At 62.9% G+C, this 55,659-nt stretch carries 56 protein-coding genes and 1 tRNA gene (2 of these 57 running past the window's edge); 18 read left to right on the top strand and 39 right to left on the bottom strand.

Going from position 1 to position 55,659, the window contains the following annotated elements; translation table 11 throughout:
- The 3 genes from GC121_RS11045 to GC121_RS11035 all read right to left on the bottom strand — a co-directional run.
- A protein-coding gene (locus GC121_RS11045) for a thiamine pyrophosphate-dependent enzyme (RefSeq protein WP_151974330.1) crosses the window boundary here: on the bottom strand, nt 1–158 show its start. It extends 1,135 nt beyond the left edge of the window; only the first 158 of its 1,293 coding nucleotides appear in the window; the start codon lies at nt 156–158; the stop codon falls past the left edge of the window.
- Nucleotides 159–262: 104 nt separating this feature from the next.
- Nucleotides 263–1,207 (bottom strand): thymidylate synthase, encoded by a 945-nt coding sequence (thyA, locus tag GC121_RS11040; RefSeq protein WP_151974329.1) that lies wholly within the window; start codon nt 1,205–1,207, stop codon nt 263–265.
- 38 nt (nt 1,208–1,245) lie between these two features.
- On the bottom strand, nt 1,246–2,241 hold the full coding sequence (locus GC121_RS11035) for an NAD-dependent epimerase/dehydratase family protein (RefSeq protein ID WP_151974328.1): 996 nt from the start codon (nt 2,239–2,241) through the stop codon (nt 1,246–1,248).
- Between the two features lie 180 nt (nt 2,242–2,421).
- Here GC121_RS11035 and GC121_RS11030 point away from each other — a divergent pair.
- Nucleotides 2,422–2,498, top strand: a tRNA-Pro gene (locus GC121_RS11030).
- 214 nt (nt 2,499–2,712) lie between these two features.
- Here GC121_RS11030 and GC121_RS11025 read toward each other — a convergent pair.
- The 14 genes from GC121_RS11025 to GC121_RS10960 all read right to left on the bottom strand — a co-directional run bounded on the left by GC121_RS11025 (nt 2,713) and on the right by GC121_RS10960 (nt 19,043).
- Nucleotides 2,713–3,354 (bottom strand): bifunctional 2-polyprenyl-6-hydroxyphenol methylase/3-demethylubiquinol 3-O-methyltransferase UbiG, encoded by a 642-nt coding sequence (locus tag GC121_RS11025; RefSeq protein WP_199857841.1) that lies wholly within the window; start codon nt 3,352–3,354, stop codon nt 2,713–2,715.
- Between the two features lie 78 nt (nt 3,355–3,432).
- Entirely contained in the window at nt 3,433–4,245 is an 813-nt protein-coding gene (locus tag GC121_RS11020) for a hypothetical protein (protein ID WP_151974327.1), read from the bottom strand.
- Nucleotides 4,242–5,381 carry a glycosyltransferase gene (locus GC121_RS11015; RefSeq protein WP_151974326.1) on the bottom strand — a complete coding sequence of 380 codons (1,140 nt, stop codon included), beginning with the start codon at nt 5,379–5,381 and terminating at the stop codon, nt 4,242–4,244. Before GC121_RS11015 ends, GC121_RS11020 begins: the two co-directional genes overlap by 4 nt.
- On the bottom strand, nt 5,381–6,388 hold the full coding sequence (locus GC121_RS11010) for a glycosyltransferase family 1 protein (protein WP_151974325.1): 1,008 nt from the start codon (nt 6,386–6,388) through the stop codon (nt 5,381–5,383). Before GC121_RS11010 ends, GC121_RS11015 begins: the two co-directional genes overlap by 1 nt.
- 49 nt (nt 6,389–6,437) lie before the next feature.
- A complete protein-coding gene (locus GC121_RS11005) occupies nt 6,438–7,292 on the bottom strand; it encodes a sulfotransferase (RefSeq protein ID WP_199857840.1) in 855 nt (284 codons plus the stop codon).
- The gene (locus GC121_RS11000) at nt 7,285–8,133 is read right to left on the bottom strand and encodes an FkbM family methyltransferase (RefSeq protein ID WP_151974323.1); all 849 of its coding nucleotides are present in this window, start codon (nt 8,131–8,133) and stop codon (nt 7,285–7,287) included. The genes GC121_RS11005 and GC121_RS11000 overlap by 8 nt, the downstream gene beginning before the upstream one ends.
- Nucleotides 8,133–9,185 (bottom strand): glycosyltransferase, encoded by a 1,053-nt coding sequence (locus tag GC121_RS10995; RefSeq protein WP_151974322.1) that lies wholly within the window; start codon nt 9,183–9,185, stop codon nt 8,133–8,135. Before GC121_RS10995 ends, GC121_RS11000 begins: the two co-directional genes overlap by 1 nt.
- Nucleotides 9,182–10,126 (bottom strand): hypothetical protein, encoded by a 945-nt coding sequence (locus GC121_RS10990; RefSeq protein ID WP_151974321.1) that lies wholly within the window; start codon nt 10,124–10,126, stop codon nt 9,182–9,184. Before GC121_RS10990 ends, GC121_RS10995 begins: the two co-directional genes overlap by 4 nt.
- Nucleotides 10,123–11,634 carry a hypothetical protein gene (locus GC121_RS10985; RefSeq protein WP_151974320.1) on the bottom strand — a complete coding sequence of 504 codons (1,512 nt, stop codon included), beginning with the start codon at nt 11,632–11,634 and terminating at the stop codon, nt 10,123–10,125. The genes GC121_RS10990 and GC121_RS10985 overlap by 4 nt, the downstream gene beginning before the upstream one ends.
- Nucleotides 11,635–11,811: 177 nt before the next feature.
- Nucleotides 11,812–12,669 carry a sulfotransferase domain-containing protein gene (locus GC121_RS10980; RefSeq protein WP_199857839.1) on the bottom strand — a complete coding sequence of 286 codons (858 nt, stop codon included), beginning with the start codon at nt 12,667–12,669 and terminating at the stop codon, nt 11,812–11,814.
- 121 nt (nt 12,670–12,790) lie between these two features.
- Complete coding sequence (locus GC121_RS10975; protein ID WP_199857838.1) at nt 12,791–14,092, bottom strand: oligosaccharide flippase family protein; 1,302 nt, start codon at nt 14,090–14,092, stop codon at nt 12,791–12,793.
- A gap of 71 nt (nt 14,093–14,163) precedes the next feature.
- Nucleotides 14,164–15,306 carry a hypothetical protein gene (locus GC121_RS10970; protein ID WP_151974317.1) on the bottom strand — a complete coding sequence of 381 codons (1,143 nt, stop codon included), beginning with the start codon at nt 15,304–15,306 and terminating at the stop codon, nt 14,164–14,166.
- On the bottom strand, nt 15,306–17,522 hold the full coding sequence (locus tag GC121_RS10965; protein ID WP_151974316.1) for a polysaccharide biosynthesis tyrosine autokinase: 2,217 nt from the start codon (nt 17,520–17,522) through the stop codon (nt 15,306–15,308). Before GC121_RS10965 ends, GC121_RS10970 begins: the two co-directional genes overlap by 1 nt.
- Nucleotides 17,523–17,690: 168 nt before the next feature.
- Nucleotides 17,691–19,043 (bottom strand): O-antigen ligase, encoded by a 1,353-nt coding sequence (locus tag GC121_RS10960; RefSeq protein ID WP_151974315.1) that lies wholly within the window; start codon nt 19,041–19,043, stop codon nt 17,691–17,693.
- A 271-nt stretch (nt 19,044–19,314) separates the two neighbouring features.
- Here GC121_RS10960 and purF point away from each other — a divergent pair, with 271 nt between their 5' ends.
- The 5 genes from purF (at nt 19,315) to GC121_RS10935 (ending at nt 23,411) form a co-directional block, all read left to right on the top strand.
- Nucleotides 19,315–20,790: an amidophosphoribosyltransferase gene (gene purF, locus GC121_RS10955; protein ID WP_151974314.1), complete on the top strand. Its 1,476-nt coding sequence runs from the start codon at nt 19,315–19,317 to the stop codon at nt 20,788–20,790.
- Nucleotides 20,791–21,522 (top strand): SDR family NAD(P)-dependent oxidoreductase, encoded by a 732-nt coding sequence (locus GC121_RS10950; protein WP_151974313.1) that lies wholly within the window; start codon nt 20,791–20,793, stop codon nt 21,520–21,522.
- Between the two features lie 101 nt (nt 21,523–21,623).
- On the top strand, nt 21,624–21,980 hold the full coding sequence (locus GC121_RS10945) for a PilZ domain-containing protein (RefSeq protein WP_151975707.1): 357 nt from the start codon (nt 21,624–21,626) through the stop codon (nt 21,978–21,980).
- Between the two features lie 148 nt (nt 21,981–22,128).
- A complete protein-coding gene (locus tag GC121_RS10940) occupies nt 22,129–22,578 on the top strand; it encodes a hypothetical protein (protein WP_151974312.1) in 450 nt (149 codons plus the stop codon).
- Between the two features lie 248 nt (nt 22,579–22,826).
- Nucleotides 22,827–23,411: a hypothetical protein gene (locus tag GC121_RS10935; protein ID WP_151974311.1), complete on the top strand. Its 585-nt coding sequence runs from the start codon at nt 22,827–22,829 to the stop codon at nt 23,409–23,411.
- On the opposite strand, the gene wecC is transcribed toward GC121_RS10935, so the two are convergent.
- The 5 genes from wecC to GC121_RS10910 all read right to left on the bottom strand — a co-directional run bounded on the left by wecC (nt 23,408) and on the right by GC121_RS10910 (nt 29,669).
- Nucleotides 23,408–24,676, bottom strand: coding sequence for a UDP-N-acetyl-D-mannosamine dehydrogenase (gene wecC, locus GC121_RS10930; RefSeq protein ID WP_151974310.1), 1,269 nt, complete (start codon nt 24,674–24,676; stop codon nt 23,408–23,410). The two genes, GC121_RS10935 and wecC, sit on opposite strands and share 4 nt — an antisense overlap.
- Complete coding sequence (gene wecB / locus GC121_RS10925; protein WP_199857837.1) at nt 24,673–25,806, bottom strand: non-hydrolyzing UDP-N-acetylglucosamine 2-epimerase; 1,134 nt, start codon at nt 25,804–25,806, stop codon at nt 24,673–24,675. Before wecB ends, wecC begins: the two co-directional genes overlap by 4 nt.
- 102 nt (nt 25,807–25,908) lie before the next feature.
- On the bottom strand, nt 25,909–27,153 hold the full coding sequence (locus GC121_RS10920) for a serine hydrolase (protein WP_151974309.1): 1,245 nt from the start codon (nt 27,151–27,153) through the stop codon (nt 25,909–25,911).
- A 75-nt stretch (nt 27,154–27,228) separates the two neighbouring features.
- Nucleotides 27,229–28,626 carry a deoxyribodipyrimidine photo-lyase gene (locus GC121_RS10915; protein WP_151974308.1) on the bottom strand — a complete coding sequence of 466 codons (1,398 nt, stop codon included), beginning with the start codon at nt 28,624–28,626 and terminating at the stop codon, nt 27,229–27,231.
- 122 nt (nt 28,627–28,748) lie between these two features.
- Nucleotides 28,749–29,669 (bottom strand): metal-dependent hydrolase, encoded by a 921-nt coding sequence (locus tag GC121_RS10910; protein ID WP_151974307.1) that lies wholly within the window; start codon nt 29,667–29,669, stop codon nt 28,749–28,751.
- Nucleotides 29,670–29,800: 131 nt separating this feature from the next.
- Between GC121_RS10910 and GC121_RS15820 the strand changes: the two genes are divergently transcribed.
- From GC121_RS15820 to GC121_RS10895, 3 genes are read left to right on the top strand one after another with little or no spacing between them, the layout of a single operon-like run.
- Nucleotides 29,801–30,367: a putative colanic acid biosynthesis acetyltransferase gene (locus GC121_RS15820; protein ID WP_151974306.1), complete on the top strand. Its 567-nt coding sequence runs from the start codon at nt 29,801–29,803 to the stop codon at nt 30,365–30,367.
- Nucleotides 30,364–31,299: a glycosyltransferase family 2 protein gene (locus tag GC121_RS10900; RefSeq protein WP_151974305.1), complete on the top strand. Its 936-nt coding sequence runs from the start codon at nt 30,364–30,366 to the stop codon at nt 31,297–31,299. Before GC121_RS15820 ends, GC121_RS10900 begins: the two co-directional genes overlap by 4 nt.
- Entirely contained in the window at nt 31,289–32,533 is a 1,245-nt protein-coding gene (locus tag GC121_RS10895) for a glycosyltransferase family 4 protein (RefSeq protein WP_199857836.1), read from the top strand. Before GC121_RS10900 ends, GC121_RS10895 begins: the two co-directional genes overlap by 11 nt.
- Before the next feature lie 12 nt (nt 32,534–32,545).
- Here the strand turns inward: GC121_RS10895 and GC121_RS10890 are convergent, their stop codons facing one another.
- The 3 genes from GC121_RS10890 to GC121_RS10880 form a co-directional block, all read right to left on the bottom strand.
- A complete protein-coding gene (locus tag GC121_RS10890; protein WP_199857835.1) occupies nt 32,546–33,829 on the bottom strand; it encodes an exopolysaccharide biosynthesis polyprenyl glycosylphosphotransferase in 1,284 nt (427 codons plus the stop codon).
- Between the two features lie 186 nt (nt 33,830–34,015).
- The gene (locus GC121_RS10885) at nt 34,016–35,032 is read right to left on the bottom strand and encodes a 2-oxoacid:ferredoxin oxidoreductase subunit beta (RefSeq protein ID WP_151974303.1); all 1,017 of its coding nucleotides are present in this window, start codon (nt 35,030–35,032) and stop codon (nt 34,016–34,018) included.
- A 213-nt stretch (nt 35,033–35,245) separates the two neighbouring features.
- Nucleotides 35,246–37,177, bottom strand: coding sequence for a 2-oxoacid:acceptor oxidoreductase subunit alpha (locus GC121_RS10880; protein ID WP_151974302.1), 1,932 nt, complete (start codon nt 37,175–37,177; stop codon nt 35,246–35,248).
- 152 nt (nt 37,178–37,329) lie between these two features.
- Between GC121_RS10880 and GC121_RS10875 the strand changes: the two genes are divergently transcribed.
- The gene (locus tag GC121_RS10875) at nt 37,330–37,812 is read left to right on the top strand and encodes an RNA pyrophosphohydrolase (RefSeq protein WP_151974301.1); all 483 of its coding nucleotides are present in this window, start codon (nt 37,330–37,332) and stop codon (nt 37,810–37,812) included.
- Nucleotides 37,813–37,848: 36 nt separating this feature from the next.
- On the opposite strand, the gene GC121_RS10870 is transcribed toward GC121_RS10875, so the two are convergent.
- The 3 genes from GC121_RS10870 to guaB all read right to left on the bottom strand — a co-directional run bounded on the left by GC121_RS10870 (nt 37,849) and on the right by guaB (nt 41,144).
- A complete protein-coding gene (locus GC121_RS10870; protein WP_151974300.1) occupies nt 37,849–38,346 on the bottom strand; it encodes a lipopolysaccharide assembly protein LapB in 498 nt (165 codons plus the stop codon).
- A gap of 61 nt (nt 38,347–38,407) precedes the next feature.
- Nucleotides 38,408–39,589, bottom strand: a complete 1,182-nt coding sequence (locus GC121_RS10865) for an RsmB/NOP family class I SAM-dependent RNA methyltransferase (protein WP_151974299.1) — start codon at nt 39,587–39,589, stop codon at nt 38,408–38,410.
- Between the two features lie 103 nt (nt 39,590–39,692).
- Nucleotides 39,693–41,144 (bottom strand): IMP dehydrogenase, encoded by a 1,452-nt coding sequence (guaB, locus tag GC121_RS10860; protein WP_151974298.1) that lies wholly within the window; start codon nt 41,142–41,144, stop codon nt 39,693–39,695.
- Between the two features lie 383 nt (nt 41,145–41,527).
- Here guaB and GC121_RS10855 point away from each other — a divergent pair, with 383 nt between their 5' ends.
- The 3 genes from GC121_RS10855 (at nt 41,528) to GC121_RS10845 (ending at nt 43,011) form a co-directional block, all read left to right on the top strand.
- On the top strand, nt 41,528–42,421 hold the full coding sequence (locus GC121_RS10855) for an OmpA family protein (protein WP_151974297.1): 894 nt from the start codon (nt 41,528–41,530) through the stop codon (nt 42,419–42,421).
- A gap of 126 nt (nt 42,422–42,547) precedes the next feature.
- Nucleotides 42,548–42,742, top strand: a complete 195-nt coding sequence (locus tag GC121_RS10850; protein WP_151974296.1) for a stability determinant — start codon at nt 42,548–42,550, stop codon at nt 42,740–42,742.
- Nucleotides 42,739–43,011: a type II toxin-antitoxin system RelE/ParE family toxin gene (locus tag GC121_RS10845; RefSeq protein WP_151974295.1), complete on the top strand. Its 273-nt coding sequence runs from the start codon at nt 42,739–42,741 to the stop codon at nt 43,009–43,011. The genes GC121_RS10850 and GC121_RS10845 overlap by 4 nt, the downstream gene beginning before the upstream one ends.
- Before the next feature lie 99 nt (nt 43,012–43,110).
- Here the strand turns inward: GC121_RS10845 and GC121_RS10840 are convergent, their stop codons facing one another.
- Together GC121_RS10840 and GC121_RS10835 are read right to left on the bottom strand one after the other, a co-directional pair.
- Nucleotides 43,111–43,476: a hypothetical protein gene (locus GC121_RS10840; protein WP_151974294.1), complete on the bottom strand. Its 366-nt coding sequence runs from the start codon at nt 43,474–43,476 to the stop codon at nt 43,111–43,113.
- 107 nt (nt 43,477–43,583) lie between these two features.
- Complete coding sequence (locus tag GC121_RS10835) at nt 43,584–44,345, bottom strand: 3-hydroxybutyrate dehydrogenase (protein WP_151975704.1); 762 nt, start codon at nt 44,343–44,345, stop codon at nt 43,584–43,586.
- Nucleotides 44,346–44,433: 88 nt separating this feature from the next.
- Between GC121_RS10835 and GC121_RS10830 the strand changes: the two genes are divergently transcribed.
- Nucleotides 44,434–45,294 carry a neutral zinc metallopeptidase gene (locus tag GC121_RS10830; RefSeq protein ID WP_151974293.1) on the top strand — a complete coding sequence of 287 codons (861 nt, stop codon included), beginning with the start codon at nt 44,434–44,436 and terminating at the stop codon, nt 45,292–45,294.
- A 67-nt stretch (nt 45,295–45,361) separates the two neighbouring features.
- On the opposite strand, the gene GC121_RS10825 is transcribed toward GC121_RS10830, so the two are convergent.
- On the bottom strand, nt 45,362–47,203 hold the full coding sequence (locus tag GC121_RS10825; protein WP_151974292.1) for a M56 family metallopeptidase: 1,842 nt from the start codon (nt 47,201–47,203) through the stop codon (nt 45,362–45,364).
- Nucleotides 47,200–47,604, bottom strand: coding sequence for a BlaI/MecI/CopY family transcriptional regulator (locus GC121_RS10820; RefSeq protein ID WP_151974291.1), 405 nt, complete (start codon nt 47,602–47,604; stop codon nt 47,200–47,202). Before GC121_RS10820 ends, GC121_RS10825 begins: the two co-directional genes overlap by 4 nt.
- Nucleotides 47,605–47,761: 157 nt before the next feature.
- Here GC121_RS10820 and GC121_RS10815 point away from each other — a divergent pair, with 157 nt between their 5' ends.
- Both GC121_RS10815 and GC121_RS10810 read left to right on the top strand, forming a co-directional pair.
- Entirely contained in the window at nt 47,762–48,313 is a 552-nt protein-coding gene (locus GC121_RS10815) for a sigma-70 family RNA polymerase sigma factor (protein ID WP_151974290.1), read from the top strand.
- Nucleotides 48,306–48,932: an NrsF family protein gene (locus tag GC121_RS10810; RefSeq protein ID WP_151974289.1), complete on the top strand. Its 627-nt coding sequence runs from the start codon at nt 48,306–48,308 to the stop codon at nt 48,930–48,932. Before GC121_RS10815 ends, GC121_RS10810 begins: the two co-directional genes overlap by 8 nt.
- A 67-nt stretch (nt 48,933–48,999) precedes the next feature.
- On the opposite strand, the gene creD is transcribed toward GC121_RS10810, so the two are convergent.
- From creD to GC121_RS10790, 4 genes are all read right to left on the bottom strand, one after another.
- A complete protein-coding gene (gene creD / locus GC121_RS10805) occupies nt 49,000–50,403 on the bottom strand; it encodes a cell envelope integrity protein CreD (RefSeq protein WP_151974288.1) in 1,404 nt (467 codons plus the stop codon).
- Nucleotides 50,404–50,585: 182 nt separating this feature from the next.
- Entirely contained in the window at nt 50,586–51,311 is a 726-nt protein-coding gene (locus GC121_RS10800; RefSeq protein ID WP_151974287.1) for a polysaccharide biosynthesis/export family protein, read from the bottom strand.
- Between the two features lie 98 nt (nt 51,312–51,409).
- Nucleotides 51,410–51,793: a VanZ family protein gene (locus tag GC121_RS10795; protein ID WP_151974286.1), complete on the bottom strand. Its 384-nt coding sequence runs from the start codon at nt 51,791–51,793 to the stop codon at nt 51,410–51,412.
- 52 nt (nt 51,794–51,845) lie between these two features.
- Nucleotides 51,846–52,472, bottom strand: coding sequence for a LysE family translocator (locus tag GC121_RS10790; protein WP_151974285.1), 627 nt, complete (start codon nt 52,470–52,472; stop codon nt 51,846–51,848).
- Between the two features lie 101 nt (nt 52,473–52,573).
- Between GC121_RS10790 and GC121_RS10785 the strand changes: the two genes are divergently transcribed.
- Together GC121_RS10785 and GC121_RS10780 are read left to right on the top strand one after the other, a co-directional pair.
- Nucleotides 52,574–52,813 carry a type II toxin-antitoxin system ParD family antitoxin gene (locus GC121_RS10785; protein ID WP_151974284.1) on the top strand — a complete coding sequence of 80 codons (240 nt, stop codon included), beginning with the start codon at nt 52,574–52,576 and terminating at the stop codon, nt 52,811–52,813.
- Nucleotides 52,806–53,102, top strand: coding sequence for a type II toxin-antitoxin system RelE/ParE family toxin (locus tag GC121_RS10780; RefSeq protein WP_151974283.1), 297 nt, complete (start codon nt 52,806–52,808; stop codon nt 53,100–53,102). The genes GC121_RS10785 and GC121_RS10780 overlap by 8 nt, the downstream gene beginning before the upstream one ends.
- Nucleotides 53,103–53,126: 24 nt before the next feature.
- On the opposite strand, the gene GC121_RS10775 is transcribed toward GC121_RS10780, so the two are convergent.
- The 3 genes in view from GC121_RS10775 to sdhD are tightly spaced (each overlapping or abutting the next) and all read right to left on the bottom strand, a layout consistent with a single transcriptional unit that may run on beyond the window.
- On the bottom strand, nt 53,127–53,621 hold the full coding sequence (locus GC121_RS10775; protein ID WP_151974282.1) for a hypothetical protein: 495 nt from the start codon (nt 53,619–53,621) through the stop codon (nt 53,127–53,129).
- Nucleotides 53,621–55,465: a succinate dehydrogenase flavoprotein subunit gene (gene sdhA / locus GC121_RS10770; RefSeq protein WP_151974281.1), complete on the bottom strand. Its 1,845-nt coding sequence runs from the start codon at nt 55,463–55,465 to the stop codon at nt 53,621–53,623. The genes GC121_RS10775 and sdhA overlap by 1 nt, the downstream gene beginning before the upstream one ends.
- A protein-coding gene (sdhD, locus tag GC121_RS10765) for a succinate dehydrogenase, hydrophobic membrane anchor protein (protein WP_151974280.1) crosses the window boundary here: on the bottom strand, nt 55,465–55,659 show its final stretch. Its footprint extends 195 nt past the window's final position; 195 of the gene's 390 nt are visible here — the last part of the coding sequence; its start codon lies off the right edge, out of view — the gene reads right to left on this strand; its stop codon occupies nt 55,465–55,467. The genes sdhA and sdhD overlap by 1 nt, the downstream gene beginning before the upstream one ends.

Raw genomic sequence — 55,659 nt, 5'->3', positions numbered from 1 at the left:
CGCGCTTCGCACACCTCGTCCGGACGCGGCTGCTCGCCGGGTTCGGTGATGTTCAGATCGCTGAAATCGACCGTGTCGCCGGGCCGGTATTTCGGCTCGGGCACATGGAGCGCAAGCGCGGGGCGGTTGCTGCCCTGATCCTTGCCGGCCTTGGCCATGCTGCTCTCCCAATTGGCGCCGCGAAAGCCTCGGGCGCGCGTTAGATTGTTTTATGCTGGCGCATTTATATTAGTTACGCCTGAAACCGTCAATCCGGTGCGTGTTACACCGCCACCGGTGCACGCAAAACGCCCTGCGGCGCGTAATCGCTCACTTCGAAATCCTCGAAGCGGTAATCGAAAATCGTCTCGGGCACCCTTAGCAGCGAAAGCCGCGGTTCGCCTGCGGGTTCTCGCGTGATCTGCTCCTCCACCAGCTCCGTGTGGTTGAGATAGAGATGCGTATCGCCCCCGGCCCACACCAGCTCTCCGGGCTGCAAACCCGTCTGCGCCGCCATCATCCGCGTCAGCACTGCTGCGCCGACAAGGTTGAACGGCAGACCCAGCGCGACATCGCAGCTGCGCTGGTAAAGCAGGCAATTGAGCCGCGCCGCCGCCCCTTCCCCGGCAACGTGGAACTGGTAAGTCTTGTGGCACGGCGGCAGTGCCATCCGTTCAAGCTCGGCGACGTTCCAGCCTTCGATGATATGGCGGCGGCTGCCGGGATTGCTCTTCAGGCTGGCGACCACTTCGGCGACCTGGTTGATCCCCGGCCCCTTCGTATACTTGCCGTCCGGCCCGTATTGATAGGTCGGCCAATCGACCCATTGTTTGCCATAGACGGGGCCAAGATCACCCCAATTCGCCGCAAAAGCATCGTCGGCGACAATCCGCGCCTCGAAATCGTCCTGGCTGATATCCTCGCCGGTTTTCTGGCGGTATTTGGCGAGCGGCCAGTCGCTCCAGATTTTCACGCCCTGTTTGAGCAGCGGCTGGATATTGGTGTTGCCGGTAAGGAACCACAGCATCTCGCGCACCGCCGCCTTCCAGTACACCCGTTTGGTGGTGAGCAGCGGGATGCGGTTATCGCCCAGATCGAAGCGCAGCATGGTGCCGAAGACCGAGCGCGTGCCCACGCCCGTCCGGTCAATCCGCTCGTCCCCGTGCTCCCAGATGTGGCGCATCAGGTCGAGATATTGCCATTCGGGATGCCGGGGGGATTCGCTCATGGGGATGGGCTAGCACCACCCGCGCGCACGCGCCACTGTCAGACCCCGTGATAGCCCCGATACCACTCCACAAAGCGCGGTACGCCGACATCGATGCTGGTTGAAGGCTGGTAGCCGAGGTTGCGCTGGATCGCGTCGATATCGGCATAGGTGCGGGTCACATCGCCCTTCTGCATCGGCTGCCAGTCGATCGCCACCTCGCGCCCACAGGCTTCGCCGATCAGCTCGATCAGCCGGGTGAGCTTTTCGGACCGGTGGTTGCCGATATTGTAGATCGCATGCGGCTTGGCCGAACCGCCCGCCTTATGCGTGCCGTCATCGGCCGGCGGATTGTCCAAAGCGGCAACAACGCCCGCGATGATATCATCGATATAGGTAAAATCGCGCCACATCTCGCCCTTGTTGAAGACGGGAATCGGTTCTCCGGCGAGGATTTTCTGGGTGAAAATCCACATCGCCATGTCGGGCCGCCCCCACGGGCCGTAGACAGTGAAGAAGCGCAGGCCGGTTTGCGGGATGCGGAACAAGTGGGCGTAGCTTTCGCTCAGCATTTCGTCGGCGCGCTTGGTGGCGGCATAGAGGCTGACGGGGTGATCTGCGCGGTCGTCCACGCTGAAAGGCAGCTTGTCATTGCCGCCATAAACGCTCGACGAACTGGCATAGACCATATGCGCAACCTCGCGCGCCCGCGCCAGTTCGAGCATATTGGCATGGCCCACCAGGTTGCTCTGCACATAGGCCGCCGGATTTTCGAGCGAATAGCGCACGCCCGCCTGCGCGCCGAGATGCACGATGGCGTCAAACGCCTCGGCCTCCAGCGCATCGGTGAGCGCGCCCATGTCGGCGAAATCGAGGCGGTAGAACAGGAAGTCGCCGCCCGCGCGCTCGACGCGGTTGACCCGATCGAACTTCAACTGCGGGTCGTAATAATCATTGCAATTGTCGATGCCGATCACGCTGTCGCCGCGCGCAAGCAACCGCTCCGCCAGCGCCGCGCCGATAAATCCTGCCGCACCTGTTACCAAAACCCGCATTCTGTCTTCGTCTCCTGAGCAGCCGTGCACATGGGGCCGCGATCACCCGCCCGCAATGGCAGCTTAGGGTTAGGATGCCGTGAAAATGTGGCGGGCTTCGAGTTGGGCTTGCCAGCGCCCCGGACTGACCCTATAGGCCCGCCTCTGCCTCGCGGGAGCCTCGCTTCCGCAAGCACCGGTCGGGGAGTAGCTCAGCCTGGTAGAGCACTGTCTTCGGGAGGCAGGGGCCGGAGGTTCGAATCCTCTCTCCCCGACCAGTTTTGCCTACGGAAAACCGTCCGGGGGACGGTTTTGCGTGAAAACTCCCGAGCGATAGCGACGGGCTGCAACGCCCTTTCCAACCCATTAACGCCAAATTCCGATTGCCCTGAGCTTGTCGAAGGGCTGCACTTCTCCTTGGCGATTGGTGCTGGGCGAGAAGAAAAGCAGTCCTTCGACAGGCTCAGGACGAACGGTTGATGGCTTTCGCCCTCAACCCCTCGGCTTTTTCGCCACCGCAATCATCGACTTCGCCAGCGGCGGGATACGCCCCACGCGCAGGAAGCGTTCAACCTCGAAGCCCGTCTCTTCCAGCAGCTCGGTCAGGGTCTTGATCGAGAAAAACTTGATGTGGCCATAGTCCCACAGCGCGGTGAAATGCGCGTCCATCGTGCCGGTGACGGCCATCGCAAGGTTCTTCCAATACCCGTGATAAGGCGTTGAAATAATCGCCGTTCCGCCCGGCTCCAGCAGCGAAAACAGCGTTTTTGCATAGATGCGCGGGTGGAATACGTGCTCCACCACTTCAAGGCTCGTCACCACCGGGAAGGTGCCATATTGCGCCGCCAAATCATCATAGGCCGATCCGAAATGCAGCTTCAGCTGCGGATGCCGCTCCCGCGCCTGTTTGATCCCGTCTTCCGAGACATCGACCCCGGTCACGTCCCAGCCCGCAGCTGCCATCGCCGCGCCGATGCTGCCATTGCCGCAGCCCAGCTCAAACACGCGCTTTTCGCCGCTCAGCCGCGCCAACTCCGCCTGCAAGGCGGGCAACAGATAATCGTGCGAATGGTTCAGCTCTGCATCTTCATAGGCGTAACCCGAAAGGTTGCTGCCGTCGGTCATATCATTCATCTGGCTTTTCCCCGGATTGCGGTGCGCTGCACTGCACAATTGGCGTTCGTCTCTACAGGACAGGTTCCGTAAAACAAGTCAGGCGTCGGCATAGCCCCATTGCGGCAACACCGGTTCCAGCTCGCGCTCGATACGCGCCACCAAAGCGGCATCGTCCAGTTCCCGCCACCGCTGGCTGCGGCCCTTGTTGAAGGTGAGCGAGCCGCCATAGATTGAACCGATATCGACCGCGTCCAGCGGTGTTTCCGGTTCGATATGCGCGTGGATCGCTGCAACGGCGGCGCGCTGCGCCTCTGCGCTCTGCCCGCCTGCGGGGCCGAGCAGGTCTTCAAAGGTCACTTGCAGCACGCCCGGTTCGCGCGTCCAGCCGAGCCCGCGGTCGAGAATGTCGAGAAACGGGAAAATCGGCGCAATGCGTGTCGGCCCGCCATCAAGCAGCACGCGCACCCGGTCTTCGCGCGACAGCGGCTTGAAATCGGGATGCAGATAAAAATCGGCGCGCCCTCCGATCCAGTCGGCAAAGCTCACCAGAATATCGCGCGGGTCGCGGCGGATGCAGATCATCCGTGCGCCTGCTTCGCGCAATGTCTGCGCCAGTTCGGGCGAATGCGCCGCGTGGCCACCCATGATCTTGCCCGCCAGCCGTTGCGCCTGCTTGGCGATATAGCGGCGGCTGACCGCGGCATTGGTTTCCAGCCCCACCTGCACCGCGTCACCCGATCCTCGCGGCGAGCGGATCAGGCGTTTGGCCCAGCGGTGCCGGCCATTAACCAGATGCGCGGCGATGCCGTTGAACGGGCCTTCAATGCCCATCGCATTCAAGGCCGAATAGGCAAGGTGGTTGCCCGATTTCCAGATGCCGGTGACAAAGATGCAGGGCTGATCGCTCATGCGCCGCGCTCCCCGCGCATCACCCGTTCGTAAAACGCTTCCATGCGCGCCGCGATACCATCCCAGCCGAATTCGGAAAGCGCCCATTCGCGGCCTTTCGCGCCCATGCTTTCGAGCGTGCCCGCCGCATCTGCCGCGATGGCCTGGAGCAGCGCATCGGTAAGACGTGCCGGATCGGGATCAACCCACCAGCCGCATTCCTGCGCGACCAGCCCCTGCCACGGTGCGCCGGTGCTGGCGAGCACAGGGGTTGCGCAAACCAGCGCCTCGGGCACGGTGAGCGCGAAATTCTCGGTGAGCGAAGGCAGCGCGAACAGGCGGGAATGGGCGATCAGAGCATCGCGCGCCGCGCCGAATTGCGGGGGCGAAATGGTGACGGTTCCGCCGCCATATTGCCCGGCGAGCGTGCGCAGTTGCGCCGCATAGCCATCGGGATCTGGCCCGGCGATTTCCAGACGCCAGTCGGGATGGACGGCACCCACCTGCTCCCAAGCCTGGATCAGGCGGTCATAGCCTTTCACCGGATGCAGCCGCCCGATGGCAACAACCCGCTTCTGCCGGGCGCTCCACTCCGGGCGGGCAATGGCGGTGTCCGCCACACCGTTGGGCACGATCTCCACATCGACATCGCCGAGAAAAGCGCGCGTATCGCTCTCCTCCTGCGCCGCCGTCGCATGATAGGCCGCAGCGCGGGCGAAGGCCCGGTTCTGCCATGCGGCGCGGATGATGCGCTTGGCGGTCGGCGAATAGGCCAGCGCAGCAGGCGCGAGCATTCCGTGCGGCGAGATGACGAGCTTGCCGCCACTCCCATTGATGCCCCGCCCTGCCCACGATGCGGCGACGGCGGAAGAATACATCCATATGCCGTGGAGGTGCACAATGTCGGGCTTATACGCAGCCAATGCCGCGCCGAGCTTCGGCATAAAGCCGAGATTGGCGGGGCCATAGCGCTGGAAAACTTCCGCCGGAGCGCCCTGCCACGTCTCGGAGTCGCCGTTCCCCCACGCTTCGTCAGCGATCCCGAACACGCGGATATCCGCGCCTCGTGCTGCCAGCGCGCCCGAGAGCCCTTCGATCATTTGCCGCACGCCCGAGGCGCGGCGCGACAGGTGTCCGGCAAGGAAGGCAATGCGCATCAGCCGGCCTCCGCCGCTACGGCGCGCCACACATCGGCGTAGGCCTGTGCCGCGCGTTCAGGCGCGAAACGCCGCACATTCGCCGCGCCTGTCTTAACCAGCTGCGCCCGCAGTTCCGGCTCGGCGATCACCCGCTCAACAGCGGCACGGATGGCGCCAGCGTCCTCCGGATCGACCAGCAACGCGCCCTCGCCCGCGACATCCCGCATCGGCGCGCGGTTCGATGTAATCACGGGCCGCCCGACCGCCTGCGCTTCGAGGATCGGCAAACCAAACCCCTCGGCGAGCGACGGGAACATCAGGATGTCGGCCCTCGCGTAGGCTTCTGCCAATTCCTCATCGGACAGATTGTGCCGCGCTTCGACCGCCAAGCCTCCGGCGCGCAAGCGGGCAAGCCTCGCCTCATCGACCCGCGCGATAATCTCCAGCGACACCGGCAAACCGGCCAGCGCCTCTGCCACCCGCTCGACATTCTTGTGCGGCCCCGCCCCGATCATCAGCAGGCGCGGCCGGACGATGTTGAAGGCTCGCTCATCGCGTTCGAGCGGCTTCGAGAGCGGATTTTCCACCACGCTCACCCTCTCAGCATCAACCGCAAGCCAGCGCAGCAATTGCACCCGCGCGCCTTCGGAGACGCAGGTGATCCGCGCTGCCTTCCAAGCGGGCAAACGCAGCCAGAAGAACCACAACAGCCACCGCTTCAATCCGCTGCTGCGTTCCAGAAACTCGCAATCATGCACCGTCAGCACGGTTTTGCGCCCCGGCAGCAGATAGACAAGATAATGCGCGTCCCCCGTCATATGCACCACATCGGCAGCGCGGCAGGCCTGTCGCGCGTGCCAGACGCCGCGCAGCCGCGAGAGCAAACCCCTGCTGGGGTGCGGCGAGGTAACCGTTGTCAGCGCAATGTCAGCAGGCACATAACGCGCCACTGTATCGAACACCGCTTCGATACTGAAAGCACGCTCTGCAACCGGGCGCATCAGCAGAGTGACGTTGATCGGCATCAATCAAGGCGTCCCGCAGCGTGTTCAACCGGTCGGACGGTGCTGGCCATCACCGGCTCCAGCCTTCGTCCCAGTCCCAGTAATCCGCCCCGCGACCCACCCGCTCGAGAAAGGCGCGCGAGGGTGCTTCGAATTGCTCGCGGAACCAGGCGATATCCGCCGCGCTCCACTCCGGTCGTTCGATGGCATGGGTGGTGGAGAGGGCACCGCGCAGCTTCTCCTTCACACCCGATGGCAGCGCCATGCTGAGATCGGCGTAGAGCTTGGTGTTGCGCAGCTTGCCCAGCCCGCCAACAAATTTGCGCGCCTCTTTCGACTGGCCATGCCGCGTTTCGAAGTCGAAGGCGAAGTCAGGGTCGATGCCGAGAAACTCGCAAATCCCGCGCAGCAATCCCGCCGCATCGCTGCGCAGATCATCGTAGAACAGCACTTTGACGCAGCCTGCACCAAACCGCGCTTCATACGCCTCCAGCGTGCGCAGATAGCGGTTCTTGTCGGCATAGACCGGATCATTGTGCAGAAAGTCGGTGAAGCTCACATCCGATATCTTGCTGCGCTGCATCCAGTCGCTTTCGCTGCGCGCGCGCGGATGGCGCACGATGTAAAGAAACTTCGGCGCCTCCATCACTTCGGCAATCCGGTCTAGCGTGTGCGGAAAGGTCTCCAGCGCCGAATAGGAGTTTGACGCCTCCCCCCGCACCAGTGCATTCTCCTTCCCGGCATAGAGCGTCGCATACCAGTCGAGCCCGCGCGCATGGACATCGTCCATCGAGAAATAGCTCGGCTCCTTTATCCGCGACATTCCCGCCTGCGGATGCTGGTCGAGATAGTTCCACAGCGACGTGGTGCCCGATTTGCCCGCGCCGATAATCAGGAAGGTGGGAAGCTGCCGCGCATCAGGCATAGGTGTTCCCGCCATCGAATGCGCCGCGATGGATCGCATAGCGTCCCTCGACACGTTCGTGCACCAGCGCGAAATTGGCATCGAAATAGCGTTCCAGCTCGGGGTGCCATTCGGCGATATGTTCCAGCCCGTCATGCCGGATGCGGCACAGCGTGTAGGGCAAATCCTCGATCAGGCGGAACACATCGCGCAGGAATTGCCGCGCATAGATCCAGCGATGGCTGTATTCGAACTGCACCGCGTCAATTTTGCCCGCCGCAAGGCTTGCCTGGCCGCCCTGCAACACGAGGAAATCATGCCCCTCGGCATCGATTTTGAGCAGCGCGACATGGTCTATGCCGTGCTCTGCCAGAAAGCTGTCCAGCGTGGTGGTTTCGATGGTGAGCACGCGCTGCGCACGGCCCACGCTGCTATCGTCGAAGGACAGCGTATTGGTGCCCGCCGTCTCGCCCCAGATCGCGATCTCCGCCGTGCCCGCTGCGTTGGACAAGGCGAGCGGATGCAATGTCGCGCAATCTCCGCCCGGCGTGGCGGCGAGTTTGGACTTGTAGACTTCGCGCGTTGCGGGAACCGGCTCGAAGGCGTGCAGATGCAGCCTGTCGGGCGAGCGCAGCGCGGTAGACGCGAGGCCCAGCAGCTGGCTCGACCACTGGCCCTTGTTCGCGCCGACATCGAGGATCGTCGCCGGCCCGTCACCCAAAGCCGCCAGCGTTGCGGCCTGCATATAGCGTTCGTCGCTGCTATCGGGGAGGTTGGACTGCGGCTCTCCGCGCGCGGTCATATACAGCCGCCGACCCAGCTTCCATTGCGCCCGCCGCAGCTTGGCCGAAAGTGATCCCATTACTTCGATGTCCCTTTGTTGCCGGACGCCAAGGCAGCGTCCAGCCAATGTGAAATCCGTGCGAATTGCGCGGCGGTCGAATAGCCCGCGTTTTGGCACTTCGCCATCCCCGCCTGCGCAATAGCCTCGCGCTTCTTCGCATCTGCAGCATAGAAGGCAAGCTTTTGTGACAACTCTTCCGGTGAGGCGAAAAATTCGGCCTCGACGCCTTCTTCGAACAGACGCTGGTGATCCCCCGTCCGCTCGGCGAGCAGCATGGTGCCCATGGCGGGAATCTCAAAGGTACGCGTCGTAGTCGTCTCGGGCACGCGTTTGGACAGCAGGCCGATGGCGATTTTGGCGCCGCCCAGCGCTTTGGCATAGTCCGCGCCATACAGGCCGGGGCCGCGCACCACAGCCTGCGCCCAGGCGTGCTTTTCGGCATATTCGGGCCAGCCCGGGCCCCAAATACTGAGCGGGGCAGCTTGTGCCGAGACTTCAAGCGTCTTGGCATAATGCGGCTGGCAATGGCCGACAAAGGCGACCTCGCTGCGCAAATGGTCGGGCACATCGTCTGCCAGCGCGGGATCGATACGCGGGCCGAAGCCCTGTTCGATCAGCAGCAAGTCACGCGCGCCGGCCTTGCGATAATGCTCCGTCTCGAAGGGCTTGGTCGTCACCAGCAAATCGTAATCGGGAATGGCACGGAAAAACTCGCGCGAGCGGTTGTCGTAGAAGGCCGCATCGGGCGTGTAGTGGATGGCGATCCCGGCGCGGGCATTGGCTTTGAGCGCCTGAACGCTCGCCCGCCGCAGCACCGTGCCCTTGTCGACCATCACCACATCATAATCGGCCCGCGCCGCCCGTGCTTGCAGCATGGCGTTGAGCTTGGCGACCTGCGGGCCGATCTGCCAGCGCGAGGTCATGGTGCGCACCAGCCGGTTGCCGCCTACGCGATAGGGCCGCGTGTCGATCCCCTCGACCTGCCAGCCCGCATTTTCCCACACCGAAATCCGGTCACGCCCGTTCCCGCCTTCGCGCAAGTTACCGATGTAAAGGAGCTTGCCCTTCACGCTGCCTCTCCCAGCCGCGTAGCTGCTGCGTCAAACGCTGCTTCCAGCGCCGCCGCGCCCGCTCCGCCGGGACGGACAATCGCCTCGGGAATCCCGAGAAACCGCGCCGCCTCGCGCCATTGCGGGTTTTCCGCACCCACCGATGGGCGTGTCCCGGTGATATGATCGTGGCGCAGCTCTTCCACGTCCCAGCCCGCTGCCGAGGCTATCGCCTGCAAGACCGCGCCCGGATCGTGGCTGAGATCGTGCAGCGTTGTCAGCACAGATGGCTGGCCCGCAGCAAGCAACGCACGACGCAGCACCGCATTTGTGCCCCACCAGAACGCCAGCAGCTTGATAAAGGCGGGCGCTTTGGCAAGCTCTGCAGCGGAGGGTGTAACTGCGCGCCAAAGGCGATGATCCTGCCGCAGCGCTTCGGCAATGATCGTTTCGTAATGGTAATTGTCGAAATAGCCCTTGCGGGTGAAGAAGCTCGCGCGGCGATAGCGGTCAGCTAGAGCCTTCTTCCAAGTGCCCTTCCCCGAGGGCAGCAAGTGCCCGGTAATCCAGCTTTGCGGATCGCGCACCAGCTGGACGGTCAGCACATCCTCCTGCTTGGAATAGAGTGCGGGCAAGCGGTTCCAGCAGCGCACCACGTCAATGGCGACATGGCTGTTCGCCCGGCCCAGCTGTTCGAGATAATCGCGCTGCGCATCATCCGATACGGACGAAAGCTCTGCCAACGGATCGATCGGCGGTGGCGCGATATCGGGATGCTCCTCGAAGAACGCCGCCAGTTCGCGCCACGTGCCCTTGGGATTGCTCCGGTCTCCGGCGGCAAGGCGCGGGTGGAACGGCTCGTCAAAAGCGGCAATCGCCGCGCTATGGCGGAAGCATTCCCATAGCGCGGTGGTTCCGGATCGACGCAGTCCGGAAATCACGATCATGCTGCGCTTGCTCATGCCGTTCCGTAGGCAATGTCGCGGTTCCGCTCGCGCGAGCGGTGGCGCAACTGGCCGAGTTGCCCGTAAATCAGATAGACGACGAGGCAATAGCCGAAATAGACCGACAGCGCGGAGAGGAACCCGACTTGCAGGAAGCTGCCCGATGAAGTCGCCCCCATCTGGATGCCGAGTGCGGCAGCAGGCAGATAAAGATAGAGGTGGCGGGAAAGCTGGTTCATCGTCATCCGCGTGATCACTGCAAAAATCAGCCCCATTATGGCTGAAAACAGCGCAACGCCGAACCATCCGAATTGCCAGTATCCGTCTGCGAAAACGGTGATCCCGATCTTGGTCTCTGTCGAAGGGTTCTGCGTCACAATCCCGTGAAACAGCTCGCCTGGGCCGATGATTGGCGGCTTGTCCGGCCACAGGAAACGCGGCACCCAGTAGACAAGCGGATTTTGCGTGAAGCCCGCTTCCACCCCGCTATCGCGCAATTCCATCGCGGCGTTTTGCGGCCCCGAGAAATTGAGCCGCAGCCACCATTGCTGGACCCCCAGCAATCGCGGCGGCAGATAGCCCTGCGCCGCATCGCCTTCGACAATCACGTCCCGCAAAATGCTCAAGCGGTCCGAAACACCAAGCACAATAAATTCGTTTTCTGCCTGTTGCTCTTCCGCCCGCGCAATTGTGTTGGTGTTCTGCAGCACGGTGTAAATCAGGATGGCGGGCACCACCCAGAACATCAGCCGCCGCATTGACCGGTGGCCGATATAGGCGCCAATGGCAGGCAACAGCATGGTGAGCATCACGCTGCGCTTCGAAAACTCGGGAAAAGCCAGCAGAAAGTGGAGCGGCCAGATCAGCCAGAAAGCCGTTGTCCAACGGCGATCACCTTTTGCCGCCAGCATCGCCATCAGCGCAAAGCCCAGATCGGGGAGGTAACGCAGGTTCCGCAGTATTCCCGGTACCTCGAAAGACGACGTGCCATAGACTGACGGCATGATGATCAGGTGTTTGAGCACCAATCCGAGTGACACAAAAAGGATCGCCACAGAACCGAGCGCCATTTTCGGCATGGGGGGAAATGTCCGGTTGCGCTGCGGCAGAGCAAAATAGACCGTAAGCAGCGAAATCGCGATGCCCACGGAGGTCAACAGATTGGTGCGCAGGCTTTCCTCGGCACTGATCGCGTAAACCGACTGCGCCTGATACGCCATGGTCGCATCACTGGCGATGAAGTTGGACATCGGCCCGAAGCCGTAAAACAGCGCGCACGCTCCGGCATAGGCAACCAGCGGAGTGAACAGTAATTGCGGACTGGCTTTCATAAAGCCGTACACTGCCAGCAGTGATGCAATCAGGATTGCTCCCAATCCCAGCAGATTGATGCCTTCATAGGTACGCGTGGCGCATTGCGCCGCACCGCAGCCGATTGTCGAAAAAGCGAAAAAGGCCGCGATGCACGTCATCGCCACCATCCAGGCGAACAAGACCGGGCGGATATCCTGCCAATTGATCGTCATGCCGGAGCCTCACCAGTCGTTCCATGCAGGGCAATCAGGGGTCGCCTGATCAATTCGGTCAATGCGGTCGTTCCGGATCGCTGCCGCTCACCGGCAAACCCTATGCGCCTGCCCCCTCTGCGTCCAGTCGCGGCTTCGGCCAAAAACAAACGATGATCTGCTGGCATGACGACGCGTTTACTCCACTGGCTCAAGCGGAGCTTCGTCAATCCACGAGCGGTCGGCCTCATAGCCTGCCGCCACCAGCGCATCCTGCGCAAAGCGGGCGAAGGTGTCGCGCGCCTCTTGCGTGTAATGCTCGCGCCACTCACCGACCTGGCTTTTGCGTTTGTGGTGGCCGTTGCCGCGTGCCTTGACCTTGGCGAAATCCATTTGGTCGATCACGTCAGCTAGCCTTGCGCGGTCGATCGGTTCGCCAGAGACCTTGGCAAAGACAGGCTCCAGCGCGGCCATCGCATCCGCCTTCAAATCCTCAAACCGAAGCCGCGTCAAATCCATGGCCATGGCGCGGCGCACATGATTGGCCCAGTTCATCGCGCTGTAGCGGGTTTCTGTGAAATACCATTCGATAAAGGCGGGCATCTGTTCGCGGATACGCGCTTTGTCATAGGTCATCCCGCTCGCCGCCTCGAACGCCGCAAGCGGCCGCATATCGTTGGGATTGGGGCTCAGTTTCATATAGCGCGAGACCAGCGTGTCGCGCCCGTCGCGCACAATATAAAATGTCCGCTCGCGCGCGGCGGGCGTGTCGACGAAGCGGTGCAGGTGGAACACATGCGGCGAAAGCGCGGGGGTCAGGCGCCGCCACGGCTCCAGAATCGGCACACCGAAATAGCGCGAGACGAGCTGGCACAGCCAATTGGTGCCCGATGACGGGAAGCCGTTGATGCAAAAGCTGCCCCCCATTTGCGCGCGCCGCGCGTGCAGCCAGATCGTCGGCCAATACACGGCCTGTTGCCGCCGCACCGTAACTGGACGCGGCAACGCGCGATCCATCGCAGTGACGAGGTCTGCCAGACTGGAGGGTTCATTCACGCGAAATGCCTTTGGATGCTGCGTTCTCGCTGTGGGCTTGTAGCGAATGCTGCACCTGCGTCCAGTCGAAGTCCGGCCAAAGCGGCATTGCGACATCCTGCTACTGAACCGGTCAACAGAATCATCTAGCACTCGGCATTTGGAAAATGTCGGCGCGGACGCCGAGAATCCTCTGGGCCTGGTATGCCAATTGCAATTGCATAACGCTCAGCGAAACGGCGGTGCCAATCGCGGCGCCCAGCGCGCCGAAGCTCGGCACCAGCAGCAGGTTGAGCACCACATTGAACACCGCCGCAACAATCGCCGCCTTCGCCACTATGCCGCCATTGCGGGTCATCTGCAGCGCGATGCTCACCATTGTGCAGCTGGCACCCAGCACAGAGCCCAAAGCGAGCACAAGACAGGGCCAATAGGAAGCGGCGTATTCCGGCCCGAAGACCAGCACCAGCGCAAACTCGCCGAAAATGGCAAACACGACGACAAAGCCGAGCGCGGCAGCAGTGGCCGCCCAGCCGGTATGCACCATCAACCGCCGCATCAGTGCCAGATCGCCGCGTGCATGGGCGGCGGCAATCTGCGGGGCGGCGATCGCGCGCAATATCTGCATGAGAATGGCCGCGATCACCGAAATCTGTGCGGCAATGCGGTAAACGCCTGCCTCTTCGGGCGGCTGCAAAATGCCCAGCATCAGAATATCGGTATTGTTGCTGACAATCGTGGTGGCCGTGGTCGCCGTCAAAGGAAGCATCGCCAGCGTCCATTCCTTCCAGCGAATTTCGGGCTCGGCATCGCCCGCTGGCGGTAGCACCGAGCGGATGAGCGCGACGATCACCACCCCGGCAATCAGCGTCGCGCCCAGTTGCAACCACAAGGCACCCACGCTGCCGGTGTCGAGCATGGCAAGGAACAACAGCAGCAGGCCAAGCATCGCGCCGGGGCGGATCAGCTGTTCCCCGATGCCAGAGAGCACCGGCCGTTCGAACCCGACCAGAATGCCGCGCTGCAAATGGATGAATCCCATGGCCGGCACGATCAGCAGTACCAGCAGTGCGATTTGGGTCTCACGTTCGTTCCACCACCACACGCCCAGGCTGACGGCCACCAGATAGGTGCCGATGGCCAGCCCGCCGAAAACCAGAAGGAGGATCAACTGGGTGAGATAGCCCCAGCGGATCACCCCGCGCAGCTTCCCCGCATCGCCGGTTTCGCGCGCCTGCGCGATCTCGCCGATCAGCAGCGTTGGCAGGCCGCCGCAAAACGGGAGCGAGAGCAAAGTGGCAACGCCAATGGCAAAGGAGAACACGCCGAACTCGGCCGCGCCCAATTCGCGCGCCAGAATGGTGGATACGCCCAGCCCCAGGACGACGGAAATGATTCGCAGCACGAACAGCCCCGCCGAACCGCCGATAAAATACTGTCGCAAGGATTTGCCACTCGCGCCTGATGGAGCGGGATTCGCCATGGTTCCAGCTTCACTCCGGCAAGATAATGCGTCTAGCGCACCGCTTCGAATTGCATTCCGGTGAGCCGCGCATCCAGCGCACCGCGCGTTGCATACGCTTCGCCTGTCAGCACCAGCCAGTAGATGTCGCAAGCGGGCGAGGCCGTAAACGTCGCCGCTTGGTCAAGCGTTTGCGACTGTCCACCTGCCGCTGTCTCTTCAGCGCCGGCGCAGAATAGCGACACCCGCAAATGCTCGGCATCGCGCGCAGGGCTGGTCTCGGCGGTAAAGCGATAGGTTCCGGGCGTCAGCCGCACCAATTGCCGTGCCAGTTCGCCAGCGGTCTGCCGCTCGACATAGATATCGTATCCGCCACCACCACGGGCGGCGAAGGACACGCTGCCGCTGCGCGTGCTGCGCCAGCCGATCGGGGCAAACTCATCGTCCGCCATAAAGCCCGTGCGCGGTGCATCCGCACCGGCAAGGTGCGCATCCCAATGGTCGAAGGCCTGCGCGAACAGGCCGCCATTGCCCAGACCTTCAAGCAGCAGCGCATCGCTTTCTCCGGTCACCCCGGCATCGACCGTCTCTCGCAACGCATACATACTGGCGAGCCCGCGCGGCGAGCGGGGAACGCTTTTCCAAAATGCCTCCGCCCACACCGGCTCTGCCACCAACGCATCGCGGATCGCAGGCACCGATGCAGCATCATCGAGCGCGGCTGTCAGCGGTTGGACAAAGTCATTGATAAGCGGCGGGTAAAGCACAGAAAGGCGGTTGAGCTGTGCGAACAGGCCCGGCAAGTCCTGCGCTGCTGCCACCCGCTGCAATTCCAGCACGCCCAGCGAGCGGTTGCGCTTGTCGAGGCGCAATCCGGCATCGACCAGCGCGTTGGCATCATCCGCGCGCCCATCGGCAGCCCAGGCAACGGCGATGGGGAACAGCGCATCGCTGGCCAAGGGCTCGCTGGCGAAGGCCTGTTGCGCGAGCTCGATCCCGGCGTCATTCACATCAAGCCGCAACGTGCTACCGCTTTGTTCGACCTGCACCAGCGCGCTGGCAAGATCGGCCTTCCAGAAACCGTTGAGATCAGCCAGCCGCGCATCCATCCGCGCATTCGCCATGCCCTGCACCAGCAGCAGCGGCGCCGCGATGACAGCCAGCAGGCAGCCGAGGATACGCAAGACGCGGGTCATCAGGCGGGCGCGCCCTGCGGGTCGCTTTCCTTGCCCTTCTCGCCATAGCCATAGCCGTAGCCATACCCATAACCGTAGCCATAGGCGGCGTTGCGTTCGTCAAGCTTGGTGACAATCGCGCCCAGCATTTCGGCGTTCGCCTGCCGCAGACGCTGGATAGCGCTTTCGATATAGCGCCACTTGCCGTCATTCGCTTCGATGACCATCACCACCCCGCCAAGGCAGGCGGCGATCAACGGCGCATCGACCAGGCCGAGCACCGGCGGGCCGTCAACGACCACCACATCATACTCGTTCTCCACCTCGTCGAGCAGCTTCTGGAAGCGGCCGTTGGAAAGCAGTTCGGCGACTTGCAAGGACTTGCGCCCGGCAGGCAGAATGTCGAACCCTTCGAGCGCCTCCGAACGCGAGAGCATCGCGCGCCAATTGTCGTCGCCCATCAGATATTGCGTGGTGCCGATAGTGCCGACCGTGCCGAGATAGCTCGACATCCCCGATTTGCGCAGGTCGGAATCGAGCAGCAGCACCTTTTTGCCCTGCCGCCCGAGCAGGTAGGCCATTGCGACCGAGCTGAGGCTCTTGCCCTCGCCCGGACGCGAAGAAGTCAGCATCACCGAACGCGGCATAGTGCCGCCCGCCGCATTGGCGACATTGGCTGTGAAGCTGAAATAGGCTTCGTAAAGGCTGGTGTAGGACTGCGAGAGATCCTCGACGATCTCGTTTTCCTCCACCGCCGGAATGCTCGCCAGCAGCTGCATTCCCAGCCGTTCCTTGACCTGTTGCGGATTGCGCAGGCTCTGGTTGAGCAAATCGTAGAGATAGAGGCCAATCGCGACCACCAGCAGCCCGATAAACAGCGAAATAATCAGATTCTGCCGCAGGCTCGGACTGTAATGGGTGCGCGGTTCGCGCGCTTGGTCGACGATCAGCACATTGCTCTCACCCACGCCAACCACGCCGATTTCGCGGAAGCGCTGGAGCAGGCCGGCATAGAGTTCGCGCTGCGTATCCACTTCGCGCTGCAGGATATTGTATTGCACGCTGTCCTGCCGCTGATCGACCAGCTGGCCGCGCAGGCGCGTGACTTGCTGGCGCAGGCTGTCCTCGCGTGCCTGGGCTTCGCGGTACGCGGCGCGCAGACGGTCGACCGATCCTGTTTGTTCGGAAGCAATCGCACGGTCGAGCTCGGCCAGCTGCGCGCGCAGCGCCTGCACCGGCGGATAATCATCGGTAAAGCGCGAGCTCAGCTCGGCCAGCTGCAACTGCACTTCGGCTCGCCGTGTGCGCAGGCTGGCCGTGGGGCCGGAAGCGTAATTGTCGCTCGTCTCGGCATTAGAAGCCGAGCGCGACTGAAGCGCCGCCTGTGCCGCGATACGGTCTGCCGTCGCCTGCTGGAGCGAGGCGCTGAACGCCGCCAGCTCGGTGGCGAGCAGCGATTGCGACGCGGTGTCGGCACTATCGCCATCGCCGGTTCCGGTGCCAATGGTCAGAATGTCCTGATCCGACGCATAGGTGATCAGATCGGCCTCTGCGGTTTCCAGCCGTTCGCGGGTTTCCGCGATCCGCTCTTCGAGGAAGTCGCGCGCTTCGATCGAGGCGCCAAAGCGGCGGCTGATGTCTTCGGCGATATAGGATTCGGCCCAGCCATTGGCGACCAGCGCGGCAAGTTCGCGCGACGGACTGCTGAACGAGATATCGACGAGCGAGCTGTTGAGAACCGGCGAAATGGTGATCCCGCCGCGCAGAATCCCGGCAATCGTCTGGTCGATATTGCCCTGACCGTCGCCCGAGAGCTGATAGGTCTCCAGAAACAGATCATTGTTCCGCAAATCCAGTTCGCGCGCCACGCGCAGCGCCAGCGAGTTCGATTCGAGCAATTCATATTGCGTCGGCAGATAAACGCGCGCTGCGTTGACGCTTTCTTCCTCCAGCCCTTCCACATTGGTGACATTGAGATCGGTCATCCCGATCTCGATCCGGGCGGTGGAGCGGTATTGCGGTTCGGCCAGCAGCGCGGCAATCGCACCAATCGCCAGCGCGAGTGCAATAACCCCTGCAATCAGCAGCTTGTTGGTGCGGATCAGCTCAAGGTACCGCTCGAACGGAATGACATCGAAAAAGCCGTCCCGCTCTTCCGGCATGGGCTGGCCGTTGCCCTGCCCGTTGCCTTGTCCACGAAACGCTGGAGCCGGTGCGGTGCCCGCAGAATCAATCATTCACAATACCTTGTATTCCGGTGCCAGAGCTTCATCTGGCGAACACTTGCTACGCAACAAAGACGCAATGCCAGCGTTTCTGCCAGATTGCCACGGGCAAGGCAAAAACCAAACGCCAGCTTGCCCGACACCGGGCCTCTTTACCCCATCTCGCACGTGCAGCAAGCCTTAGCTCCGCGCATCCTGCGCCGCGCGTGAAACGAGCACGATGGCAAAGGCGGCGAGCAGCATGATCGATGGCGTGCGCAGCGGGTAATCCACCGCACTATGCAGCACAATCGCCCCCAGCGTCAGCAAGCCGAGCAGCGGCGCCGCGAGGCTTTCGCCCGCCGCCTGCCGCGCGCGGATGGCCCGCCACGCCATGCGCAGCAGCCAGAGCGCGCCGATCAGGAAAACCAGCACGCCGGGCAGGCCGCCTTCGATCACCAGCTGCACCCAGTCATTATGCGCATGGTTGAGATAGCGCGGATTGAGCAAGGTTTCCGGCTCGATCGTGCGATACGCCTGTTCAAACGCGCCGAAGCCCACGCCAAACGGGAAATGGTCGGCAGCCATTTGCAGCACATAGGGCAAGGTGTCGGTGCGTTGGCCCTCGGCCAAGCCCCCTTCGTAGAAGCCGCTGAGCCGTTCGAGCGCGGGGATGCGTCCCAGCAGCGCGAACAGCGCGATCATCCCCGCCGCAGCCACTGCCGCGCCCGCTCCGGCAAGTTTCTGCATCAGCGTCACCTCCTTGCCCGACCGGCGCAGCGCGAGCAGCAGATGCACGCCATACACCAGCCCGATCAGCCCCAGCATCCCCAGCCCGAAGCGCGAGGAGGTGATGAGGATTCCCGCCACCAACACAAGCCGCGCCGCGGCGATCCAGATGGTCTTTTCGTCCCAACCCCGGCGCCCCTTACTGCCGGACTGGAACAGGCTGAAAATCAGCGCGATACTGAGGAACAGCGCGTTGTGGTTGCGGTTCGAGAACAGCCCCACCGCGCTATCGCCATTGGTGATCTCGTAGAAATAGAGCCCTTCGGAACCCGGCAATATGATCTGCGCCGCGCCGAGGATTGCACTCGTCACTCCGACAATCACCACGCCGGTGCGCAACCGCCGCAGACCTTGGCAGTCGAGGAGCGACAGCAACACCAGCGCCGTCAGCGGCACGACCAAAGCGGCCAGCGAATTCATCGTGCGCAACGGAGAAAAGGTCAGCGGGCGGCTTTGGCCATCCATGCCGAGCAATTGCCCTGCCGCAACGATATCCTCGCGCCCCGCCAGCGATTGCCATATAGAGGGCGGCAACGGCACAAGTTGCAGCGCCATCCAGATCGCCAGCGCAACCAGCAGGCCCAGCGGCACTGCGATGCTGCGCAATTGCTCGCCGCTCTGGAACCACAGGCCGGCCGCGAGAAATAGCGCGGCGATGGCGCGCAACGGCCCGGTGCTTTCAATGTCGAAACGCGAGCCGCCGCCCATCAGAAAAACCAGTGCGGCGAAGGCCACAAACAGCCAGAAAGCGCGGTCTGCGGTCACTTCATACCAAGGCGTGTTGGAGCGCGGGATCGTTCAAGTCCTTCAAAATGCGACCGCCCTTGCAAGGAGAACCCTCGCCGGGAAGAGCGGCGCAGTTACCCGCGAAACCAAAAACTGGCAAGCGCGGAGCCGCCCCGCAAAACACCAGTTTACACAGCTCGCACTTGCGCCATCCGCCACTTTCTCCACGCGAGCGCCCGCAATGCCGCTTGTAATCCAGCCGTAACATCGCCATTGCGGCCCCGCGCGGCAAATACGGCGACAGGCTCTCATGAATTTCACCCATCCCTTCCTCGATGAAGACGGTGACGACAAGCTGCATGAAGAATGCGGCATTTTCGGCATCATCAACGGGGAGCGTGCCTCTTCCGCCACTGCGCTGGGGCTCCATGCCTTGCAGCATCGCGGGCAGGAAGCCGCAGGCATCAGCAGCTGGGACGGGACGGAATTCTTCACCCGCCGCGCGCTGGGCCATGTCGCGGAAAACTTCGCCACCGAGGAATCGCTTGCCGAACTGCCAGGCCAGATGGCGGCGGGCCATGTGCGCTATTCCACCACCGGCGGCGCGGGCCTGCGCAATGTGCAGCCGCTCTATGCCGACCTTGCCAGCGGCGGGTTTGCGGTGGCGCATAACGGCAATATTTCGAACGCGGCGGCCTTGCGCAAAGACCTCGTCAATCGCGGGGCGATCTTCCAGTCGACTTCGGACACCGAAGTCATCATCCACCTTGTCGCCACCAGCCGCTTTCCCACCATGCTGGAAAAGCTGGTGGATGCGCTGCGGATGGTCGAAGGCGCCTATGCGCTGATCGTGATGACGCCGCGCGGCATGGCCGCGTGCCGTGATCCGCTGGGCATCCGCCCGTTGGTGATGGGCAAGCTCGGCGATGCAGTGGTGTTCGCCAGCGAGACGGTGGCGCTCGATGTTGTCGGCGCTACATTTGAACGGCAGGTCGAGCCGGGCGAACTGATCGAAGTCGATTTCGACGGCAGCGTCCGCAGCCACCGGCCCTTCGGCAATCCGCGCCCCCGCCCGTGCATTTTCGAACACGTCTATTTCAGCCGCCCGGATTCGATCTTCAACCAGCGTTCGGTCTACGAAAGCCGCAAGAATATCGGCATGGAGCTGGCGAAAGAATCCCCGTGCGAGGCCGATCTGGTCGTCCCCGTGCCCGATAGCGGCGTGCCTGCCGCCATCGGCTATGCCCAGCAATCGGGTATCCCGTTCGAACTCGGCATCATTCGCTCCCACTATGTCGGGCGCACCTTTATCCAGCCGAGCGACGGCGCGCGCCATGCGGGCGTCAAACGCAAGCACAATGCCAACCGCGCCATCGTGGAAGGCAAGCGCATCGTGCTGATCGACGATTCTATCGTGCGCGGCACCACTTCGATGAAGATCGTGCAGATCATGCGCGATGCGGGCGCTGCCGAAGTGCATTTCCGCGTCGCCAGCCCGCCCACCGGCCATGGCTGCTATTACGGTGTCGACACGCCCGAACGCTCCAAGCTGCTGGCAGGCCGGATGGACCTTGCCGCCATGCGCGAATTTATCGGAGCCGAAAGCCTGGCCTTCGTCTCCATCGACGGGCTCTACCGCGCGGTGGGTCTCAAGGGCCGCGATCCTGCGAGCCCGCAATATTGCGATGCCTGCTTTACGGGGGAATACCCCACATCGCTCACCGATCTGGCCGCGCGCCAGTTGGGCGATGCGCAGCTCACCCTCCCCGTCAGCGAGGACGCGTAAATGTCAGATAATCCGAACGCAAAGCCGCTCGCCGGAAAGATCGCGCTCGTCACCGGATCGAGCCGCGGGATCGGTGCCGCCACCGCCAAGGCGCTCGCCGCGAAGGGTGCGCATGTGGTCATCACCGGCCGCAAGGTGAAGAATCTCGAAGCGGTGGAGGATGCCATCCACGACGCGGGCGGCAGCGCCACCATCGCGCCGATGGATTTGACCGACGGGGCGAGCATCGGGCGGCTGGCGCAGGCGATTGCCGAGCGGTGGGAGAAGCTGGACATCCTCATCATCAACGCCGCGCAAATGCCGGTGCTGACGCCGGTGACGCAGATCGACGCCAAGCAGTTCAACGAAGTTCTCACGCTCAACGTTCTCGCCACGCAGGCGCTGCTGGCGGGGTTCGACCCGCTGCTCAAGCGCTCGGCGGCGGGGCGGATCATCGGCCTCACCAGTTCGGTCGGCAGCGAACCGCGCCCGTTCTGGGGCGCCTATGGCGCGAGCAAAGCCGCGTTCGAAAACCTGCTGCTGAGCCACGGCAAGGAAGTCGAGCGGATTTCGGAAATCCGCCTTGCGATCATCGATCCCGGCGCGACCCGCACAGCGATGCGCGAACGCGCTTACCCGGGCGAAGACCCGCAGACGGTCAAGCTGCCCGAAGTGGTGGCCGATTATCTCGCCGCGCTGCTGGAAAAAGATTTCCCCAATTTACATCGGGAAAGAGTGGAAACCTCCGCTTAACCATATCGGGTAAGTCCGCGGTAAGCACTTGCGCTCATTTTGTGCAAAGCAAAGGCCGCAAGGCCGTCCTTACCAACCCGTCTGGAGCTGGCACCATGACCATGCACACCACCCTGCGCAATTCCTCCCGCAAGCGTTACGAACTCGCCGCGCAAGAAGACCGCAGCGCGCCGCGCACGCGGATCATGATCCCGGCACAATTGCGCGCCTCGGGCAACCGCGCCTTCCAGACGGTGGTGAACGACCTCTCGCTGAGCGGCTTTTCCGCCACCGCGCTGAACCGGATGCACGCAGGCTCGATCTGCTGGCTGACCCTGCCGGGGCTGGAATCGCTCCAAGCCGAGGTGGTGTGGTGGGAAAATGGCGTCGCGGGTTGCGCGTTCACGAATCTGCTTTCGCCGATTGTGCATGACAATATTCTGGCGCGATATCGCGGGGATGGGTCGTTCCGGGGGTGAGCCGATAGGATTCGTCATTGCGAGCGTAGCGCAGCAATCCAGTTCCAACGTCTGGACTGGATTGCCACGTCGCCTGCGGCTCCTCGCAATGACGGGTTGAGAACAACGCACAATTGCCAACGCCGCAAGACGAACATAGGCTGCACCGATGGCCTATTCGCCTTCCATCTGGCCCAAAGTCCTCGTGGCCGTTCCCGCCTTTCTGATCGCGGGCGTGCTGCTGGGTAATGGCTTTAATGAGCAGATCGAGCGCTACGAGAACCGCGCCGCGACCGCCGCTGCACGGGAAGCGATGCAGCGTTGTGCGCGCGAACACGGGGTCGAGATTGCTTGGCGGTCGGATCCGCGATTACTCACATTCGATGTCGAGGAACGGTATTTTTCCGCCGCCAATCCCGCCGAAGTCGCCGCCGCCAATTGCATCGTCGACACGCTGCCAGAGATGGCACATCGTTCACAACATCCTATCGTGTGCTTTGACGAGACAGCCATAGTCCAGGTTGATCGCAGGGTCACTGGCCAGCACTTCAATCCGCCGGAGGAGAATTACAGCTTCTTCCTTTCGCCGTGCGGTGCGGTTCAAAGAGAGAACCCCTAGTCCGTCATTGCAAGGAGCCGCAGGCGGAAGCGAAGCTGTGCGGAGCACACGTGGCAATCCACCAGCGCCGGAGCTGGATTGGTTCAGGCTCCGCCTGTGCTTCGCAACCGCTCCGCTCGCAATGACCGGCGAGGACGCCTCCCCCTCGTCATTCCCGCGCAGGCGGGAATCCAGAGCAGCACGCAAACAAGCTGGAACCCCGCCTGCGCGGGGATGACGAAGTGAGATATTGCTGATAACTTGAACGAATGTTTGATTTGCCGCCCGATCCTCCCGCGTTTGATACCGATCCGATAATCGAAGCCCTAGTCGAATGCGGATTGCAGCGCGGCGGCTTGAAGGTGACTTATGACGACCTGCTTCAGGAAACTGTCGTCACAATTAGCGAAAGCGCAGGTGCGAGTGCCGAGCATTTCGGGTGCATTCGGGGCTCGCTCCAGTCTTACGTAGCGCTAGACTTCAAGGCTGAGGAATTGGGCGAGGACTATTGGGAATTCGTGGCGGAGCAGGAGCGGCCGCGCCGCCTTGCGGAAAGTGGTCGCAGGCTCGCAGAACTCGCACTACTTGAAGGATTTCCTCGGCGGGATCGCTTCACCAACTTTGCGGACTATCTTCGCGCGCTGGAGAGACACGCGGGACTTGTCGAAGGCGAGTGGCTTAGCGCCGATGGAGAGATCATCACTTTCCAGCCGCCAGAAGTTTCGGCAGGGCAAGACGCAACAGAACATTATGAGCGTTCTGCCAGAATTCTAACGCTGATCCATTACGCGAGCTTGCTTGGAGATTTGCCCCACTTCGGCTTCATCGGCAACGAACGCGCCGCCGAAGACTAATCCCGCTCCACCGCCTTCGCTTTGCGCGTCGAGAACATTCCCGTTGTATCGACCACGGCCTTCGACAGATAGCTGTCCCCCTCCAGCCGCTTGAATTGGCGGTGGCCTACCAAAAACGTCACGATATCCGCTGCCTCGCGTGCTTCGTCCGAGGCCACCAGCCGCACATTGGCGCGACCCGCCAGCGATGCAGGCAATTCCGACAGGTTCGGCTCCACCACCAGCACTTGCGCGCCTTCGATGCCCGCCACTTCCTCGACGATTTCCAGCGCGGGGCTTTCGCGCACATCGTCGACATCGGGCTTGTAGGTGATGCCGTAGCAGGCGACGGTCGGCACTTTGAACTTGTCCGCCAGCGCGCGGATTTGTGCGACCACGCGGTGGGGTTTGTCGTCATTCACGATGCGCGCCGTGCGGATCAGCCTCGCCTCGTCCGGCGCGCTGGAGACGATGAACCACGGGTCGACTGCGATGCAGTGGCCGCCCACCCCGGCGCCGGGCATCAGGATATTCACGCGCGGGTGCTGGTTTGCCAGCTCGCGCACTTGCCAGATATCGGTGCCCAGCTTGTCGCAGATGATCGACAACTCGTTGGCGAAGGCGATATTGACGTCGCGATAGGCGTTTTCGGAGAGCTTGCAGAGCTCTGCCACGCGGCTGTCGGTGATGTAGCAGGTGCCCATCACGAAGGACTGGTAAAGCCGTGCCGCCTTGTTCGCGCAATCGCTGGTGAGGCCGCCGATGATCCGGTCATTGCTGACAAGTTCGCGCAGCATTTGCCCCGGCAGAATGCGCTCCGGACAATGGCAGAGCGCGACATCGGCGACGCTGTCTTCATCGCGGTAGCGCGGGAAAGTCAGGTCAGGGCGTTCCTCGGCCAGAATCTCCCCCATCCGTTCGGTCGAGCCGACGGGAGAGGTTGATTCGAGGATCACCACATTCCCTTTTTCGAGCACCGGCGCGATGGTGCGGGCGGCGGCCTCGACATAGGTCATGTCGGGCCCTTCATTCACCATCGGCGTGGGGACGGCGATCAGGAAGAATTCGGCGGGCTCGGGCGTGGTTGTGGCGCGCAAGCGCTTGGTATCGACGGCAGCGGACAGCAGCATCTGCAAGTCCGGCTCCTGAAAATGCGCCTGCCCCGCATTCACCGCATCGACGACGCTCTGGTTCACATCGAGGCCGATCACCTCGTGCCCGCGGCTCGCAAGCATGGCGGCGGTCGGCAGGCCGATATAGCCGAGCCCTACGGTGCAGACTTTCATTGGACGGATGCTTTCACAAAGGCTGCGACCGAGGCCGCGATTTTGGCCGAGGCGGTGCCGTCGCCATAGGGGAACACGGCGCGCGCGCAGCTGGCGTAGTGGACGTCATCGGCGAGCAGGCGCGTCGCCTCTGCCACGATGGTGTCGATATCGGTGCCGACCAGCCGCGCCACGCCAGTGGCGACCGCTTCGGGCCGCTCGGTCACATCGCGCATCACCAGCACGGGCTTGCCCAGCGCGGGCGCCTCTTCCTGAATGCCGCCGCTATCGGTGAGCACGAAGTGGGAGGCTTTCATCAGCGCGACCATCTGCACGTAGTCAACCGGCGGGATAAGGTGGATGGCGGAGGTGTGGCCGAGCCGTTCCTCGACCACATTCTTGACCTGCGGGTTGAGGTGGACGGGATAGATGATCTGCGCATCGCCGCGCGCGGCAATGGCGGCAAGCGCGTCGCAAATGCGGGCGAAACCGTCACCAAAACTCTCGCGCCGGTGGCCGGTGACGAGCACCAACTTTTTCGCGGGATCGAGCGTGACGGGGAGCGAATCGAGTTCGCCGCCCTGCAATTCGCCCGCAATATGCAGCAGCGCGTCGATGCCCGAATTGCCGGTGATTTCGATATGCCGTGGCGTGCCAACGCCATCGGGCCGTTCGCGGCGGAGGTTTTCTGCCGACGCCTCGGTCGGCGCCCACAGCAGGTCCGCCACCGCGTCAATGCTGATGCGGTTATATTCCTCGGGCCAGGGGCGCTGGATATCGTGGCTGCGCAGCCCTGCCTCCACATGGCCGACCGGCACGCGATTATAGAAAGCGGAAAGCCCCGCCGCCATCGCGCTCGTCGTATCGCCATGCACCATGACGAGGCCCGGCTTGTGCTCGGCAATCAGCGCGTCCATTTCGCGCATCACGCGGGCGGTGATGTCCGACAGGGTCTGCCCCGGCGTCATCAGATCAAGGTCGATATCGACGCTTTCGCCAAAGGCGGCGAACACCTGATCGAGCATCTGGCGGTGCTGGCCGGTGCTGACCACCTTGAGATCGACTTCGGGCACCTGCCGCAAAGCGCGCACCACGGGCAGCATCTTGATCGCTTCGGGCCGCGTGCCGATAACGAGCAGAACGGGCGTCACAGAATGCGCGCCGGCGAGAGAGTTTGGACTGAGTTCAACCACACGGTTGCCCTAGCCTCGCGGCGTAAAAATATCGTTTCCGGCCCGTTCACTTAAGCGCGCTCAGCGCAGCATGGGTTCGGTCGGTTCATCGCCGATGGTGACGCTTTCCACCCCGCGCCTTGCATCCACCGCGCGCTGGACGGCGGTGTAGAAGCCGTTGCGCTCTGTCCCCTCGCCATTGCCGCCGGTGCTGTCGCGCCAGTTGGAGTTCGTGGCGATCACCAGATTGCGCTCCGGATCGATGAGAATGCCCTGCCCGAACAGCCCGCTCGCGGCATAGACGCCGCCCGGATAGGTCCACCACTGGTAGGCGTAACCGCGCCCGAAGCGGCCGGTTTCGAAGGCGGGCGTCACCGCTTCGGCGAACCAGCCCTCGGGCACCACACGCTCGCCGCCCGCCATGCCGCCGCCCATGGCGAAGAGGCCGAAGCGCGCCATATCGCGGGTGGTCGCCTGGATGCAGCAGCCGGAGATTTCCGAACCGCTGTTGGAAAGCAGCCACGTTGCGTCCTGCTCCATCCCGAACGATGCCCACACCTTTTCGGAGAGGTAATCCGCCAGATCGCGCCCGGTCGCCTCGCGCACCAGCACGCCGATCAGATTCGTCTCCCCGGTATTGTAGAGCCAGCGCGTGCCCGGCTCCGCCTCGCGCGGCAATTGGCGCATATAATCGACCAGCGAATCAACGCCTTCCTCGGCCGAAACGTGCTCGTTGAAGCGCGCCACATCGCTCTGCGGATCGTTGTAATCCTCGCTCCACCGCACCCCGCTGCTCATGGTGAGGAGCTGGCGGATTGTCACATCGTCATAGGCCGAACCCGCCATATCCTCGATATATTTGCTCACCGGATCGTCGAGACTGTCGATAAAGCCATCGGCAATCGCCGCGCCGACCAGAGTCGAGGTGTAGCTTTTGGCGACCGAAAAGCTCGTCCAGCGCCCCTGCGCATCAAAGCCGAGACCATAGCGTTCGAGCACGATCCGCCCGTCATGCACCACCACAATGGCCGAGGCGTTCTGGCTTTGCATGAAAGCATCAAGATCGAAGGTGCCCAGATCGAGCGGCTCGCCCTCGGGCAACGGATAGGTCGCATCGCCCGCCTCGATCACCCGCGCCTCTGCCAGCGCAGGAAACTGGTCGAGCGCGCGGAAGGCGGCATCGCGGGTTTCGACATCCCAGAACAGAACGTTGCGGTCGGTCGGCATATTGGCGAGCACCGCGCGCTGTTCGTCGCTCATCGACACATAGGCAGCGCCGCAGCCCGCCAGCACAATCGCTCCGACGCCGATCAGCCACTTTTTCACCCGCGCTCTCCCTTTTCTGCTTATCGCTTATGGGGAGGCGGTATGCCGCCGCAGACGACGCGCCGCAAGCGGGGACTAGGCTTTGTCCTTCATCGCCCGATAGGCCGCCAGCGCCCGCTCGCGCGCAGCCTTGTGGCCGATCATCTTGCGCGGATAGTCGCGTGGCCGCCGCCCGAATTCGTCGGGATCGTGGACGTAAGGATCATCCAGATCGGCCAGTTCGGGCACCCATTGGCGGATATAGTGCCCCGCATCGAATTTCTCGCTCTGGCTGAGCGGGGCCATGATGCGCACGAACATATTGCTGTCGACCCCCGTGCCGCTCACCCACTGCCAGTTGGTGGCGTTGGAAGCGTAATCGGCATCGCACAGCGTATCCCAGAACCACCGCTCGCCATGCGTCCAGTTGATGAGCAGATGCTTGATAAGGAAGCTGGCGGTGATCATCCGCACACGGTTGTGCATCCAGCCGGTGGCGTAAAGCTCGCGCATTCCGGCATCGACGATGGGGTAGCCGGTGCAGCCCTGCTGCCAAGCCTTGAGGTCGCGCGCGGCGGCTTCGTCCGTGTCGGGATCGCGCCAGAACGCTTCGTCATAACCGTCGCGATAGGGCTTCACGCCGTATTCGGGAAATTGGCAGATGACGTTCTGCGCATAATCGCGCCACACCAGTTCCTGCCGGAAAATGGTCGCGCCTTCGGATGTGTGACGCCGCATCGCTTCCCACAGCATTCGCGGGGAGACTTCGCCGAAATGCAGGCGCGGAGACATCCGGCTGGTGCCGTGGATGCTCGGCAAATTGCGCTTGTCGTCATACTGGTCGACCTGACCGAGGTAACGCTCGAACGCCGCCATCGCTGCGGTAGTGCCGTGCTGCTCGCCCCAGAAGGCGCGCATTCCGCCCGCCCAGTCGGGTGTGGTGGGCAGCAGGTCGAGGTCTTCCAGGCTCTCGCTGGCGGGCCAGCTTTCGGGCGAGGACAGGCTCGGCTCGGGCAGGATATCGAACCCCTCGATCGCGGCGAAGGTCGCATTCTTGAACGGGGTGTAGATCTTGTACTCCGCGCCCGATCCGGTGCGCACCGTTCCCGGCGGCAGCAGGTAATTGCCATCATGCAGTGCGAGCGGAACGCTGTCCTTGAGCGCCCCTTGCGCCTTGCGCCACCACGGCTCGTAATGGCGGATCGCGTGAACACAGGCCGCACCTGTTTCCGCGACGAGCTGAGGCAGCACATCGGTAACCTTTCCGCTCCGCAGGATCAGCTTGGAATGGTGCCGTGCGAGGTCGTTCTGGAGCGCCTCCAGCGAAAAATGCAACCACCACCGGCTCGCCCCGCCCATCGCGTGATTGCCGGGGGTTTCGTCATCGAGAATATAGACCGCAATCACCGGCCCCGCCTGCGCGGCGGCGGTGAAAGCCGGTTGATCGGTGAGGCGCAGATCGCGCCTGAGCCAGACGATTTGTGGTGCGGACAAATCTCTCTCCGACTGTCCTGAGCTTGTCGAAGGACTGTTTTGCCTTCTGAACAAACGCGGAAAGTAAAGGGCAGCCCTTCGACAAGCTCAGGGCAATCGGGTTTGGAGGCCTAACGTGGCGCCTAGCCTTCGGGTTCCGCACAAAACTCCGCAGGGATTTCGATGCTGAATCGATCTTGGGTTCGCGGATCGTAGAAACGTGCGTCTCGAAGGAATATAGAGCCATCTGCCTGACGGTCGAGGACAGGCGTCCGGCTCCAGAAGAGAAAGGCGTCGATCTGGCTGCTCTCGGCACGAGCAGCGTCGAGATCGCATTCCGAAAGAAGCATATTGCCGATCACATCAGATCCTATAGCTGCCCAGCCATCCTCATTCCATTGGACAATATCTCTCAGTGGTGAGGCAATCGGCGGTGGACTCGCAATTATGACGTCAGCCTCAATCATATCGTAAGGTTCCCAATTCTCCTCTGACCATGTGATGTAACTCTGCACCCCAATATACGCCAGCACTCCGGCGAGCACGACCCGCGCCGCCTTACGCCAATCATCCCCACGCTTCTCCCGCCGCAACGACCACCACAGCCCTAGCCCCATCAGCGCCCATAGCCACACGTCGATAATAAACAGCACATCGCCGTAGAACCATTGCGAGGAAAACGGCTCCAGCAGGCGGATGCCGTAGACATTCATCCAGTCGAGCGCCGGGTGGGTCAGGCAGCCCAGCAGCGCGAGGCCGTAGAGCCAGCCGAAATGCACCGGCAGCCGCCCCTCGGGCCTTTTCCCGCGAGAAGTCTGCCAGCGGTCAAAACCCCATAACAGCCCCGCCAGTATCAGCGGCAGCAGCACCATCGCTGGCGGGCCGTGGGTGATGCCGCGGCGGAAACCCAGATGCTCGGTGCCTTCCAGCCAGAAGAAGCACGCCGCATCCACATCGGGCAGATTCGCCCCGATAATCAGCGCGGGCATGGCCAGCCCGGTCTTCTTCTTGAGGCCCGTCTGTCCGATCAACGCGCCGACCAGCGAGTGTGTGAGATTGTCCAACGCCAGCTCCGCAAATGATCCGTTTTACGACACACCGCCTTTCCCGCGCGAATGCAAGGGGCATTGCGTTGATTTCGGGTGCGATGCAGCATAAGGCTCCCCGCGCGCTCAGGGGGAAAGATACACATCGCATGAAGCCCGTACCGATTCCTCCGCCCTCGACGGCGCACAAGCTGAAGCGGCTGGTCTGGCAGGCGCTGTGGCTGGTGCTCTATCGCCCCAGTCCGGTGCCCCTGCACGGCTGGCGGCGCTTCCTGCTGCGGACATTCGGCGCCCAGGTGGCGGGCGATGCGCATCCCTACCCTTCCGCGAAAGTCTGGGCGCCGTGGAACCTCACCATGGGCGCGCAAAGCTGCCTCGGCCCGCATAGCGAATGCTACAATGCCTGCATGGTGACGCTCGGCAAGCGCGCCATTGTCAGCCAGCACGCCTATCTTTGCACACCCAGCCACGAAACCGACGACGCCTTCACGCTGATCGGCGCGCCGATTGTGCTGGAGGACTGCGCATGGGTCGCCGCCAAGGCGATGGTCGGCCCCGGCGTCACAGTCGGCCGCGGCGCGGTAGTCGGCGCAGGCGCGGTGGCGATGAAGGACGTGGCGGCGGGCAAGGTCGTGGTCGGCAATCCGGCGCGGGAAGTGAGCGAAAGCGAGCTGGGCGCGAGTGGCGGCACGGTGATCCGGCAGGCCGACCAGTGAGCAATCCCACTGTCACCGCCGTCATCCTCACCAAGAACGAGGAGCAGCACCTGCGCCGCGCGCTGGATTGCATCGCGCCGCATTGCCGCGAAATCGTGATCGTCGATTCGGGCTCCGACGACGGCACCGAAGCCATCGCCCGCGAATTCGGCGCGCGCTTCGCATTCAATCCCTGGAAGAACTACGCCACGCAGTTCAACCACGGCATCGCTCTGGCGGGGACAGAGTCAGAATGGCTGCTCCGGCTGGATGCGGACGAAATTCTCGATCCGGACTGGTATGCCCGCTTCGCCGCGCTGGTGGCCAGCAAGCCAGAGACGACCGGCATTGCCCTGCGCCGCAGCATGACCTTTCGCGGCAAGCTCATCCGCCACGGTCTCGCCAAGACCTGGCAGCTGCGCCTCTTCCGCGCCGGTCGCGGCACCTGTGAAGCGCGTTGGATGGATGAGCATATCGTGGTGGACGGGCCGGTGGAACAACTTGCCGTCAATCTGGTCGACGACAATCTCAACGATCTCAAATGGTGGACGCAAAAGCACCTCGGCTATGCCGACCGTGAGGCAGTGGATCTGCTGATGATTGCCGAGGATCAGGCGAAGGAAGGCCAAAGCGGCTCCATGACCGGCCAAGCCAAGGCCAAGCGCTGGATCAAGGACAATATCTACGCCAAGCTGCCCATCGGCCTGCGCGCGCTCATGTTCTTTATCCTGCGCTACGTCTTCGCGCTGGGCTTTCTCGACGGGCTGCGCGGCTTCCAATTCCATGTGCTGCAAGGCTTCTGGTATCGGCTCTATACCGACATCCGCGTTGCCGAAATCCGCGAGGCGCAGGCGAAGCAGGGGCTCTCGCTAGAAGCGGCGATCGAGCAGGTGACGGGCATCGTCGTCGCGCCCAAGCCTGCCCTGCCCGCCGGAGACGACCGTGCCGGCTAACACGGGCAAAGCCTCTATCATTTTCGTCAACCGCTATGTCTGGCCGGATCGCAGCGCGACCTCGCAGATATTGTCCGACGTTGCCTTCCACTTCGCCGAGCAGGGCCATGATGTGCAGGTGATCGCCAGCCGCCTGTCCTATGAAAGCGACGAAGGCCCCTACCCCGCGCGCGAAACACATCGCGGCGTGACGCTGCACCGCGTCGCCACACCCAGCTTCGGGCGCGGATCGATTGCGGGACGGATTGCCGACTATCTCGGCTTTTATATCAGCGCCTTTTTCAAGACTTTGGCCGTGGCCCAAAGCGGCAGCGTGGTGGTGGCGAAAACCGATCCGCCGGTGCTGTCCTGGCCCATCGGCATCGCCGCGCGGCTGAAAGGCGCACAGCGCGCCAACTGGCTGCAAGACCTCTACCCCGAAGTCGCCGAGGCGTTCGGCGTGGTGCGCAGCGACAGCCTTGTCACCCGGATCACCCGCACCCTGCGCGACCGCTCGCTGCGCAAAGCGGACATGAACGTCGCCATCGGTGACCGCATGGCTGACCTGTTGCGCAAGGCGGGCGTTGCCGAAAGCCGCATCGCCGTCATCCCCAATATGACCGACGATGAAAGCATCCGCCCCATTGCGGCGGCGGAGAACCCGCTGCGCGTGGAATGGGGCTTTGCGCCTGCTGATCTGGTGGTCGGCTATTCGGGCAACCTAGGCCGTGCGCATGAGATCGAGACGATCCTTGGCGCGGCAGAGCTGGCGCAAGAGGCGCAGCGCGGGAACATCAAGTTCCTCGTCATCGGCGGCGGCTTCTTGCACGAGCGGCTTGAGCGCGAAATCGCGGAGCGGCGCCTCAACAATTTCACGCTCAAACCCTATCAGCCGCGCGACAAGTTGCCGCTCTCGCTCACCGTGCCCGATGTGCATTGGGTGAGCCTGCTCCCCGCGCTGGAGGGCTTGATCGTCCCGAGCAAGTTCTACGGCGCGGCAGCGAGCGGCCGCCCGGTGATCTTTATCGGCGATACAGCGGGCGAGCTGGGGGATATCGTGCCGCAATCGCAAAGCGGCGCGGTGGTGGGCGTGGGCGAGGCCGAGACTTTGGCCAAGCTGCTCTTCGCCTATGCCGATGATGCCGCGCGCCGTTTAAGCGAAGGCAGCAATGCCCGCGCGCTGGTGGAAAGCGGCTTCAACCGCCGCGCCGTTTTCGCCAAGTGGGATGCGTTCGCGGCAAAATTCGCGCGCTAGTTGCGCCGCCAGTTACTTCGCGCCGAAGCCGGTCAGCACCACCATCGCGGTGCGGAACAGGATCAGGAAATCCAGCCAGTACGAGAAGTTCTTGATGTAATAGAAGTCGTATTGCAGCTTGTCGTCGACATCGGACAGGCCGGTCACGTGCCCCTGATTGACCTGCGCCCAGCCGGTGATGCCGGGGCGGACAATGTGGCGGTAATCGTAGAACGGGATTTCCTGCTGGTACCAGCGTGACAGCTCCAGCGCTTCGGGACGCGGGCCGATCCAGCTCATCTGGCCGAGTAGGATGTTCCACATTTGCGGCAATTCATCGATCCGCGTCTTGCGCAGGAAACGGCCCAGCTTGGTGATGCGCGGATCGTTCTCGCCCGTCATCGCCTTCTTCCGCCGCGCCTCGACATCGCCCAGATCCTCCTCGCGCCGCATGGTGCGGAATTTGAGGACGAAGAAGGGCTCCCCGCGATAGCCGATGCGTTGCTGGCGGAAAAACACGCCGCCGCGCGAATCGAGCGCGATCAGCAGCGCCACCACGCAGAGCGGCAGAAACAGGATCGGCAGCAGCAACAGTGTGAGCACAATATCCGCCGCACGCTTCAGCCGCATGAAGGACATACTCGGGAGCAGCGAGCCGAAGCTGTTTTCGGAAAGATGCTCGACCTGCACCTTGCCCGTTGCCGCCTCGAACACTTGCTTGAAGTGGAACACCGGCACGCCCTGCAAGGCGGCATTGGCCAGCAGCCGTTCCCATTCGGGTGGATGGTCGCGGTGCAAGTCCGCCACCAAAATCGCTCCGCGATGCTTGGGCAGGATAGGCTCTGCCAGCCGCCGCGTTTGCAGGCCGACATCTTTGAGCCGCGTTATCCGCCCGCCAGGCACGGTGTAGAAGATATTCTGGTCAGACCGTGTCGCTACAATCATGATCGCCAGATAGGAGGAAACCGAAACCGCGAAATTCACCCCGAAAACGGGGATCGAATAGGCGATCCGCAGCGCCAGAATGCCCATCGCAACAAGGCCGAAACTGGTGATGAAAGCCGGGATGACCGAACCGAACTGCTTGACGCCGGGATAGATATTCACCCGCCGCGCCAAGAGGATGCCGAGCGTTGCCGCGACAGCTGTCCCGATCACCGAATTCTGCACCGCACCGGGGGTGAAGAGCGCCAGATCGGAACCGAAATACAGCACCGGTGGCAGGATCGTGCCCAACGCCAAGCAGGCGAGCGTTTGCAGGGCGAAGGAGCGGTAAAGGCTCCGGTCGTCCTGAATCAGCTCGTTTGGTGCTGCCATCAGCATTTGGCTGCATATCCCACTGTGCAATTTCCCCCTCGTTCGCAAACACCAGTAGGCGGCAATTGTTACGCCTATTGTGCAAGTGCGAACGCCGAAGGTGATACGCCCCGCTTGCGCAAATCGCAAGGGTGGGAACGTGCCAATTTGTAACGGGCTATCCGCGCGGAATGGCGGCCGGTCGCGTCAGGCTTCGACTGTCCAGGTCTGTCCCTTGGCGAGCAGCGCAGCCAGATTGGGCTCCTTGCCTTCGCTCAAGCGCCTGTTTTCAGCCGTAACCGCCTGCTCGAACACCGGCGCGGGATCGTCGTAAATCACGCCAAGCGGCATCGGGAACGGGCCGAATGTCAGCTCCACCAGCATATGCGCGATGGTGCGGTTGGTGACGTTGTGGCGCAACACGCCCGCCGCCTCCCAATCGCCATCGACCACATCGACGACTTTCAGATCGAGCGTCTCCATATCGATCGCAAGACCCTTGGCGCCGCCTGCGAACAGCATCGGCTCGCCATGTTCGAGCCACAGCTGGCGATCATCCGCTCCCTTGGGCGCGGCGAAATCGTTGAACACGTCCTTGTTGTAGACGATGCAGTTCTGGAAAATCTCGATGAAGGCCGCGCCCTGATGCGCGTGCGCGGCCTTCAGCACGTCGGGCAGGTTCTTCGACACATCGAAACCGCGCGCGACAAACCGCGCACCCGCACCCAGCGCAAAGGCGCAAGGGTTGGCGGGGCTGTCGATCGAGCCCGCAGGCGTTGACGGGCTGCTCGTCCCGATGCGGCTGGTGGGCGAGTACTGGCCCTTGGTGAGGCCGTAAATCTCGTTGTTGAACAGCATGATCTGCATATTCACGTTGCGCCGCAGCACGTGCATCATGTGGTTGCCGCCGATGGAAAGCCCGTCCCCGTCGCCGGTCACCAGCCACACATCGAGATCGGGATTGGCCAGCTTCACCCCCGTCGCCACCGCCGGCGCGCGGCCGTGGATGGTGTGGAAACCGTAGCTCTCGATGTAATAGGGGAAGCGGCTGGAGCAGCCGATGCCGCTGACAAACACGGTGTTCGCCGGATCGCAGCCAAGCTGCGGCAGGGTGCGCTGCACCGCCTTGAGGATGGCATAGTCCCCGCAACCGGGGCACCAGCGGACTTCCTGATCGGTTTCCCAGTCCTTGAGGGTGGTTTCGATTTTAGTGGGTGCGTTCATAGGGATAACCAAACAATTGGAGCAAAGGCTACTGCGAGCAAAGCATAGCCGAACCATGCGAGTTTGAGCTGGGAGCCATTCACTGTGCATCCTCCACAAACCCGCTCATGCTGAGCTTGTCGAAGCATCGCACTTCACTTCTTGCGCAGTTACCGAAGGAAAAGCGATCCTTCGACAGGCTCAGGATGAGCGGAAAAGAGAAGTCGGCACGCATCACTCACCCACCGGGCTTGGCAGCTGGCCGTCATTCACCGGGACCTCGCCGCCCTCATTACCAGCCTCGCCGTCGAAATATTTCACAATCGCGGCTTCCATTTCAGCAATCGCGAAGGGCTGGCCGCTCGTTTTGGTGAGCGGGGTCGCGTCGATCAGGAACTGGTCGCGGATCACGGTTTTGAACTGGCCGGTGTTCATTTCGGGCATCAGCACGTGGTCGAACTGGTCGAGCAATTCGCCCAGATTGGCGGGCAGCGGCCAGATATGGCGGACGTGGATGTGGCTGACGCTCAGCCCCTTGGCGCGGGCGCGGCTCACCGCCTGATGGATCGGGCCATAGGTCGAGCCCCAGCCGACCACCGCCAGCGTGCCCGAGGTCTCGCCGAGGCAGACCTCCTGATCGGGCACGGCAATCTGGCCGATCTTGTTCTTGCGCGCGTCGGTCATCGCCTGATGGTTGTCGGGCGCGTAGTCGATATGGCCGGTGTCCACCTGCTTCTCGATCCCGCCGATGCGGTGCATCAGTCCGGGCGTGCCCGGCTTGATCCACGGCCGCGCGCCCTTGGCATCGCGCTTGAAAGGCAGCAGCGTATCGTCGGGGCCGTTCTTCGCTTCGAGGAACTGCGCCGGGGCGCGCTCGAACGCGTCGGGATCGGGCACTTTCCACGGCTCGCTGGCATTGGCGATATAGCCATCGGTCAGCAGCATCACCGGCGTCATGTAATCGACCGCGATCTTGCAGGCTTCAATCGCGCATTCGAAGGCGTCGGAGGGGGAGCAGGCGGCGATCACCGGCATTGGCGCATCGCCATTGCGGCCATAGACAGCTTGGTAGAGGTCGCTCTGCTCGGTCTTGGTCGGCAGGCCGGTCGACGGCCCGCCGCGCTGGCTGTTGACGATCACCAGCGGCAGCTCGGTCATGATCGCCAACCCCATCGCCTCGCCCTTCAGTGCAATGCCGGGGCCGGAGGACGAGGTGACGCCCAGCGATCCCGCATAGCTCGCCCCGATGGCGGCGCAGATGGCGGCGATTTCGTCTTCCGCCTGGAAAGTGGTGACGTTGAACTCTTTCAGTCGCGCCAGATGGTGCAGGATCGCCGATGCAGGCGTGATCGGATAGCCGCCGAAGAACATCGGCAGCCGCAGCAGCCGCGCCCCCGCGACCAAGCCGAGGGACACCGCTTCCGCGCCGGTAATGGTGCGATACAGGCCGGGTTCGCTAAGGACGGGGTCGAGATGCACCTGACGCAGCGGGCCGGCCAGCTCGGCGGTCTCGCCATAGGCATGGCCTGCATCGAGCGCCGCGATATTGGCGGCGGCGATATCGGGCTTCTTCGCAAATTTGGCGTTGAGCCAATCCTTCAGCGGTCCGCGCGGACGGTCAAACATCCACAGCGCAAGGCCCAGCGTCCACATATTCTTGCAGCGCAGTGCGTCCTTGTTGCCGAGGCCGAAGGGCTTCACCGCTTCGATCGTCAACGCGCTGATATCCAGCTCCAGCACATCGAAGGGCGCGAGCGTATCATCCTCCAACGGGCTGACCGCATATTTCGCCTTGTCGAGATTGCGCTTGGTAAACTCGCCCGTGTCGACGATTACCAGCCCGCCCGGCTTCAATGCGCCAAGATTCACTTTCAGCGCCGCGGGATTCATCGCCACCAGCACATCGGGCGCATCGCCCGCCGTGTTCACTTCGCGGCTGCCGAAATTGATCTGGAACGCCGACACGCCGAACAGCGTGCCTTGCGGCGCACGGATTTCGGCGGGGAAATCGGGGAACGTCGCCAGATCATTGCCCGCCAGCGCGGTCGAAAGCGTGAACTGTCCGCCGGTCAGCTGCATCCCGTCGCCGCTGTCACCTGCAAAACGGACGACAATTGCATCCTGCTTGGAAAGATCAGACCGGGGAGCGGTCGTCTGCGTTGCCATAAACTCTGTATCCTGCCGCGCCTCTTTGGTCCGGGCGCTCGTGTAAATTCGCGTGTGCGACCTAGGTTTTGTTGCGCCATGGCACAATCAAGTTTTTCTGTCAGCCGCGTAGTGACTGGCTTTTGGGCTTAGTCCCGATTAGGTGCGCCGCCATGACCTCGATCAATCCATCGCTTTACCGCCCCTGCGTGGGCACCATGATGATCAACGCGCAGTCCGAAGTGTTCGTCGGCAAGCGGATCGACAACACCGAAGGCGACTGGTGGCAGATGCCGCAGGGCGGCGTCGATGATGGCGAGGATCTGGACGAAGCAATGTTCCGCGAACTGGGCGAGGAAACCGGCGTGGCGCGCGGCCTGCTGGAAATCGTCCACCGCCTGCCCGAAGAGCTGTTCTACGATCTGCCGCCCGAACTGCATGGCAAGCTGTGGGGCGGCAAATATGTCGGCCAGCGCCAGACATGGTACCTGACCCGCTTCACCGGCACCGACAGCGATATTGACCTCGAAGCGCACAAGCATCCCGAATTCTGCGAATGGAAATGGGTTGCGCCGGGCCTGCTGCCCGAACTGATCGTCCCGTTCAAACGCGAGGTTTATGAACGGGTTGTGGCGGGGTTCGCGGAGTTTTTGTGACGTCCGTTATGACAGCGGAGTCAGGGATGGCGGATATTAGTTCGCCGTCACACCCTCGGTCGGGTCAACCACTTCGGCGCGCAGCACCGGCGGGCCCGCAGCGATAGCGGCGGCGAGGCGTGCGGTTTCGGGGCAGCTATCGCCGCACATCGATTGCAGCACTGCCAGATTGGCCTGCGCGGCTTGCACCGCACCCTTTTCCACCATCGCCTCGCCCTCGCCCGCAATCGCGGCGAGGTTTTCGGGATCACGCTCGCGCGCTTCGCGGTAATAGCCGATGGCCTTGCCCTGCAGCCCCTCGGCCCGCGCCGCCTCGGCGAGGCGCAGATAAATGTCGGTATAGCCCGGATCGACCGCCAGCGCGGTTTCAAACAGGTCAATCGCGCCCTGCGTATCGCCCGCGGCGAGCAGCGCCTGCCCTTCGGCCACCAGCGCCTCTGCCACCGGATCGGGATCGAACCAGCTCGCATGGCTCACGCTCGCGGTGGCGGCGAACAGCAGCGAAAGCGCGGCAGCAGCGGGGGCGAAACGCATAATCAATTCCTTCAGCCGGGACGAAGAGGGTGCAGGTGCAGCGTCCATAGGAAGCGGGCTATCACGCTTTTTCTGCACGGGCGATGAAAAATCCGTCCGTACCGTCCTTGGCCGGTGTAAGGCGGATGCCGTCCCCGTGCGCGGTGCCGCGCGGCAAATCGGGCAAGGATGCGTGCCAGCCGGAATGGCGGGCAAGGAACGCGGCAAACTGCCCCTTCCCTTCTTCGTCGAGCAGCGAGCAGGTGACATAGGTAAGATGCCCGCCCGGCTTCACCAGCGCCGCGCCGATATCGAGCAGGCGGGACTGGATCGCGGTCAGCCGCTCCAGCTCGCGCGGGGTCAGCCGCCAGCGCGCTTCGGGATTGCGCCGCCAAGTGCCGGTGCCCGAGCAGGGCGCGTCAATCAGGACGTGATCGGCCTTGCCCGCCCATTCGGCCAGCGCCTCTGCCTCTTCGCCGGGGTTGAGAAGGATCGTGTCGGCAATCACCGCCACCGCCCGCTCCGCACGCGGACCAAGCTGCGACAAGCGGCGGCGATCGGTATCCGCCGCCACCAGCGTGCCTTTATTCGCCATCGCCGCAGCCAAAGCGAGCGTCTTGCCCCCCGCTCCGGCGCACAGATCGATTACGGTATCACCCGGAGCCGCACCGACCGCGAGGCAGGCAATCTGGCTGCCCGCATCCTGCACCTCGATCAGGCCATTTGCGTAGGCGCTCCATTCCTCCACCGGTGTTCCGGCGGGAAAGCGCAGACCATCGAGCCCCACCAGCGGCTCGCCAGCCTCCGGCAAATCCCCGAAATCTCCACCTGCCTTGAGCCTGTTGATCCGCATATCGAGCGGCGCGCGGGAGAGCAGGCTGGCCGCTTCCTCCTCGGAAACGCCGGAGGCGATCAGGCGGTCTTCCAGCCATTCGGGCGCGATGCCGCCTTCGGCGATGGCTTCGTCCTCGCGGATAGGCGGCGGGCCGTAGCCTTCGCCATCGAACAACGCGCGCAGATCCTCCCGCCCGTCCGCGATCAGGCCGAGCATAGCTGCCCGCCCGCTTGACGGCACAGGGCCGCAAGCGCGGATCGTGTCGTAGACGAGCTCGCGAATGGCGCGCTTGTCCTTGGAACCGGCAAAGCGGTGATCCTTGAACCATTGCGCAATCAGCCGGTCAGCGGGCGGGCCTTGATGGCGGGCTGCATGGATGACGCCATCAAGAATTTCGATAGCGGCCTGAACCCGGGCGGAGGGAGTCATACCCTCCCCTCCCGCTTGCGGGAGGGGCCGGGGGAGGGAATGTAACGGAAGTTCAAGCTGACAGGCCCTCCCCTAACCCCTCCCGCAAGCGGAAGGGGGATTGTTATCGAGTGGGATAATTCGGCGCTTCGCGGGTGATGCTCACATCGTGGACATGGCTTTCGGAAAGCCCCGCATTGGTGATGCGGATGAACTTGCCGCGTTCTTTCAGATCGGCAATCGTCGCGCTGCCGGTATAGCCCATCGCGGCCTTCACCCCGCCGACCAGCTGGTGCACCACATCGCGCGCCGGGCCCTTGTAAGGCACTTGCCCTTCGATCCCTTCGGGCACCAGCTTCATCTGGTCTTTGATATCCTGCTGGAAATAGCGGTCTGCCGAACCGCGCGCCATCGCGCCGACGCTGCCCATGCCGCGATAGGCCTTGTAGGCGCGGCCCTGATAAAGGAACGTCTCGCCCGGAGCTTCTTCGGTGCCCGCCAGCAGCGAGCCGATCATCACGGTGGAAGCACCCGCCGCCAGCGCCTTGGCCGCATCGCCGCTGGTGCGCAGACCGCCATCGGCGATAATCGGAACATCGCCTGCCGCGCTCGCGCTTTCCATGATCGCGGTCAATTGCGGCACGCCGACACCGGCGACAATGCGGGTGGTGCAGATCGAGCCCGGCCCGATGCCGACCTTGACCGCATCCGCGCCCGCATCGACCAACGCCTTGGTCGCTTCTGCCGTGGCGACATTGCCTGCGACGATCTGCACATGGTTGGACAGTTTCTTCGCCCGCGTCACCGCCTCGGCCACCGCCTTGTTGTGGCCGTGCGCGGTGTCGATGATGATGACATCGCATTCGGCATCAACCAGCGCCTCGGTGCGCGCGAAACCCTTGTCGCCCACCGTAGTGGCCGCCGCCACCCGCAAGCGCCCGGTATTGTCCTTGGTGGCATCGGGGTTGAGCACCGCCTTCTCTATATCCTTGACCGTGATAAGGCCGACGCAGTGGTAATCATCATTGACCACCAGCAACTTCTCGATCCGGCGCTGGTGCAGGATGCGGCGCGCCTGATCCTGCGTCACGCCTTCGGAAACCGTGGCAAGGTTCTCGCGCGTCATCAGTTCGCGCACCGGCTGCGCGGGGTTGTCGGCAAAGCGCACATCGCGGTTGGTCAGAATGCCCACCAGTTTGCCATCGGGCGCGACAACGGGAATGCCGCTGATATTGTGTTGCTGCATCAGGGCATTCGCATCGCCCAGAGTGGCATCCGGCGTGATCGTGATCGGGTTGACCACCATGCCGCTTTCGAACCGCTTCACGCGGCGCACCGCAGCGCATTGCTCTTCAATGGTGAGATTGCGGTGGAGCACGCCGATGCCGCCCAATTGCGCCATCACAATGGCCATTTCCGCCTCGGTCACCGTATCCATCGCCGCCGACAGCACCGGAATGTTGAGCGCAATACCGCGCGTCAGCTGCGTCTTGGTCGACGCCTGCGATGGGAGGATGTCACTTTCGGCGGGACGCAAAAGTACGTCGTCGAAAGTCAGGCCGGTTGCGATGTCCATGGATGCCACTTTTCTTGTCTGCTTTTTGATTCGTGGCGGCCCATGTAAACGCACTGTGTGACAGGCGCTAGGGGGCATGGGGAACGGTGAACAGATGCTCCGGCTGCCCGCGAAGAGGCGAGTCGCAGACGTATTGTTCAGCAAAACCGGCCCCAATCTGTATCGGACTTGTAAACGGATCGTCCCGGCAATGCCCCGCCCCGCCCCCGGAATCACGGTTAAGCGCGCGCGGGTTCATCGGCGCGACAGGTTTGCCGGAACATCGCGGAGGGGCAAAGGCGTTAAGACCTTGTCGCTATCCGCGCCGCAGCGCCGCCGATCACGCATGGATCGCGGCGGAGGCACACTACCGGCGCGATACAGTTTTTGAAGGAGTATCCATCATGCGCACACTCGTTTCCGCAGCCAGTCTGGCCGCCATCGCCCTCGCCGCACCTGCCTACGCGCAGGAATTGCAGCCGGCAAATTACGATCCCTCGGCGCAGCGGATCACCGTCACCGGTTCGATCCCGGCCGATCTGGAAGGCCTGCCCGCCGGGCCCGATCTGGAAGGGTTCATCTCGGCGCGCAATGGCAACCGCGTGCAGGTTACCAGTCCGATGGGCGTGAACGAGCAGTTCAACGTCTCCCCCGCCACCGATATCCGCGCGCGCGGCGGCTTTCTGGGTCTGGGCCGCACGCGGCTCGATGCAGGCGCGCTGATGAACGGCCTGCCGGTGACCGTGCGGACGGTGCAATGGGAAGGCGGCCTGATCGCCAGCGAAGTGCGCTTCTCGTCCGAAGACCTCGAAACCGCCACGATGATCCGCAGCGGGACCGAGCAGCAATTCGCTGTGCAGGGCGCAGCGATCGAAGAGAATGCGGCGGCCACCGAAGCATTGCGCGGCCGCGTCGCCAATATCGACCAGTATGACATTATGGGCACCGCCAATGTCTATTTCGACACCGGTCGCTGGAACATCACGCCCGCGGGCCAGGCCGAATTGTGCCGCATCGCACAGCAGGCCGAGGACACCGATAACGCGCTGTTGCTGGTGGTCGGCTACACCGACAATACCGGCGATTACGAGTTCAACCAGACGCTGAGCGAGCGCCGCGCGGGCCGCGTGGTCAATTATCTCCAGCAGCAATGCGGCTGGCAGCCGTGGCGGATGCTGACGCCGACCGGGATGGCCGAAGCCGATCCCGCTGCCGACAACACCACCGCCGCAGGCCGCGCACAAAACCGCCGCGTCTCGGTCAACATCCTTGTGAGCAAGGCCGTGTCGGGAATGTAATTCGCTGGCAAGCGAGTAAGGGAAAGGGCGGCCTTAACGGGTCGCCCTTTTTCGCTTGCTCGGGGTGCATCCGTTCCGGATGGAGTCGCACTTTGCGAGGCGCGCAATCCGGTGTATGCCAGCCACATGAGCAAATACTCGCCCCTTATCTCGGAATTCTCCTCGGCTGAGGAAGAGGCTGCTTATGAGGCATGGCTGAAGCAGAAGGTCGAGGCATCGCTTGCTGATCCTCGCCCCTCCATTCCACATGACGAAGTAATCGCGGAAATTGACACCATGCTTGAGGCCAAGAAGGCAAAGCAGGCGGCAGAAAGCAATTGAAGGTCATCTGGCGTCCGAATGCCCGCGACGATCTTCGGACGATCATCGACTATATCTCGGATTACGATGAAGCGGCGGCCTACCGTCTCCGCGACCGCGCCTTCGACTTTGCCGAGCGGATTGCGCAATTCCCGTATATGTTCAGAAGCGGCCGCTTGCCCAACACGCGCGAAGCGGTGCTGCATCCGAACTACATATTGATCTACCGCGTGAGCACGGACTGCATCGAAATTGTCGGGGTGATCCATTCCCGCCAGCAATATCCCTGAGACTTGTACAACATACCGCTCGCAAAATAGGACGACTTCCCAACCACTCTGCTATCGGCAAGAGCTACATCTTCGCTAAATCAACACTAAGCCGTTGGCCTATGATGTGAAGTCGGCAACGCGCTTCAGCGAAGCCACCCGCCTATCAGCCGCGAGAAAGTCCTCGATCGCTTTTATGCCCGAAGAATTGAGCCATGGAAGAAATCGAACCTTCGTGTCGTTTGTCTCCAAGACCAAACCAAAATGCGTTCGTCTTCGCGTACCAATCTCTTCCCTTATGAGGCGCTTCCCCGCCACCACCAGTTCATTGCCTTTGATGATGAATTCATAGCCACGCAGAATCGAACGAGCGGCCGGAATAAAAACAATAACTGTCTGGAGAAGAAGGCAAAACCACCCGACACTGTATGCGAGCCAAGCGGGCAACGGCCATCGTCCTTCGCTCACCCTATCGAGATCGATCATTCCCGTAGTCGCAAATTCGTGAACACTAATGATTGGCACAATGGCGACCACCAGAAATAGGCATCCAAAGCTGAACCATCGGTCGAATTTGTAGACTTCAAGATTGCTCACTCCGCCGTCCAGCCGCCGTCGATGCTCCAGTTCGCACCGGTGACGTTGCCCGCCTCCTCGCGGCACAGGAATGCGGCGAGCGCGCCCACTTCTTCGACCTGCACGAAGCGCTTGGTCGGTTGTTTGGCGAGCAGCACCTCGTTCTTCACCTGCTCCTCGGTCATGCCGCGCGCTTTCATCGTGTCGGGGATTTGTCCTTCCACCAGCGGCGTCCAGACATAGCCGGGGCTGATGCAATTCGCCGTCACGCCGCTTTGTGCCAGTTCCAGCGCCACTGCCTTCGTAAAGCCGTCGACGCCATGCTTGCTCGCGCAATAGGCGCTCTTGAACGGACTGGCGGTTTTCGAATGCGCGGAGGCGGTGTTGATGATGCGGCCCCAGCCCTTTTCCTTCATCCCCGGCACGGCGATCCGCGTGGTGTGGAACACGGCGGAGAGGTTCAGCCCGATAATCATTTCCCACCGGTCGAGCGGAAACTCCTCCACCGGGGCAACGTGCTGCATCCCGGCATTGTTGACGAGAATATCGACCGGCCCCGCCTCCGCCATCATTGCTTCGATTTCGTCCACCTTCAGCAGATTCGCGCCCGAATGCGTCGCACCCAGCTCGTCACACAGGCGGGCGATCTCGTCTGCGTCGCCGAAGCCGTTGAGCACCACTTGCGCGCCTTCTGCCGCCAGCGCGCGGGCGATGGCGAGGCCGATGCCCGAGGTGGAACCGGTGATGAGGGCGCGCTTGCCGGTGAGGAACATTTGCATCTCCATGAATTTGATTTCACAAGCGTCCTAATGCTGTGACAAAGAGCGTCCAGTGAATTTTGCGCGAAGACGGGGATGAGGGTCAGCGATGCGGTTAAATCCATTCGACACCAGCAAGATCAATGTCGGCACTACCGGCGGGGGCGGCGGCGTGCGGCGCGGCGGCAGTATCGGTTGCGGCGGGATTGTCGTGGTGCTGATCGGCGCGCTCGTTTTCGGAGTTGACCCCGGCCAGATGATCGGCGCGATGGAAGGCGCGCAAGGCGGCGGGGGCCAGCAGGTCTCCGCCAGCGAGGACGAACAGGCGATCTGTTCCTCCAACGCCTATGCCAGCGAAAGCTGCGCCGCGCTGACCTCGCTCAACGAGACCTGGGCGGTGCGCTTCCAGCAGGAGGGCATGGGCGAACGCTTCCGGCAGCCGCGCCTCGAATTCGCCACCGCGCAGCGGTTCAACACCGGATGCGGCGAAGGCAATGTGGGCATGGGGCCGTTCTACTGCCCGGCAGACGAAACGATGTATATCGATGTCGGCTTTTACGACCAGCTGGCGCAAATGTCGGGCGAGCGCGGCGACTTTGCCCGCGTCTATGTCGTGGCGCACGAATATGCGCACCATGTGCAGACGATCACCGGCGTCTCCGATTCGATCCGCAGCGCGCAATCGCAGAACCCGCGGCGCAGCAACCAGTTGCAGGTGCTGATGGAGCTGCACGCCGATTGCTATGCAGGCGTATGGGCGGGCCTCAACCGCAACCTCATCGAACCGGGCGATTTACAGGAAGGCATGAACGCCGCCTCCGCTATCGGCGATGACCGGTTGAGCGGCGGGCGACTGAGCCAGGAAAGTTTCACCCACGGGAGCAGCCAGCAACGTATGGCGGCGCTGCGGCTGGGACTGGACAGCGGCAGCAGCGACCGCTGCGACAACGAAATCCTCAATATCCGCTAGACCCGATGCAAAAGGCGGCGCTCCCACGCGGGGAGCGCCGCCTGGCGTAGGCGATTGACCTTCAGCCTTAAGCGGTAGCGCGCACCGGCGCGCGGGTTTCAGGGCAATCCTCCACCGCCTCGCTCACGACGCGGCCGGTCAAGGGGTGCGCCATCGGCGTCACCCGTGCGGCTGCGGGGGCAGGACGGGGTGATGCCGTAAACCCGAACGTCACGCGCGGCGGAACCGGTGGCTGCGGGGGCTGCACCGTGCTCGGAACTTTGGGCATGGCGCGCGACGACACCGCGCCGATCCGCGCACTGGCGGCTTCCATTTCCTCAACCGCCCGCTCCAATTCACGAATAATTTCGCGCCGTGTTTCGGCGGGGATTTGCGGGTTGTTCTCGATAGAGGCCATCGCCGCACGCAGACCGTCCGCTGCCTGCGCCTGCGCCTGCATTTCGATGTTCGCGGTGCAGATCATCATCGCCCGGCGCCTATTGCCGAGATCGACCTCTGCAACCGTCTCGCCGCCCGCACAGTCGGGTTCGACACCCCGCAACTCGTGGATTTCGGGAGCGCGCCCGTCGCGCGATACAAACACGACACGCTCGACATTGCGTTCGACATTGCGCTCGATCTCGCGGTCCAGGTCGGCCAGATCGCCATCGAGTTCGGCAAGCAGTTCGTCCAGCTCGCTTTCGCTCAGACTGCCATCGGTTCCCGGCTCTACGGGGCGACGGATGACGCGGCGGGTCACATGGCGTTCGCCATCCTCGCTCACGCTATCGTGGCTGATGGTGATGACCTGTTCGCCATCGATCACCACCACCTCGACTTCGGGATCGCCGACAGGCTCCCCCACCGGCGGTGCGGCAGGAGGCTGCGGCACATCCGGTGCGCCGGGGGCCTGCGGTGCGGCAGGCGCAGCGGGCGGATCGACCGGCTCTGCCTGCGCGTAGCTGATCGACGCGGTCAGCGGCAGCGCCAGTGCAGTGGTGGCCAAAGCGGCGATGCCAATGCGGCGGCGGCGGGCGGAAATATCTGTCATGGTGAGGCTCCTCAAACGGTGGATTATGCTCTTCTCGCCGAGCACCGGACAGGCCATCGGAGCCGCCAGAGCGAGGTGCTGACCGGCGGCGAAGCCCGCAATTACCTCGGCATAGGCAGCTCTTTCCGACCGCGCACGGCCAGCGACAACGCGCGCATCGCACGCGGCCTCCTGATCTCTGCGCATCGCTCGCCAGCCCCACCAGGCGAGCGGATTGAACCAGTGCAATGCCAACAGCGGCTGCGCCGCGATATTGGCGAGAAGATCGTGTCCGCGGTGATGCTCCAGCTCATGCGCGATAGCCATATCGCGGGCGGTTACATCGATGCGGTCCATAAATTCGGGCGGCAGGGCGACAACCTTGTCGCGGATGCCGAAGGCCACCGGCGCGGTAACCGCAGGCGTTTCCACCAGCCGCACCTTGCCCGCTTCGCCCACGGGGCGCGCCCGCGCGAGCAGATCGCGGCGCATCCGCACATACCCGCGCACGCGCAAGGCAAGGAAGATCGCCGCTCCGCCAAGCCAGAGCGGCAGCAGAATGTCGGTGTGCGTAAGATCAAACCACGGCGCTTCGCTGGGCGGCGCAGCGGCCGCATCTGGCCCCGAGAGATAGACCAGTACCGGAGCCGCCCCCTCTACGCCCGCTGCAACTGGCGCAGCCTCTGCCGCGGGCAGCGCAGGCTGCATCCATGCAGGCAGCACCAGCGGCGGCATGACAAAGCGCAGCAGGGGCAGCGCCCATAGCGCATAGGCGATTTGCGGCCCGAACAGTTCCGCGACGCGCCGTCGCACCAACAGGATCAGCCCTATCAGCAGCGCGGTGATGACAAAGGTATCGACCAGCCAGCTGGCGATATCGGCTCCCCCCAGCGCGATCATTTCTTGAGCTCCGCCAGCAGCCGCTCGATCTCGGCAATGTCATCGGCGGTCAGCGCCTCGTTCTCCGCCAGATGCGCCAGAAGCGGCGCGGCGCGGCCGCCAAACAGGCGTTCGACCAGCCGCTTGCTTTCGGTGCCGACATAGGCCGAGCGCGCAATCAGCGGGGTGTAGAGGAAGCGGCGGCCATCGGGCTGCGTTGCCAGCGCGCCCTTCTGCACCAGACGGGAGAGCAACGTTTTGACCGTGGGCATCGACCAGCCGCGTTGCCCGCAGACTTCCTCGCACACTTCGGCAGCCGTTTGCGGCGACTTGGCCCACAGGGCCTCCATCACCGCGTGTTCGGCATCGCTGATACGGTCCGCACCGGTTTGATTGGCATCGCTCTCAACTCGGGCAGTCACTCGCGTCCTCCCTGACTTGCCAGAGTTCAACGATTACGTTTGTAATCTGAATGCCGGTTGAACGCAATCGCCAGCAGGTGCAGGTATCAGCGGACGGTGCAATCTGGCGTGTAACCCGAGCGGCCTTTCGCGCGAAAAGCTGTAACCGTGGGGACAAATGACACGAAGTGAACAACAGGAACAGGCCTCTGCCGACGTGCTCGACCATTTGATTGTGGCGGCGCGGGACGGGGATCGTGCGGCGTATCGGCAGTTTCTGGCCGAGGCGTCGCAGCGTGTCCGCGTAATGCTGGCGCGCAAGATCGGGGCCGATAGTGAATTGGAAGATGTGTTGCAGGATTGTTTGATCGCCTTGCATGAAAAGCGCCACACGCTCGATCCTGGGCGACCGGTCGGGCCGTGGATGTATGCGATTGCCAATTACAAGCTGATCGATCACTGGCGCAAACGCGGACGCAGCAGATTGGTGTTGGATGACGAGGCCGATCTTGCCGTGGCGGCGGATACCTTTGCCGATGTCGACATTGCCGCCCTGCTCGGCGAATTGCCCGACGCGCAGGCAGAGGCGATCCGGCTGACCCATCTTGAAGGTTTGACCAGCGCCGAAGCGGCCCACCAGGCGGGCATCGGCGTGTCAGCCATGAAGCTGCGCGTGCATCGCGGCATGCTGCGGCTGAAAGATATTGTGAACGAGCAAAAACATGACTGATCTCGAAGCCCTGATCGATCGCCTTGCCGATAGCGGCGCGCAGCGCGATCCCCGCCACGCGGTGCGGTTTTTCGCGCTGCTGCTGGGCGCTGTGGTGCTGGGCGGCGCGGCGACTGCGCTGGTGCTGGAGGATGCCTTTGCCAGCGTCACCCTTTACGGTGTCGGCCCGATTGCGGTGAAATGGGGCTTTTCCTTCACGCTGCTGCTGCTCGCGGGCGCGGCTTTGTTTGTGCTGGGGCAACCGGGCAAGCCGGGCAAAGCGGCGATGATCGCGCTCGCCGTGCCGTTTGTGCCGGTGGTGGCGCTGCTGGCTTTTGAAGTCTCCATGCGGGGCTTTGTCGCCGATGGAGCCACGTGGCGCAGCTGCCTTGCCGCGATGACGATTATCAGCCCCCCCGCTTTCGGGCTGGCGGTGCTGGCCATGCGTTCGCTCGCTCCGGTCAATTTGCGGCAAGCGGGGCTGGTGGCCGGATTGTTTGGCGGCGCGGTGGCGATGACCGCCTATGCCCCCTTCTGCCCCGAACTCGGCATGGGCTATATGACGGCGTTCTACGTGGCGCCGATCCTCGCCATGGCCGCGATCGGCTGGCTGACCGGCCCGCGCCTGCTGCGCTGGTAACTTCGCACAAAAATGGGGGCCGGCCCCGCAAGGCCAGCCCCCTTCCCCCCTGTCAGTTGTCGCCGGATCAGGCGAAGCCAGCGCTGCCGTCATCCTCCTGCCGGATGGCCGACCATTCGACATTACGCGTCGCATACATGATGCCCGCCAGCGCCACGAACAGCAGCACCGCGCCGATTACCAATGAGAATGTCTCCATGCTCAGCAGCACGAAGAGCAGCGCATACAGCCCCGCCAGCATCCCCCCGATAAAGCCCGCGCGCTTCCACGTGCCGAGCACAGCTGCGCTATAGGCAGTCAAAAGCCCGATCACCGCCGCCGCCGCGATCACGTAAGCCAGCGCGAAGCCGACGATTTCGGCAAAGGCCAGCAGCAGCACGAAGAACAGGATCAAGCCCACACCGGTGAGCAGATATTCCGCACTCGCCACTTTCGCGCCGCCGACAATGTCGAACATCAGGAAAGCGGCGAAGGTGAAGCCGATGAACAGGAAACCGTATTTAACCGCGCGATCAACCTGGCTGTAGAGATCGACCGGATCGACCAGCGCAATGCGCGTCACCGCGCTCGATGCCGCCTCCAGCACCGGATCAGCGCCCGAGCCAACGGCATAGCCCTCCATCCGTTCATCGGCGGGCGGTGCGTGGTCGCTGACCGAGAGCAGCCGCTCGCCCAGCGCCAGATTGGTGATGCCGCTATAGGATGCGGTGAACCCCTCGCCCGTCACCTCGCGGTTATTGGGCAGGAAATTGCCGGTGAAGCTGGGATGCGGCCATTGCGAAGTGATATTCCACGACGTCTCGCCGCCGCGCGGCACCATGCCGAGCGAGCTGCTGCCACGCAGCCCGTATTCCCAGCGCACGGTGAGCGGCGCATCGCCTGCCCAGCTGACCGGTGTGGAAAAGCCCGAGCCGCCCGTCGCCAACGGACCGCCGCCGGGATTGAGCGCCAGCGCCTCGCCATTGGCCGTCACCCGCGCCCCGTCGGTCAGCCCGCGCGGATCAGACACGCCGAAGCGCAATTCCGCCGCATCGAGCAGCAGGGCCTCGCGCGCGATGCCGAGCCGCTGCAAATCATCAGTCAGCGCGAATTGCGCGGTGCCGCTGATGGCGGCCTCGTATACGATGCTCTCGTAAATCGCATAGCTTTTGCGGTCAGGATCGATCGCGGTTTCCACCGCCTGCGTTTGCGGCGAGACGAACAGCTCGCGCCGCACCTGTCGCTCGCGCGTCACGGTTGCGCCGTCCACCGTCTCGCTGCTGTTTTCGGTTGCTGTGTAGGGGATGACGAGCAGCGGCCCGGTCACCGTTTGCGGGCCGCCCCAGCCCGCCGTGATCTGCGCCTGCGCGGTTTCGGACTGGCTCTGGCGATCCCAGACCAGCGCGTAAACCATCATCAGCGGAACGATCAGCACCCCCGCAATCACTGCTGTCAGCAGCAATTTCATTCCCGGACTTCGTGATTTGGCCATTGTCGTAACTCCTCCTGTTTCACGATGAACCGTGCATTGTGAGCGACGAACTGAATTTCAAGTGAATGGATGTAGCCGCCATGCAATCCCTAGCGCGCAAGGATGCGCGCCCACACTCCCATAAGTGTGGGGTTACTGAGGACTTTGCGAAGAACGACAGGTAACCGGCGCGCGGTCGCCGATCAGTTGGCGACGCGCTCCAGCAGGATCAGCGGCTGGATGATCGTCGGCACCAGAGCCAGGATCGTGTCCAGACGGCGACGGCTGGGGGAATCGCCGACCATCACGATATCGCGCGGATAGATCACCGGATCGGGATAATTGCCGCGCTGGATGCCTTGCAGATTGTACACGCCGATGTAGCGTTGGCCCTCAACCGTGCGGAACACCAGCACTTCGGACTGGTTGGCATATTCGTCAAACCCGCCACCAATCGCGACCGCTTCCATCAGCGTAACGGTGGAGGTGATGGGGAAACGCCCCGGCCGGTCAATCTCGCCGCCGATGGTGAAGAATTGTTCGTTGCGCGCGGTGATCTGCGAGGTCACATCGGGGTTACGGACATAGGTGTCGCGGAGACGGTTTTCGAGCTGGTAGGAAAGCTCGTCCGTGGTCAGCCCCGATGCCTCCACGCTGCCGATCAGCGGATAATCGAACGTGCCATTGGTGCCGACTCGCACCACGCGCGACAGCTCCTCGATCCCGAACACGTCAACCTGGATCACATCGAGAGGGCGGATCAGACCTTCATCGGGTTCCGGCCCGAAATCTTCGAAAGTGGGCGCCGGCAAAGTGGCTGTATCGGAAACCTCGACCCCCGGCGCACCGCCCAGCGGCGGCGTGGTGGTGGCACAGGCGGCGAGCACAAGCGCCATGGCGGCGGCGAACATCATGCGGAAACGGGTCAAAGCAAAATCCTCGTGTGTCTGGCGCGCTTGCCTATGCCGGTTCGACTACGGCCATTGCCGCGCTTTCGCAACCGCAAAGCCGCGAATGTTGCGCGGTGTTACGGGTTCGCCGGAGCATCATCGGCGGAGGCCTTAGCATCGGGTGCGGCGGGGCGGCGCAGCACCGTCCACAGCTTGTAATAGAGCACTCCCACACTGGCAGCGATGGCATCGGTGAGAAAATCGTCCCACGAGGGAATGCGGTTCGTGGCGAGCGCGCCCTGCGCCGCCTCGATACATCCGCCCAGCGCCAGCAGCACCAGCCAGACAAGGACAAGATTGCCCTTCGGGAAAGCGGCGGGCGTCAACAGGCCGAGGATGAAGAAGGCCACCCCGTGATAGGACGCACCGCCCAGCCCTCCGGCGCTGGCAGGCGCAAGCGCGAAGTACAGGATTGCGCACAGGCAGACGAACCAAAGGAGGCGGAGGATGGCGGGTTTCATACCTTTTCGCAGGCTAACGCGCCCGGAATGAACCGGAAATGGCTACCACGTCCTAAAACGCCTTGCTCGCCATCCAGGCAGCGGCGGCGAGCAAGGCCAGTGCCGATCCGGCGCGCACCGTGACGCTGTTGGCCTTGTGCCTGATATACGCGCCAAGCGTCTCGCCGCCAAAGGCCAGTGCGATATGGATGGCAGTGGCAATCGCAAGATAGATCAGCCCCAGCACTAGATACTGCGGCGCAGGCGTGTGCGCATCATCGATGAAATTCGGAAACACGGTGAGAAAGAACAGCGCAGCCTTGGCGTTGAGCAGATTGATCAGGAAACCCCGCCGGAAGGCCTTCTGCTCGCCCGACTGGTCGTTTGCCGCCTCCCAACTACCCGTATTGCTCTCTCGCCAGGCATCCCAGGCGAGCCAGACCATGAAGGCGACTCCCACAAAACCCATGGCTTGGCCGAGCGCCGGACATTCCGCGACAAGCCGCGCAAACCCCAGCACGACCGCGATCATCAACACAGTCAGGCCGCAGAGGATGCCAAGCGCCGCCGCCAACCCCGCCCGCAACCCCTCACGCGCGCTGAGCAAAGCCAGCCAGACCATGTTCGGCCCGGGCGTCAGCTCGATCAACAAGGTGGTGAGCGCGAAGGAGAGGGTTAGGGGCAAGTGGGTGGTGTCCAAATGGAGCTGGCGGGGATCGCAGGTGCCGAAGTGGAATGCCAGAAAATGAAGGCTGCTGCACTGCTTGCTGCAGTTACCAATTTTTGGTATACGGCCAAGCCATGGGAAAAAACACCTCGATATCGCTCGGCGAGCACTACGAAGAATATGCCCGCCGCAAGGTCGCTTCTGGCGAGTTTGGATCGATCAGCGAAGTGATCCGCGATGCGATGCGCCGTGCTGAAGCACAGGACACCAAGGTCGAGCGACTGCGCCAGCTTGTCCGCGAGGGTGAGGAAAGCGGCGAACCTGTGCCGTTCGACTGGGACGGGTTCATGGCGCGCAAATTCCCCGATGCTTGAAATCGTTTACACGCCGCATGTTCATACGAAGCTGGAAGAAATCGCGGACTATACGATTGCAGAGTGGGGCCAGACCCAAGCCAAGAAATATCTCGCCGATATCCGCAGCCAGATCGAATTTGCAGCGGAGTTTCCCGGCATTGGCAGCGCGGTTTACGGACTGTCGCCCGAATACCGGAAGCTGAAAAGCGGATCGCACCGGATCATTTACCGGACGAATGACTCTCAACTGATCGTAGTGCGGATCGTGCACGAGCGCGATGATGTGCCGGATGATCTTGATCGATAATTCAAACAAACTGTTCTTTAGGTATCAGAGAGCTATATCTTTCACAACTTGAGCACAGATGCTGGCTAAATTCTTAAAATGTTTTGTGGTTTTTATGCGAGGATCGCCGCTATGTTGGATAAACCGACGCTCTGCCCAACTCCGCACATCCTTTGCGATCCGTTCATCGTGAGAGACTAAGGTGGCGATTATCTGGATTAAAACTCCCTTGCGAGAGAACTCCATGTAGGGTGCGACCTCGTCGGCTACTGCTCGGGCATAGTCGCGGTAGCATAGGATTGCGTGCGCCTGTCTTGATGATATCGTTGCCGGAACATGAGGAAAGAATCGCTGCACCGATTCGATTTGCGCAGGCGACGGTTCGGGGTCATCTGGTTTGGCCTCTGGCACTGAGAGGTTCAATTGTAGGTCGACAGTCCCGTCCTCATTAAAACCGAAGATGCGAACCGCAACATCGGTATCAATTGATCCGCGATACTCTAGCGGCGGACCATCTAGGTAGCTGACCTTTACGCCCATCAATACACCCGCTTCTTCGGCTTGATATACTCCGCGTCGTCGGTCAGCGTGTATTCGTGCACCGGGCGGTAGTCGATCTTTACATCGCCGCCTGATCCGCCCCAGCCTTTGAACCAGGCCACGGTGTGCTTCATCCAACCGGCATCGTCGCGCTCGGGGAAGTCTTCATGCGCGTGCGCGCCGCGGCTTTCCTTGCGGTTTTCGGCCGAGGACATCGTCACCACCGCCTGCGCCATCAGATTGTCGAGCTCCAGCGTCTCGATCAGATCGCTGTTCCAGATGAGCGAGCGGTCGTGGACTTTCACGTCCTCCAGCCGCTTGTTAGTCTCGGCCAGCTTGCTAACGCCTTCACCCATCAGCGCGCTGTCGCGGAACACGGCGGCGTGCTTTTGCATCGTCTGCTGCATTTCCTTGCGCAGCTCCGCCGTGGGCGAGCCGCCATCGGCGTGGCGGAAATGGTCGAGACGGGTGAGCGCCATATCCGCGCTGTCGGCGGGCAATTCGTCATGCGCCGCGCCGGGCTTGATCAGCTCTTTCAGGCGGAAGCCGGTTGCGCGGCCAAACACCACGAGGTCGATCAGCGAGTTCGAGCCGAGGCGGTTCGCGCCGTGCACCGAAACGCAGGCCGCCTCGCCCACTGCGAACAGGCCGGGCACCACATGGTCGGGATTTCCGTCCGGCCCGATGGTCACGACTTCGCCGTGATAGTTACAGGGGATGCCGCCCATATTGTAATGCACTGTCGGGGTCACCGGCAGCGGTTCGCGGGTCAGATCGACGCCGGCGAAGATCTTGCCGCTTTCGGTGATACCGGGCAGCCGCTCGGCCAGCACCTTCGGGTCGATATGGTCGAGGTGGAGGTAGATGTGGTCACCATTCGGCCCCACCCCGCGCCCTTCGCGCATTTCAAGCGCCATCGAGCGGGAGACGACGTCGCGGCTCGCCAGATCCTTGGCCGAGGGGGCATAGCGTTCCATGAACCGCTCGCCTTCTGAGTTGGTGAGATACCCGCCCTCGCCGCGCGCGCCTTCGGTAATCAGCACGCCCGCGCCGTAAATTCCGGTGGGGTGGAACTGCACGAATTCCATGTCCTGCAAGGGCAGGCCTGCGCGGAGCACCATCCCGCCGCCATCGCCGGTGCAGGTGTGTGCAGACGTCGCGGTGTAGTAGCAACGGCCATAGCCGCCCGTCGCCAGCACCACGCCGTGGCTGCGGAAGCGGTGGATCGTCCCGTCATCCAAACACATGGCGATCACGCCGACGCAACGGCGGTTCGCGCCTTCGCCCGTCATAATCAGGTCAATGGCGAAATATTCGATGTAGAAATCGGCCGAGTATTTGAGGCTCTGCTGATACAGCGCGTGGAGCATGGCGTGCCCCGTGCGGTCAGCCGCGGCGCAGGTGCGCTGCACCGGCGGGCCTTCGCCCATATTCTGCATATGGCCGCCAAACGGGCGCTGGTAGATCGTGCCGTCTTCGTTGCGCGAAAAGGGAACACCGGCGTGTTCCAGCTCATACACCGCCTGCGGAGCTTCGCGCGCCAGATATTCGATCGCGTCCTGATCGCCCAGCCAGTCGGCACCCTTCACCGTGTCATACATATGCCAAGACCAGTGATCGGGCGTGTTGTTGCCAAGGCTCGCCGCGATCCCGCCTTGTGCGGCCACGGTATGCGAACGCGTCGGGAAGACCTTGGAGATGTTCGCCGTCCGCAGGCCGGCTTCCGCCGCGCCCATCGTGGCGCGCAGGCCGGATCCGCCCGCGCCCACCACCACCACATCATAGGTGTGGTCGGTAATCGGGTAAGCGCGTCCGTTGATTTCGTAAGTGGCGTTGCGGGCCATCAGGCAGCTCCTGCGCCCAGCGACAGGCGCGCAATGCAGAACAGGCCGAACCCGGCCCCTGCGAAGGTAAGAAGGTTGAGAACGAGCAGCGCGGCAAACTTGCTGCCCGCTTCGTGGACATAATCCTCGATCAGCACTTGCAGCCCAAGCCGCGCATGCCAGAAGGTGGTGATGACGAGCAGCGCTAGCATAAA

Origin of the sequence: Erythrobacter sp. EC-HK427, from assembly GCF_902498745.1 — a bacterium.
GTDB lineage: Bacteria > Pseudomonadota > Alphaproteobacteria > Sphingomonadales > Sphingomonadaceae > Alteraurantiacibacter.
This window is presented reverse-complemented; position numbering and strand designations above follow the sequence as displayed.

What these genes read in the sequence shown, in the direction of transcription:
- purF (WP_151974314.1), top strand. Translation starts at nt 19,315, where the DNA reads ATGAATTTCACCCATCCCTTCCTCGATGAAGACGGTGACGACAAGCTG.
- thyA (WP_151974329.1), bottom strand. Translation starts at nt 1,207, where the DNA reads ATGAGCGAATCCCCCCGGCATCCCGAATGGCAATATCTCGACCTGATG.
- GC121_RS11020 (WP_151974327.1), bottom strand. Translation starts at nt 4,245, where the DNA reads ATGAGCGATCAGCCCTGCATCTTTGTCACCGGCATCTGGAAATCGGGC.
- GC121_RS10815 (WP_151974290.1), top strand. Translation starts at nt 47,762, where the DNA reads ATGACACGAAGTGAACAACAGGAACAGGCCTCTGCCGACGTGCTCGAC.
- GC121_RS11015 (WP_151974326.1), bottom strand. Translation starts at nt 5,381, where the DNA reads ATGCGCATTGCCTTCCTTGCCGGACACCTGTCGCGCCGCGCCTCGGGC.
- GC121_RS10785 (WP_151974284.1), top strand. Translation starts at nt 52,574, where the DNA reads ATGGGAAAAAACACCTCGATATCGCTCGGCGAGCACTACGAAGAATAT.
- GC121_RS11035 (WP_151974328.1), bottom strand. Translation starts at nt 2,241, where the DNA reads ATGCGGGTTTTGGTAACAGGTGCGGCAGGATTTATCGGCGCGGCGCTG.
- GC121_RS10990 (WP_151974321.1), bottom strand. Translation starts at nt 10,126, where the DNA reads ATGAGCAAGCGCAGCATGATCGTGATTTCCGGACTGCGTCGATCCGGA.
- GC121_RS10870 (WP_151974300.1), bottom strand. Translation starts at nt 38,346, where the DNA reads ATGCGTTTCGCCCCCGCTGCTGCCGCGCTTTCGCTGCTGTTCGCCGCC.
- GC121_RS10810 (WP_151974289.1), top strand. Translation starts at nt 48,306, where the DNA reads ATGACTGATCTCGAAGCCCTGATCGATCGCCTTGCCGATAGCGGCGCG.
- GC121_RS10850 (WP_151974296.1), top strand. Translation starts at nt 42,548, where the DNA reads ATGAGCAAATACTCGCCCCTTATCTCGGAATTCTCCTCGGCTGAGGAA.
- GC121_RS10970 (WP_151974317.1), bottom strand. Translation starts at nt 15,306, where the DNA reads ATGACCCGCGTCTTGCGTATCCTCGGCTGCCTGCTGGCTGTCATCGCG.
- GC121_RS11000 (WP_151974323.1), bottom strand. Translation starts at nt 8,133, where the DNA reads ATGGGATCACTTTCGGCCAAGCTGCGGCGGGCGCAATGGAAGCTGGGT.
- creD (WP_151974288.1), bottom strand. Translation starts at nt 50,403, where the DNA reads ATGGCCAAATCACGAAGTCCGGGAATGAAATTGCTGCTGACAGCAGTG.
- GC121_RS10940 (WP_151974312.1), top strand. Translation starts at nt 22,129, where the DNA reads ATGGCCTATTCGCCTTCCATCTGGCCCAAAGTCCTCGTGGCCGTTCCC.
- GC121_RS10965 (WP_151974316.1), bottom strand. Translation starts at nt 17,522, where the DNA reads ATGATTGATTCTGCGGGCACCGCACCGGCTCCAGCGTTTCGTGGACAA.
- GC121_RS10880 (WP_151974302.1), bottom strand. Translation starts at nt 37,177, where the DNA reads ATGGCAACGCAGACGACCGCTCCCCGGTCTGATCTTTCCAAGCAGGAT.
- GC121_RS10795 (WP_151974286.1), bottom strand. Translation starts at nt 51,793, where the DNA reads ATGAAACCCGCCATCCTCCGCCTCCTTTGGTTCGTCTGCCTGTGCGCA.
- GC121_RS11010 (WP_151974325.1), bottom strand. Translation starts at nt 6,388, where the DNA reads ATGCCGATCAACGTCACTCTGCTGATGCGCCCGGTTGCAGAGCGTGCT.
- guaB (WP_151974298.1), bottom strand. Translation starts at nt 41,144, where the DNA reads ATGGACATCGCAACCGGCCTGACTTTCGACGACGTACTTTTGCGTCCC.
- GC121_RS10885 (WP_151974303.1), bottom strand. Translation starts at nt 35,032, where the DNA reads ATGAACGCACCCACTAAAATCGAAACCACCCTCAAGGACTGGGAAACC.
- GC121_RS10875 (WP_151974301.1), top strand. Translation starts at nt 37,330, where the DNA reads ATGACCTCGATCAATCCATCGCTTTACCGCCCCTGCGTGGGCACCATG.
- GC121_RS15820 (WP_151974306.1), top strand. Translation starts at nt 29,801, where the DNA reads ATGAAGCCCGTACCGATTCCTCCGCCCTCGACGGCGCACAAGCTGAAG.
- GC121_RS10775 (WP_151974282.1), bottom strand. Translation starts at nt 53,621, where the DNA reads ATGGGCGTAAAGGTCAGCTACCTAGATGGTCCGCCGCTAGAGTATCGC.
- GC121_RS10865 (WP_151974299.1), bottom strand. Translation starts at nt 39,589, where the DNA reads ATGACTCCCTCCGCCCGGGTTCAGGCCGCTATCGAAATTCTTGATGGC.
- GC121_RS10890 (WP_199857835.1), bottom strand. Translation starts at nt 33,829, where the DNA reads ATGGCAGCACCAAACGAGCTGATTCAGGACGACCGGAGCCTTTACCGC.
- GC121_RS10825 (WP_151974292.1), bottom strand. Translation starts at nt 47,203, where the DNA reads ATGATCGCGCTGGGGGGAGCCGATATCGCCAGCTGGCTGGTCGATACC.
- GC121_RS10950 (WP_151974313.1), top strand. Translation starts at nt 20,791, where the DNA reads ATGTCAGATAATCCGAACGCAAAGCCGCTCGCCGGAAAGATCGCGCTC.
- GC121_RS10835 (WP_151975704.1), bottom strand. Translation starts at nt 44,345, where the DNA reads ATGCAAATGTTCCTCACCGGCAAGCGCGCCCTCATCACCGGTTCCACC.
- GC121_RS11025 (WP_199857841.1), bottom strand. Translation starts at nt 3,354, where the DNA reads ATGAATGATATGACCGACGGCAGCAACCTTTCGGGTTACGCCTATGAA.
- GC121_RS10780 (WP_151974283.1), top strand. Translation starts at nt 52,806, where the DNA reads ATGCTTGAAATCGTTTACACGCCGCATGTTCATACGAAGCTGGAAGAA.
- GC121_RS10830 (WP_151974293.1), top strand. Translation starts at nt 44,434, where the DNA reads ATGCGGTTAAATCCATTCGACACCAGCAAGATCAATGTCGGCACTACC.
- GC121_RS10945 (WP_151975707.1), top strand. Translation starts at nt 21,624, where the DNA reads ATGCACACCACCCTGCGCAATTCCTCCCGCAAGCGTTACGAACTCGCC.
- GC121_RS11005 (WP_199857840.1), bottom strand. Translation starts at nt 7,292, where the DNA reads ATGCCTGATGCGCGGCAGCTTCCCACCTTCCTGATTATCGGCGCGGGC.
- GC121_RS10840 (WP_151974294.1), bottom strand. Translation starts at nt 43,476, where the DNA reads ATGATCGATCTCGATAGGGTGAGCGAAGGACGATGGCCGTTGCCCGCT.
- GC121_RS10935 (WP_151974311.1), top strand. Translation starts at nt 22,827, where the DNA reads ATGTTTGATTTGCCGCCCGATCCTCCCGCGTTTGATACCGATCCGATA.
- wecC (WP_151974310.1), bottom strand. Translation starts at nt 24,676, where the DNA reads ATGAAAGTCTGCACCGTAGGGCTCGGCTATATCGGCCTGCCGACCGCC.
- GC121_RS10985 (WP_151974320.1), bottom strand. Translation starts at nt 11,634, where the DNA reads ATGACGATCAATTGGCAGGATATCCGCCCGGTCTTGTTCGCCTGGATG.
- sdhA (WP_151974281.1), bottom strand. Translation starts at nt 55,465, where the DNA reads ATGGCCCGCAACGCCACTTACGAAATCAACGGACGCGCTTACCCGATT.
- GC121_RS10855 (WP_151974297.1), top strand. Translation starts at nt 41,528, where the DNA reads ATGCGCACACTCGTTTCCGCAGCCAGTCTGGCCGCCATCGCCCTCGCC.